This window comes from Stenotrophomonas sp. Bg11-02, assembly GCF_002836635.1.
Classification (GTDB): Bacteria; Pseudomonadota; Gammaproteobacteria; order Xanthomonadales; family Xanthomonadaceae; genus Stenotrophomonas; species Stenotrophomonas lacuserhaii.
Window position 1 is genome coordinate 56,235 of the sequence record NZ_PJAY01000064.1, and the last position, 44,348, is coordinate 100,582.

At 65.6% G+C, this 44,348-nt stretch carries 42 protein-coding genes and 1 pseudogene (1 of these 43 only partly in view); 20 read left to right on the forward strand and 23 right to left on the reverse strand.

Features of this window, described 5'->3' with window-relative positions; all coding sequences use genetic code 11:
• A protein-coding gene (locus CXG43_RS14065) for an SDR family oxidoreductase (RefSeq protein ID WP_101100484.1) crosses the window boundary here: on the reverse strand, nucleotides 1-716 show its 5' portion. It extends 151 nt beyond the left edge of the window; the window shows 716 of its 867 coding nt (coding positions 1-716); its start codon is at nucleotides 714-716; the stop codon falls past the left edge of the window.
• An 83-nt stretch (nucleotides 717-799) separates the two neighbouring features.
• Nucleotides 800-1,183: a sensory rhodopsin transducer gene (locus tag CXG43_RS14070; protein WP_101100485.1), complete on the reverse strand. Its 384-nt coding sequence runs from the start codon at nucleotides 1,181-1,183 to the stop codon at nucleotides 800-802.
• A 56-nt stretch (nucleotides 1,184-1,239) separates the two neighbouring features.
• Between CXG43_RS14070 and CXG43_RS14075 the strand changes: the two genes are divergently transcribed.
• Nucleotides 1,240-2,229 carry a TIGR03885 family FMN-dependent LLM class oxidoreductase gene (locus CXG43_RS14075; RefSeq protein WP_101100520.1) on the forward strand — a complete coding sequence of 330 codons (990 nt, stop codon included), beginning with the start codon at nucleotides 1,240-1,242 and terminating at the stop codon, nucleotides 2,227-2,229.
• Here the strand turns inward: CXG43_RS14075 and CXG43_RS14080 are convergent.
• The 3 genes from CXG43_RS14080 to CXG43_RS14090 all read right to left on the reverse strand — a co-directional run bounded on the left by CXG43_RS14080 (nucleotide 2,193) and on the right by CXG43_RS14090 (nucleotide 7,438).
• A complete protein-coding gene (locus CXG43_RS14080; protein WP_101100486.1) occupies nucleotides 2,193-3,788 on the reverse strand; it encodes an alpha-amylase family glycosyl hydrolase in 1,596 nt (531 codons plus the stop codon). The genes CXG43_RS14075 and CXG43_RS14080 overlap by 37 nt on opposite strands.
• 76 nt (nucleotides 3,789-3,864) lie before the next feature.
• Entirely contained in the window at nucleotides 3,865-4,242 is a 378-nt protein-coding gene (locus CXG43_RS14085) for a response regulator (RefSeq protein WP_157825056.1), read from the reverse strand.
• A gap of 40 nt (nucleotides 4,243-4,282) precedes the next feature.
• Complete coding sequence (locus CXG43_RS14090) at nucleotides 4,283-7,438, reverse strand: CheR family methyltransferase (protein ID WP_101100488.1); 3,156 nt, start codon at nucleotides 7,436-7,438, stop codon at nucleotides 4,283-4,285.
• Between the two features lie 380 nt (nucleotides 7,439-7,818).
• Here CXG43_RS14090 and CXG43_RS14095 point away from each other — a divergent pair, with 380 nt between their 5' ends.
• The 4 genes from CXG43_RS14095 (at nucleotide 7,819) to CXG43_RS14110 (ending at nucleotide 10,778) form a co-directional block, all read left to right on the forward strand.
• Nucleotides 7,819-8,319 (forward strand): gas vesicle protein, encoded by a 501-nt coding sequence (locus tag CXG43_RS14095; RefSeq protein ID WP_101100489.1) that lies wholly within the window; start codon nucleotides 7,819-7,821, stop codon nucleotides 8,317-8,319.
• A gap of 271 nt (nucleotides 8,320-8,590) precedes the next feature.
• Nucleotides 8,591-8,878, forward strand: a complete 288-nt coding sequence (locus CXG43_RS14100) for a KGG domain-containing protein (protein ID WP_101100521.1) — start codon at nucleotides 8,591-8,593, stop codon at nucleotides 8,876-8,878.
• Between the two features lie 214 nt (nucleotides 8,879-9,092).
• Nucleotides 9,093-9,602 carry a ferritin-like domain-containing protein gene (locus tag CXG43_RS14105; RefSeq protein WP_101100490.1) on the forward strand — a complete coding sequence of 170 codons (510 nt, stop codon included), beginning with the start codon at nucleotides 9,093-9,095 and terminating at the stop codon, nucleotides 9,600-9,602.
• A gap of 273 nt (nucleotides 9,603-9,875) precedes the next feature.
• A complete protein-coding gene (locus CXG43_RS14110) occupies nucleotides 9,876-10,778 on the forward strand; it encodes a manganese catalase family protein (RefSeq protein ID WP_101100491.1) in 903 nt (300 codons plus the stop codon).
• Nucleotides 10,779-10,850: 72 nt separating this feature from the next.
• On the opposite strand, the gene CXG43_RS14115 is transcribed toward CXG43_RS14110, so the two are convergent.
• The 3 genes from CXG43_RS14115 to CXG43_RS14125 are packed head-to-tail and all read right to left on the reverse strand — an operon-like array spanning nucleotide 10,851 to nucleotide 13,145.
• Nucleotides 10,851-12,026, reverse strand: coding sequence for a zinc-dependent alcohol dehydrogenase (locus CXG43_RS14115; RefSeq protein WP_101100492.1), 1,176 nt, complete (start codon nucleotides 12,024-12,026; stop codon nucleotides 10,851-10,853).
• A gap of 21 nt (nucleotides 12,027-12,047) precedes the next feature.
• Nucleotides 12,048-12,551, reverse strand: coding sequence for a hypothetical protein (locus tag CXG43_RS14120; RefSeq protein WP_101100493.1), 504 nt, complete (start codon nucleotides 12,549-12,551; stop codon nucleotides 12,048-12,050).
• 15 nt (nucleotides 12,552-12,566) lie between these two features.
• The gene (locus CXG43_RS14125; RefSeq protein WP_101100522.1) at nucleotides 12,567-13,145 is read right to left on the reverse strand and encodes a DUF4142 domain-containing protein; all 579 of its coding nucleotides are present in this window, start codon (nucleotides 13,143-13,145) and stop codon (nucleotides 12,567-12,569) included.
• Nucleotides 13,146-13,413: 268 nt separating this feature from the next.
• On the opposite strand from CXG43_RS14125, the gene CXG43_RS14130 reads away from it, so the two are divergent.
• From CXG43_RS14130 to CXG43_RS14160, 7 genes are all read left to right on the forward strand, one after another.
• Entirely contained in the window at nucleotides 13,414-13,587 is a 174-nt protein-coding gene (locus tag CXG43_RS14130; RefSeq protein WP_101100494.1) for a DUF3606 domain-containing protein, read from the forward strand.
• 119 nt (nucleotides 13,588-13,706) lie between these two features.
• Nucleotides 13,707-16,223 (forward strand): heavy metal translocating P-type ATPase, encoded by a 2,517-nt coding sequence (locus CXG43_RS14135; protein WP_101100495.1) that lies wholly within the window; start codon nucleotides 13,707-13,709, stop codon nucleotides 16,221-16,223.
• 26 nt (nucleotides 16,224-16,249) lie between these two features.
• Complete coding sequence (gene cueR / locus CXG43_RS14140) at nucleotides 16,250-16,750, forward strand: Cu(I)-responsive transcriptional regulator (protein ID WP_101100496.1); 501 nt, start codon at nucleotides 16,250-16,252, stop codon at nucleotides 16,748-16,750.
• Between the two features lie 131 nt (nucleotides 16,751-16,881).
• Complete coding sequence (locus CXG43_RS14145) at nucleotides 16,882-17,088, forward strand: heavy-metal-associated domain-containing protein (protein ID WP_101100523.1); 207 nt, start codon at nucleotides 16,882-16,884, stop codon at nucleotides 17,086-17,088.
• 257 nt (nucleotides 17,089-17,345) lie between these two features.
• The gene (locus CXG43_RS14150; protein ID WP_101100497.1) at nucleotides 17,346-17,933 is read left to right on the forward strand and encodes a (2Fe-2S)-binding protein; all 588 of its coding nucleotides are present in this window, start codon (nucleotides 17,346-17,348) and stop codon (nucleotides 17,931-17,933) included.
• A complete protein-coding gene (locus CXG43_RS14155; protein ID WP_198551415.1) occupies nucleotides 17,906-18,973 on the forward strand; it encodes a xanthine dehydrogenase family protein subunit M in 1,068 nt (355 codons plus the stop codon). Before CXG43_RS14150 ends, CXG43_RS14155 begins: the two co-directional genes overlap by 28 nt.
• Entirely contained in the window at nucleotides 18,970-21,249 is a 2,280-nt protein-coding gene (locus CXG43_RS14160; RefSeq protein WP_101100499.1) for a xanthine dehydrogenase family protein molybdopterin-binding subunit, read from the forward strand. Before CXG43_RS14155 ends, CXG43_RS14160 begins: the two co-directional genes overlap by 4 nt.
• A gap of 50 nt (nucleotides 21,250-21,299) precedes the next feature.
• On the opposite strand, the gene CXG43_RS14165 is transcribed toward CXG43_RS14160, so the two are convergent.
• The 6 genes and pseudogenes from CXG43_RS14165 to CXG43_RS14190 form a co-directional block, all read right to left on the reverse strand.
• Nucleotides 21,300-22,301 carry an NADP-dependent oxidoreductase gene (locus CXG43_RS14165; protein WP_101100500.1) on the reverse strand — a complete coding sequence of 334 codons (1,002 nt, stop codon included), beginning with the start codon at nucleotides 22,299-22,301 and terminating at the stop codon, nucleotides 21,300-21,302.
• A 75-nt stretch (nucleotides 22,302-22,376) separates the two neighbouring features.
• Nucleotides 22,377-23,162 (reverse strand): SDR family oxidoreductase, encoded by a 786-nt coding sequence (locus CXG43_RS14170; RefSeq protein WP_101100501.1) that lies wholly within the window; start codon nucleotides 23,160-23,162, stop codon nucleotides 22,377-22,379.
• 60 nt (nucleotides 23,163-23,222) lie between these two features.
• The gene (locus CXG43_RS14175) at nucleotides 23,223-24,233 is read right to left on the reverse strand and encodes an alkene reductase (protein ID WP_232767807.1); all 1,011 of its coding nucleotides are present in this window, start codon (nucleotides 24,231-24,233) and stop codon (nucleotides 23,223-23,225) included.
• Nucleotides 24,234-24,288: 55 nt separating this feature from the next.
• A pseudogene (locus tag CXG43_RS14180) lies at nucleotides 24,289-27,283 on the reverse strand (Tn3 family transposase).
• 23 nt (nucleotides 27,284-27,306) lie between these two features.
• Nucleotides 27,307-28,578: a site-specific integrase gene (locus CXG43_RS14185; RefSeq protein ID WP_101100502.1), complete on the reverse strand. Its 1,272-nt coding sequence runs from the start codon at nucleotides 28,576-28,578 to the stop codon at nucleotides 27,307-27,309.
• Nucleotides 28,575-28,988 (reverse strand): helix-turn-helix domain-containing protein, encoded by a 414-nt coding sequence (locus CXG43_RS14190; protein ID WP_076035667.1) that lies wholly within the window; start codon nucleotides 28,986-28,988, stop codon nucleotides 28,575-28,577. The genes CXG43_RS14185 and CXG43_RS14190 overlap by 4 nt, the downstream gene beginning before the upstream one ends.
• A 105-nt stretch (nucleotides 28,989-29,093) precedes the next feature.
• Here CXG43_RS14190 and CXG43_RS14195 point away from each other — a divergent pair, with 105 nt between their 5' ends.
• Genes CXG43_RS14195 through CXG43_RS14220 form a run of 6 tightly spaced genes read left to right on the forward strand, consistent with a single transcriptional unit; the run spans nucleotide 29,094 to nucleotide 35,829 of the window.
• Nucleotides 29,094-29,711, forward strand: coding sequence for a cation transporter (locus CXG43_RS14195; protein WP_101100503.1), 618 nt, complete (start codon nucleotides 29,094-29,096; stop codon nucleotides 29,709-29,711).
• Nucleotides 29,708-30,064 (forward strand): hypothetical protein, encoded by a 357-nt coding sequence (locus CXG43_RS14200; protein ID WP_101100504.1) that lies wholly within the window; start codon nucleotides 29,708-29,710, stop codon nucleotides 30,062-30,064. Before CXG43_RS14195 ends, CXG43_RS14200 begins: the two co-directional genes overlap by 4 nt.
• Before the next feature lie 56 nt (nucleotides 30,065-30,120).
• The gene (locus CXG43_RS14205) at nucleotides 30,121-31,401 is read left to right on the forward strand and encodes a TolC family protein (RefSeq protein WP_101100505.1); all 1,281 of its coding nucleotides are present in this window, start codon (nucleotides 30,121-30,123) and stop codon (nucleotides 31,399-31,401) included.
• Complete coding sequence (locus tag CXG43_RS14210) at nucleotides 31,398-32,348, forward strand: efflux RND transporter periplasmic adaptor subunit (protein WP_101100506.1); 951 nt, start codon at nucleotides 31,398-31,400, stop codon at nucleotides 32,346-32,348. Before CXG43_RS14205 ends, CXG43_RS14210 begins: the two co-directional genes overlap by 4 nt.
• A gap of 8 nt (nucleotides 32,349-32,356) precedes the next feature.
• A complete protein-coding gene (locus CXG43_RS14215) occupies nucleotides 32,357-35,554 on the forward strand; it encodes a CusA/CzcA family heavy metal efflux RND transporter (protein ID WP_101100507.1) in 3,198 nt (1,065 codons plus the stop codon).
• Entirely contained in the window at nucleotides 35,551-35,829 is a 279-nt protein-coding gene (locus CXG43_RS14220; protein ID WP_032961123.1) for a hypothetical protein, read from the forward strand. The genes CXG43_RS14215 and CXG43_RS14220 overlap by 4 nt, the downstream gene beginning before the upstream one ends.
• Before the next feature lie 31 nt (nucleotides 35,830-35,860).
• Here CXG43_RS14220 and CXG43_RS14225 read toward each other — a convergent pair whose 3' ends face one another.
• From CXG43_RS14225 to merT, 8 genes are all read right to left on the reverse strand, one after another.
• The gene (locus tag CXG43_RS14225; protein ID WP_101100508.1) at nucleotides 35,861-37,165 is read right to left on the reverse strand and encodes an arsenic transporter; all 1,305 of its coding nucleotides are present in this window, start codon (nucleotides 37,163-37,165) and stop codon (nucleotides 35,861-35,863) included.
• 18 nt (nucleotides 37,166-37,183) lie between these two features.
• Nucleotides 37,184-37,909: an arsenical resistance protein ArsH gene (arsH, locus tag CXG43_RS14230; protein WP_101100509.1), complete on the reverse strand. Its 726-nt coding sequence runs from the start codon at nucleotides 37,907-37,909 to the stop codon at nucleotides 37,184-37,186.
• A complete protein-coding gene (arsC, locus tag CXG43_RS14235) occupies nucleotides 37,906-38,319 on the reverse strand; it encodes an arsenate reductase (glutaredoxin) (RefSeq protein WP_101100524.1) in 414 nt (137 codons plus the stop codon). Before arsC ends, arsH begins: the two co-directional genes overlap by 4 nt.
• Nucleotides 38,320-38,329: 10 nt before the next feature.
• On the reverse strand, nucleotides 38,330-38,863 hold the full coding sequence (locus CXG43_RS14240) for an arsenate reductase ArsC (RefSeq protein WP_101100510.1): 534 nt from the start codon (nucleotides 38,861-38,863) through the stop codon (nucleotides 38,330-38,332).
• Nucleotides 38,860-39,207: a metalloregulator ArsR/SmtB family transcription factor gene (locus CXG43_RS14245; protein WP_101100511.1), complete on the reverse strand. Its 348-nt coding sequence runs from the start codon at nucleotides 39,205-39,207 to the stop codon at nucleotides 38,860-38,862. The genes CXG43_RS14240 and CXG43_RS14245 overlap by 4 nt, the downstream gene beginning before the upstream one ends.
• Nucleotides 39,208-39,310: 103 nt before the next feature.
• Entirely contained in the window at nucleotides 39,311-41,005 is a 1,695-nt protein-coding gene (gene merA, locus CXG43_RS14250; protein WP_101100512.1) for a mercury(II) reductase, read from the reverse strand.
• 7 nt (nucleotides 41,006-41,012) lie between these two features.
• A complete protein-coding gene (gene merP, locus CXG43_RS14255) occupies nucleotides 41,013-41,291 on the reverse strand; it encodes a mercury resistance system periplasmic binding protein MerP (protein WP_101100513.1) in 279 nt (92 codons plus the stop codon).
• Nucleotides 41,292-41,304: 13 nt separating this feature from the next.
• Nucleotides 41,305-41,655, reverse strand: a complete 351-nt coding sequence (gene merT / locus CXG43_RS14260) for a mercuric ion transporter MerT (RefSeq protein ID WP_101100514.1) — start codon at nucleotides 41,653-41,655, stop codon at nucleotides 41,305-41,307.
• Nucleotides 41,656-41,726: 71 nt separating this feature from the next.
• On the opposite strand from merT, the gene merR reads away from it, so the two are divergent.
• Nucleotides 41,727-42,143, forward strand: coding sequence for an Hg(II)-responsive transcriptional regulator (gene merR, locus CXG43_RS14265; RefSeq protein ID WP_101100515.1), 417 nt, complete (start codon nucleotides 41,727-41,729; stop codon nucleotides 42,141-42,143).
• Nucleotides 42,144-42,462: 319 nt separating this feature from the next.
• Nucleotides 42,463-43,515 (forward strand): DNA-binding protein, encoded by a 1,053-nt coding sequence (locus CXG43_RS14270; RefSeq protein ID WP_032961134.1) that lies wholly within the window; start codon nucleotides 42,463-42,465, stop codon nucleotides 43,513-43,515.
• A gap of 20 nt (nucleotides 43,516-43,535) precedes the next feature.
• Here the strand turns inward: CXG43_RS14270 and CXG43_RS14275 are convergent.
• On the reverse strand, nucleotides 43,536-44,348 hold an 813-nt coding region (locus CXG43_RS14275; RefSeq protein WP_232767809.1), incomplete at its 5' end, for a hypothetical protein.

A 44,348-nucleotide genomic window follows, 5' to 3' on the forward strand; every position in this document is an offset into this window, starting at 1 on the left:
TCGGCCGCCATGCCGGCAGGGATGAAGGGCGTCCAGATCGGACCGGGCAGCACCGCATTGACGCGGATCTGCTTGTCCGCAAGCAGGCCGGCCAGCCCGATCGTGAGGTTGGCCACTGCGCCCTTGGTGGCGGAGTAGGGAAGGATGTTCGGGGTCGGTTTCTTGGAATTCACCGAGGCGGTGTTGATGACGTTGCCACCGTTCTGCAGATGCGGCACCGCAAGTCGCACCAGGTTGAATACTGCGTGCACGTTGGTATCGAAGGTGCGCTTCCATTCCTCCAGCGTGATCTCGTCGAAGCTCTCGAAGTAACGCTGGTACGCGGCGTTGTTGACCAGCACGTCCAGTCCGCCGAGCTCCTTGGTCACCCGGTCCACAAGCTGCTCGGCCTGGGCAGGGTCACTGATGTCACACGGAGCGAGCAGCGCCTTGCGCCCCGCCTCTTCGATCAGCGCGCCGATGCGTTCGGCATCGGCCTGTTCGTCGGGAAGGTAGGCGATGGCCACGTCCGCCCCTTCGCGGGCAAAGGCGATGGCCACCGCCGCGCCGATGCCACTGTCGCCACCGGTGATCAAGGCCCGCTTGCCGGCCAGCAGGCCGTGGCCCTTGTAGGTGGTCTCGCCGTGGTCCGGGGTGGGTTCCATCGGTCCGGTTTTGCCGGGGAAACCCTGCTGCTGCGGCTTGAAGGGGGGGCGTGGGTAGTCGGGGAGGGACATCGCGTTCTCCAGTGCGGTGAAAGGAGATACCGATGCTGCGCGCTCGCCCGTAAATGACCTGCCGATGCGGTGTCAGTGCGGTGTCACAGCGGGTGAGCGATGGTCGTCATCAGCGCATTTTCCGCCTGCCGCGAATCCAGCCGCGTGTGCTGCACGATGATCGGTTCGCTGGAGTGGATGAGGGTGGCGAACGGCGTTTCGCGCGGCACCTGCATCGGATCGTCCAGGTCGTTGAAGCGGACATGGCGCGTGCGTTGCGCCGGCACCTCGACGCGATACGGCCCCGCCGGTTCGCGGTCCTCGAAGTACAACCACAGTTCGACATGTGCAGGTCGTCCACTGGCATTGAGGATGCAGCAGGTTTCGTGACTTTCCAGCGCCGGCTGTGGGCCGTTGCTCCAGCCCGGGATGTACCCTTCGGCGATCGCCCAGCGGCGGTGGCCGATGCATTCTTTTGGCATGTTCATGACGCGGTTTTAAATCGTGCCCTGTTGCAATCGTGTCAAACGTACAGGAGCGCGCCGTGATTGGATTCCATGCCTCGCATGAGCAGTTCGCCCCCGCCAGCCTGCTCGCCCTTGCGCGGCGCGCGGTGGACAGTGGGTTCGATGCGGTGATGTGCTCGGACCATTTCCATCCGTGGTCGCGCCGCCAGGGACAATCCGGCCAGGCCTGGGCGTGGGCCGGGGCGCTGCTCGGCCAGGTGCCGGTATCGCTGGGCATGGTGACGTGCCCGTCCGGGCGCTACCATCCCGCCGTGGTGGCACAGGCGGTGGCCACGCTGGAACAGTTCGCGCCCACCCTGGTGTGGCTGGCAGTGGGCAGTGGGGAAGCGCTGAACGAGGCGATCACCGGTCAGCCCTGGCCGAGCAAGGACATCCGCAACGCGCGCTTGCGCGCATCCGCAGAGGTGATCCGCCGCCTGTGGGCCGGCGACAAGGTCAGCGTCGACGGCGAGGCGGGCGTGCAGGTGCGCGAGGCGCGGCTGTACAGCCGGCCGGCCACCCCGATCCCCTTGCTGGGCGCTGCGCTGACCCCGGAAACCGCCCACTGGCTGGGGGGCTGGGCCGATGGGCTGATCACCACCAGCATGCCGATGGAGGATCTGGGTGCGGTAGTGCGTGCCTTCGAAGCAGGCGGCGGCGCGGGCAAACCGATGTACCTGCAGGTCAAGCTTTCCTATGCGCGCAGCTACGACGCCGCGCTCGACGGGGCGCGCGAGCAATGGCGCCAGAACGTGCTGAGCGCCGAACAGAGTGAACAGCTCAGCCAGCCGGAAGCCTATGAACAGCTCGGCCAGCAGGTGAGCGATGAACGGCTCACCGAGCGGGTGATCGTCTCCCACGATCCCGGCGTGCATCGTGAGGCCTTGCAGGGCTACCTGGACATGGGCTTCCAGCGGTTGTACCTGCACAACGTCAACCTCGAACAGGAACGTTTCATCGACGACTTCGCGACCCGGGTGCTGCCCGCGCTTCAGCTCCCGCCGCTGTCCACCAGCAGCCAGGCGTAGCCGTAGCCGGCCAGCACCACGGTCTGCTGCTCGACAACCGCGCCGCGCAGGACCACCGGGCGCGCGTGGGTTGCCTCGGCCAGGTGCAGGCGCTGGGGCGTGCGACCCACGTTGACCAAGGTCAGCAAGGCACTGTCGCCGCTGCGGAAGCGCAGCCCGAGGATGGAACGCGGCAGGCCGGGCAGCGCTTCGGCGTCCTGTTCCAGCCATGGCAGCGAACGGCGCGCCTGCAGCAGTTCACGCACGCGACCAAGCAGCGAATCCGGGTCGTCGCGTTGCGCCTGCACATTGACCGCATCGCTGGCCAGGCCGCGGTCATGACTGGACAGCGCAGCGCGCCAGGGCGGTGCGGGGCCATCGCTGAAGCCGGCCCGCGGGCCAGGGGTCCACTGCATCGGCACGCGCACGGCATCGCGCTCGGGCAGGCGCAGGTCGTCGCCCAGGCCGATCTCATCGCCATAGCGCAGCACCGGCACCTGCCCCAGCGAAAGCAGCACGGCGTGGGCCATCGCCAGCGCGTCCACGTCGTGATCGAACATCGGGGCCAGCCGGCGCCGGATGCCGCGTTCGTAGACACGCATGCCCGGCTCGGGTGCGAACCGGTCCATCACGCTGGCGCGTTCTTCGGGACTCAGCTGCTCCAGGTCCAGTTCGTCGTTGTTGCGCAACCACGCCAGCCGCGAACGTGTCGGCGCATCGGCGTTGTACTCGGCCAGGGTCGAGGTGATCTGGCTGGCGTCCTCCAGCGCGAACGCCAGGAACAGATGGTTGTTGAGGTGGAAATCAAGCAGATGGGACAGGCGCCGTCCGTGGTCCAGGTACTTCCCATACTCACCCGCCTCCACGTCGGCTTCGCCGATGAGGATGGGCGCATCGTGGTGCGCGGCCGCCTGTCCGCGCATCAGCTCCAGCAGCCAGCGGCCTTCGTCGCGCGGGTCGGCGAGGGCCGCGCGTTCCACCATGTAGGGCACCGCGTCGACGCGGAAACCCGCCACGCCTTTGTCCAGCCAGAAGGCGATGATGCGTCCCATCTCTTCGCGCACCTCGGCATTGGCCAGCTCCAGATCGGGTTCATGCCGGTAGAACCGATGCTGGTAGAACCGCGCGGCATCCGCGTCCCAGCTCCACACCGACGCTTCGATCGGGGGAAACATGGGGTCCGGCCCTTGCTCCGGCGGCGAGTCCGCCCAGATATACCGCTCTGCCATCCGCGCGTCGCCGCTGCGCGCCTGCAGGAACCAGGGATGCTGGTCGGAGGTGTGCTGCATGACCAGCTCCACGATCACCCTGATGCCACGCCGCGTGGCTTCCCGGATCAGGAGATCGAAACTGTCGAAATCGCCGATGCGCGGATCGATCGCGCAGTGGTCGATCACATCGTAGCCACCGTCGCGGCCGCCATTGCGGTAGGTCGGCAACAGCCACAGGTGGGTGATGCCCAGCCATTGCAGGTAGTCGAGCTTCTCGACGACACCGGACAGGGTGCCCCAGCCCCTCCCGCAGCCATCACGGAACAGGGAAACGTCAAGTTGATAGATCGCCGTCGAATGCGGTGCCATCGCATTACCTGTGGTCGGGAGGGTCCATGGTGCACGCAGCAGCGTCTAGACCACGTCGGCGCGATCCGCGCCCGGCTCAGTGCCGGGTGCAGATCGCGCTGACCATCTCCCACAGGGTGGCCGGAACGAACGGCTTGCTGCACACCGGGTGGTCGCCGAAGCGTGCATCGATGGCTGCGGCATCGTAGCCGGTGGTGAACAGGAACGGGATGTCCAGCGCGACCAGCTGGTCGGCCAGTGGATAGGACATCTCGCTGCGCAGGTTCACATCCAGCAGCACCGCGTCGATCCGGTCGTCGTGCTCGGCCACGTACCGCTGCGCCTCGGCCAGCTTGCCGGTGACGCCGAGTACCTCGGCGCCTGCCGATTCGAGGAATTCGGAAACGCTCAGGGCCAGCAGGTAGTTGTCTTCCACTACGTACACCCGGCATCCGGCCAGAATATCGTTGCTCATCTCAACCTCCCGCCAGGCGGCCCCCGTCCGCGAATGGCTGTCAATGTGTGTGGTCGTAGGGCACTTCGATGCTGCAGAAGACCCCGTCGCTTGCATACTCCAGTCGTGTTTCGGCGTTGAGCGTGTGCGACATCGCGTGCACGATCAGTTGCGTCCCGAAGCCGGTCCGGGAAGGCGCGTGGTCGATCGGCACGCCGGTCTCCTTCCAGGTCAGCGCCAGCCACTGCTGGCCTTCATTCTCCTTCAGTTCCCACGCCACCAGCAGCTGGCCCCCGTCCACCTTGAACGCGCCGTACTTGGTCGCATTGGTGGAAAGTTCGTGCAGAGCCAGGCTGAACGTCTGGGCCATGTCGAAGCTCAGGGCGACCGCGTCGTCGCTCAACTTGACGCGCTCCATCGGCACGCCCAGCGAGGCCAGTTCCGTGCGGACCATCTCGCCCAGGTCGACTTCGCCGGCCAGCGTACCGCCCAGCAGGCTCTGCGCGCGTCCCAGTGCGGCCAGCCGCTGGCCGAAATCGGCGACGTCCTCGCCTTTGCCCAGGGTGCGCAGTGCGATGGCCTGTACGACGCCCAGCAGGTTGCGGGTGCGATGCTGCAGTTCGGCGATGAGCATCTGCTGGCGCTCTTCCGAACGCATCAGGCTGGTCACGTCCAGGAAGGTCACCACAACGCCGTTGGAACGCTCTGCGGCGTCCACGTATGGACCCACGCGCACCAGGTAGCTGCAGCCGCGATCGGCGCAGGAAGCACGCCGTTCGATCATCACTTCTTCCTTCAGCACCCGCTGCAGGTCGGCGTCGAACCCGGGCAGGGCAACGCGGACCGACAGATCGGTGATCGGCCGTCCAAGGTCGCTGTTGCGGATGTTGAAAATGGACTCGACCGCCGGAGTGAAGGAGCGGATCGCCAGCCGCTCATCCAGGAACACGGTCGCTACCTCGGTCGCGCGGAACAGATTGACCAGGTCATTGTTGGCGCGGTCCAGCGCCTCCAGCTTGCCGTGCAGTTCGGAATTTACGGTGTGCAGCTCTTCGTTGACCGACTGCAGCTCTTCCTTGGAGGCCTCGAGCTCTTCGTTGGTGGACTGCATCTCTTCGTTGACCGACACCAGCTCCTCATTGGAGGACTTCAGTTCTTCCAGCGCGGTTTCGTATTCTTCGATCAGCGATTGCAGGCGGTCACGCGTCTCATGCAGCTCGCGCTCGGTCTGCGAGGCGTGGTCGGCGCGGTCCCCGCCCTGGCCGATTGCGCGTTCGGAGGCTTCTTCGCGGGTCAGCGCCGGGCCCTGGTCCACGAACAGCACCAGGAACAGGGCTTCGCTTCCCATGCGCTCGTTGAGCGGTTCGATGACCATGTTGACCAGTTGCACCCGGCCATCGTCCACTTCCATCGCCAGCCCGCTGCGCTGGGCGCTGCGGCCGCTTTCCACCGCTTCGCGGAAGATCGTGCGCAGGTCCAGCCGCAGTTCCCGCCGTGCAAGAGTGAGCAGCTGCCGGGTGGGCGCGCCGGCCGGGACTTCCAGGTACTTGCCGGTGCGGCCGGAGAAGTACACCACGTCGCCGTCGCTGCTCACCACCACGTGGGGCGGGGCATAGCGGTCCAGCACCTGCGATTCGGCACTGTGGCGCATGGAGCCGGCCGCGGGCAGGCGCCGGGTACTGCTGTCGGTCGCGGCCTGCTGGCGCGGCAGGATCAGCGACATCGGCAGCCGCACGCTCGGCGTGGAGCCGTTGCGGCGCCGGAATATGCGATTGCGCTTGTCCAGGGCCACGAACAGTTCGTCGAACTGGCTCAGGTTCTCGGCAGTACCCAGGAACAGGAAGCCTTCCGGGCGCAGCGCATAGTGGAAGGTGGGGATCACCTGCGCCTGTACGTCCGCGCCGAAATAGATCAGCAGGTTGCGGCAGGACACCATGTCGATGCGCGAGAAAGGAGGATCGCGGATCACGCTGTGGGGCGAGAAGATGCACAGCTCGCGCACCTGCTTGGCCACTACCATGCTTTCGCCATCCGGGACGAAGAAGCGCTGCTGGCGCTCCTGGCTGACCGCGCTCAACAGCGGCCGCGGGTAACGCGCAGCGCGTGCAACGGCCAGCGCGCGATCATCGATATCGGTGGCGAACAGTTGCACGCGCGGGGCAACCGGCAACGTCGCCATGTGCTCCAGCATCAGGATCGCCAGCGAATAGACTTCTTCGCCGGTCGCGCAGCCAGGTACCCAGATGCGCACCGTCTCTTCGGGCCCGCGGTTGGCCAGAAGCTGCGGGATGACGTTGTCCTCCAGGCTCTTGAAGGCATCGTGGTCGCGGAAAAAATTGGTGACATTGATCAACAGGTCACGGAACAGCAGCCCCGGCTCCTGTGGATCCTTCCGCAGTGCGTCCACGTAAGCGCCGAGGTCGCGCAGGCCAAGCACCTGCATGCGCCGGTGCACGCGGCGCAGGAACGTGCGGGTCTTGTAGCCGCTGAAATCATGGCCCACCTGGCTGCGCAGCAGCATGTAGATCTCAGCCACCGAGTCGGCGTCCTGGGCCGAGGAGCGCTGCGTCCGCGCGCCGGCTATGGCCTGGTCGAGCATGCCGATGTTGGAGGCGAACTCGGCGATCTTCGGCCCCATGGATTCAACCGGCAATGCAAAATCAACAAAGCCCAGCTGGATGGCCGAATCGGGCATGTCCGCATATTGGGGCCCGAATCCGTCCGCGACCTGGGCCAGCGTCATGCCGCCTTTTTCCTGGATGGCCTTCAGGCCCAGCGTGCCGTCAGCGTCGCCACCGGACAGGATCACGCCCACCGCAAGCGCCTGTGCATCGTCGGCCAGCTCGCTCAGGAAGATGTCGACCGGCTTCGGCTCGCGATGGCCGTGCAGATCCTGCAGTGTCAGCTTGCCTTCGCGGATGCCCAGCACGCTGTCCTCTGGCATCACGTATACATTGCGGGGTTCGACCGGCATGCCTTCCTCGGCCTGCACCACGGGCAGCGGGGTGAAGCGCGCGATGATCTCCGGAAGCTGGGTCCTGCGTGAAGGATTCAGGTGGGTGACCACCACGAATGCCATGTCCGTGTCGTTGGGAACGCCGCGGAAGAACCCCTCCAGCGCTTCTACGCCCCCAGCGGAAGCACCGATGCCGACGACGTGGAATTTTCCTTCTGACACCACGTCGCGGTGTGCCCCGAATTGAGAAATAGTGGCCATGCTCGCCGCCGTCTGGTGGATGTGTCAACCGGTTCAATACCGACCATCATGCCGCCGCACGGGGTTACCACACTGTGTGGATACGGCGCGCCCAGCGCACGCCGAGGCACCGCGTGCAGGGAGTGTGACGGCACGTGATGCCGGGGTTGATGCGTTCGTTACCTGCCGGCCACGTGCTGTATGACGGGCGCCGCCGATAGTGACTGCAACCTTGGCTTAAGGAAGCGCCACCACGTGCTGCGATCCCTCGCCCCGAATGACCACGTCGCACCTGCTGCGCACGCAGCGCCGTCCGCTATGCCGCGCGGACGACCTGGCGCTGCGGTGCTGACCGCCTGCGTGTTACCCATTCGCGCCGGGACCGTGGCATGACGGACCCGATGCGCCGTCGTGTGGAGGATGCGGCCGCGAACGATCCGGCCAGCCGGACGTGGCCGGATGCGGGCGCGGACGGCAGTCGCCCGGGCGACTGGTTCCTGCAATCACTGGTCAGCCTGGTCAACCATCGCCCGCACCTGCGCCTTGGCATCGTGCTGCATGTGCATGGGCTGGAGATAAGCGGGAGCCTGGTTTCGGGCACGGCTTACTTCGAGCGTTTCGCGCGCGCGTTTCCGGATGCGCTCGACCTCGCCGACCAGGCGCAGCGCCAGACCGCGCACGACAGCATCGCCATGCATGCGGCGCGCTACGGCAGCCGCAACGCCGACGACAGTACCGACCCGCCTGATTACCTGCACCTGATCGATGTGCGCGTCACGGCAGTCGGCAGCGCGGATGCAATGGCCCCTGCGCTTCCGCTGTGGCGGGGGCGCATCGACGCCATCGACGGCTTCCAGCTGCAGGGCCGTGACGCAGGTGCGGGAACCTTCAGCGCGCGTTGATTCCGTGACCGTGTTGCACAGGATGCGCGGTGCGTCTGCAGCGCGCCACGCACGTGCCTGCGCCGACAATGCTGCTTGAGTGCACGCCGCCCTGCGGCTGCGCGGTCGCGTGTCGACACAGGAGTCGCCGTCCGCGTCATCGTTTCGTGCAGTACTGCCGCGTCTGGTGTCACGTGGCATCGTCATGCGTTCGACGGCGTTTTCAAACTGCGCCGCCTACGCTGTGCACGTCGGTACTTCCACCGACTTCTACGCTATCCAGGAGAACGAAATGGCAAACAACAACAACCAGTCCAATCGTGGTTTCGCTGGCATGGACGAAGACAAGCAGCGCGAGATCGCCGCGCAGGGCGGACGTGCTGCGCATGAATCCGGTAACGCACATGAGTTCAGTTCGGAAGAGGCCCGCGAAGCCGGTCGCAAGGGTGGCGAGGCGGTAAGCCAGGACCGCGAGCACATGTCCGAGATCGGGCAGAAGGGCGGCCAGCAGCGCCAGGACGGCGGTGGCAACCAAGGCGGCAACCAGGGCAACCAGCAGGGCGGGCGCCAGCAGAGGTAATCTGCACCTCCCCTCCCTGGGCCCGGCACCTGAAGCGCTCCGCGCGTGGGTGCCGGGCTTTTTTCATCACGGTCGAAGCGCCAGCGAGCAACCGCGACAAGCGTAGGCTAACGGCGCCTGCACCGTAAAAGCACACACTTTCCACGACCCGTTGGCGGCTGGTTGACGGGCCAGCGGACATGCTGTCCCTTCCCACCCGCGGAGAAGCAACGACATGACAGAGATCAAGGAAAACCTGCTGGATTGGCTGCGTGACGCCCATGCAATGGAACAGCAGGCCGAGCAGATGCTGAAAGCACAGGCAGGTCGGATCGATCACTATCCGAAACTCAAGGCGCGTATCGAAGAACACATCCAGGAAACGGTGGGGCAGCGTGAGCGCCTGGAACAGTGCATCAGCAACCTGGGCGGGTCGCCGTCCATCGTGAAGGATGCGCTGGGCAAGATGGCGGCGATGGGCCAGGCCATCGGCGGAATGACCGCATCGGACGAGATCGTCAAGGGTGCGATGGCGGGCTATGTGTTCGAGTGCTTCGAGATCGCCAGCTACACCTCGCTGATCGCCGCAGCGCGCACCGCCGGCGAGCATGAAGTCGCACAGGTGTGCGGTGAGATCCTGGTCCAGGAAGAGGCGATGGCCGCTTGGCTGCTCGAGAATCTCCCGGAGGTTACCGAAGAGTTCCTCGTGCGTGACGCGACCCCCGGCGTGACCGCGAAGAAGTAACCGGTCCGCGGCAGCAGCGCAAGGAAGACCCCGGCGCGACGGCCGGGGTTTTTCTTTGCGCCGGCGACCGGTTCGTGAACGCCATATCAGCATCGAGGCGGCAGGTACTCATGCGCTGCCCACGTGCCATCCACGGCCGTACACGGGTGCCACGCGCATCCTCGTTGCGTGGGCCGAAAGCCTTGGGCGCACACCATCAATGTCGAGCCATCGGACCCAGCGTGCGCGCACCGCGCAGACGCTGCGGCGCCGTCGCAAACAGAGGAGTTGCTGATGTTTCTTCACCACAAAAAGCTGATGTACACGGTCCGCGTGCGCGAAAGCAATCCAGCGCTTGCCACCCTCATGCTGGAACAGTTCGGCGGGCCACAAGGTGAGTTGGCGGCCGCCATGCGCTATTTCACCCAGGCACTGGGCGAATGCGATCCCGGGCGCAAGGACATGCTGTACGACATCGCCACCGAAGAGATCAGCCACCTGGAGATCATCGGTACGATCATCGCGATGTTGAACAAGGGCCCCAAGGCCGTGCAGTCCGAAGCGATGGCCGAGGTCGAGGACATGCGGCTGCTGAGCCAGAACAGCACCAGCCATACCGAGCAGATCCTCTACGGTGGCGGCCCCGCCCTGGTCAACTCCAGCGGCGTGCCGTGGACTGCCGCCTACGTGGATTCCATTGGCGAGCCGACCGCGGACCTGCGATCGAACATCGCCGCCGAAGCCCGTGCGAAGCTGGTCTACGAGCGGCTGATCAACGTGACCGACGATCCGGGCATCAAGGATGCACTGCGTTTCCTGATGACCCGCGAAGTGGCCCACCAGAAGTCCTTTGAGAAGGCCCTTTACAGCATCACGCCGAACTTCCCGCCGGGCAAGATGCCGGGCGATCCGGCCTTCACCGATCTGTACATGGATATGTCCCAGGGCGAGGGTGACCAGGTTGGCAGCTGGAACAGCGGGGAGTTGTGGGAACGGGTCACTGACCGCGATGCGCAGGCGGCCCTGGACGGCGGCGACGGATCGTTCTCAGTGGGCTTGACGCCGGCCGAGCAGGCGGCAGTGGAGGAAATGACCCTGCGAACGATGTCCAATCCGGAAATCGAGCCGGCGACAGGCGCCGAACTGGGTGCTGGCGTGGGCGCCGGCGCGGTGCTGCGCCGGCCCCGCGAGCCCTGACCCCAGCGCTGGAACCATCACGCATTGAAAAAGCCCCGCCATGGCCGGGCTTTTTCGGTGCCCCAGTGCGGCTCACGCGCCGGGTACGAACACGGCGCGGACACAGCCTTCCTTCTTGTGCTTGAAGAGGTCATAGCCACGCACCGCGTCCTCCAGCGGCATGCGATGGGTGGCCATGAAGCGCGGCAGCAGATCACCTTGCTGGGCGAGCGCGAGCAGCCTGGGCAGGTAGTGCTGGCCATGCTGCTGCGCGGTGCGCACGGTGATGCCCTTGTTCATCAGCGTGCCCAGCGGGAACTTGTCCATGACCCCGTAGACGCCGAGCACCGACAGCGTGCCGCCCTTGCGACAGGCCAGGATCGCTTCCCGCAGCGCCTGGCCCCTGTCGGTGTGCAGGTGCAGCGCCTGCTTCACGCGATCGTAGGCGTAGCCGGCGCCCGTGCCATGGGCTTCCATTCCCACCGCATCGATGCAGGCGTCGGGCCCGCGGCCGCCGGTCAGTTCGCGTAGCGCCTCGGGCACGCTGTCCACGGCGCTGTAGTCGAGGGTTTCGCTGCCCACCACGTCCCGCGCCATGGCCAGGCGCTCGGCAAGGCGGTCGATGCCGATCACCCGCTCGGCGCCCAGCAGGCGTGCGCTCAGCTGGGCCATCAGGCCCACCGCGCCGCACCCCCATACCGCCACGACGTCGCCGGGCCGGATGGCACAGAAATCCGCGCCCATGAACCCGGTCGGTCCGGCATCTGACAAGAACAACGCATCTTCATCGCTGACGTCGTCCGGGATGGCAAAGCAGCCGACGTCGGCATGCGGCACGCGGATGTAGTCGGCGTGCGAACCGGCATAGCCACCGAAGGCGTGCGTGTACCCGTAGATCCCCGCAGTGGGGTAGCCCAGTACGGGCTCCTGCAGGTGACCGTTCGGATTGGTGTTGTCACACAACGAATATTCGTGTCGCCCGCAGTGCCAGCAGCGGCCACAGGAGATGAAGGACGGGATCACCACGCGCTGGCCAGGGCGGATCGTGGTGACCGCCGGGCCGACCTCCATCACCGTTCCCATGAACTCGTGGCCGATGATGTCGCCTTCGCGCATGCCCGGGATGTAGCCATCGATGAAATGCAGGTCCGAGCCGCAGGTCGTGCTCAGCCCGACCTTGATGATCGCATCGCCCGGGTTGACCAGGATCGGATCAGGGGTGGTTTCCACCCGCAGGTCGTTGACGCCATTCCAGCAGAGGGCACGCATGGGGGAATCTCCTGTTCGGCCTCAACGTGCGGCCGGATTGGACTGCAGGGTAGGGACTTCGCCGGTTTCCAGGCCGGCGCGGAGGCGGCGCAGGATCTGCCCGGCCAAGGCTGGAGGGGCGGGATCCAGCAGTCGCGCTGCCAGCCGTTCGACCACGCCGTCCGGTGCGTAACGCACCTGCAGTTCCGCTTCCACGCCATCCCGGTTGACGCAGGGCCTGGCGGTGAGCGAGAGCGATGCCAGCACGCCGGCGTCGCCCTCCACGTCCTGCTGCACCCGCAGCGCGGACTGCCCCACAGTGCGCAGGAAAACGACCGGATGCTGGCCCAGCGGTGCGCTCACCCGCCAGCGGCTGCCTTCCCTGCTCGACTCGACGAAATCTGCGAAGCCGGCAAACAGGACGGACTGCACGGCGGGGTCGATCCATGCATCCAGCACGCGCTCGACGCTGGCCTGGAGGGTAATCGCCCGCCTGATCGGCGCCGGGCGGGCAGCTTCGCTGTCATGGGGATCGGGAACGTGCATGGTGGGCTCCGTGGATCAGCGGCCGGTGGCGGGGGTGCCGGTCAGGCGTTCTGCCTGGGCAAGGTGATCTGCTACGTGTCCACGGGTCTTCTGCAGGAATGCCCGCACCTCGGCATCGGCTGCCGCAGGCAGGAGGCTGTCATCCAACGTCTGCAGCGCCTTGCGGTGATCCTTCACCATGGCCTGCAGGTAAGCACTGTCGAACGCGGCGCCTTGATGCTTGGCCAATGCGGCGGCTTCAGCCTTTGCCTCGGCCGTCTTGGCCTGCGCCGGCGCGCTGCTGCGGTCGGGCTTCCACGCTGCCAGCATCTTCTCGTTTTCCGTGTGCGAGCGGACCATGGCCTGCGCGTACTGGCGGGCAGGTTCGGTCTGGGCCCGCGACAGAGCAAGTTGCCCGGCGTTGATTTCCGCCTGGTTGATCGCCGAAAGCACGCCCAGGGCCTGCTGCTGGCGCAGTTCGCCAGACGGGGCGTTGGCGGTTGAAGCGGCACTGCTGGAGGGGGAAGGGGCTGCACTCGTCTGTGCGCTGGCGGCGCTGCTGCCGATCAGGCCCAGGGCGACGACGGTGGCACGCAGGGGAACGATGAAAGACATGGCGCGGATCTCATGGATGAGGAAGCTGGATGCTGCCGCCTGGCCCGGCAACGCCGTGAGATGCAGCTGTGTGCGGATGGCGCGCAGGCGTAGACACACAGGTCACGCGCGCTTGACGGCCGACCCGAGGGTTCAGCCGGGGTGACGAAACGCGCCGCTTCGTTGCCATCGTCGCGACACTGGAAGCAGGGCACCTTCGCTACGCTCCCGCTAGATTTCCCGGGACTGCAGCCCCAGGAGACTCCCGTGACCCAGCCCACCCAAACCCGTGCAGACCCCAGGCGGTAAACCGAAGGATCCGGACCGGATCAACATCAACGAGGAATGGGAGCTCCGCTTCTGGGCAAAGGAGTTGGGCCTTGACGAAGACCAGCTCAAGCGGGCCGTACAGGAAGTCGGTGTGTTGACCACCGAACTGCGTAAATACAAGCCGCCGCACTGAAAGCCGGTGATTCGGCGTGCCGGGCCAGCCGGGTCGGCACGGCGGCACGGCGCCGCCTTGACCTTCCCACGGTGGGAATCCCCAAGCTGTCCGCAACTTGGGCTTTCGAGGTGTACCCCATGGCTTCGGCCGTTCTTCCAGACGCTTACGGGCGAGGCGACCCGTCCAACGGGGCGCTGAGCATCCCGATCACGGGTATGACCTGTGCGTCCTGCGCCGCACGCGTCGAGCGCGCGCTCAACGCGGTTCCCGGCGTGAGAACAGCAGTGGTCAACCTGGCTACCGAGCGTGCGCAGGTCACGTTCAACGGCGTGCCCGACCCGCAGGCAGTGGCTGATGCGGTGGTCAAGGCAGGCTATGCGCTGGCGGAAGAAAGCAGCGTGCTGACGATCCACGGCATGACCTGCGCCTCCTGCGTGGGGCGGGTGGAGAAAGCCCTGCGACAGCTGCCCGGCGTGGTCCAGGCCGATGTGAACCTGGCCACCGAACGCGTCCAGGTGCGCCACCTTGCCGGGGTGGTCAGCCTCGGCCAGCTCGCCGGTGCCATCGAAAAAGCGGGCTATCGTGCGCATCCGGTGATGGATGCGCATGCCGGGGCGGAAGACCAGCAGGCCGCGCGCCGCGAGACCGAAGCGGCTGGCCTGCGTCGTTCACTGTGGCTTGCCGCGGTCCTCGGTCTGCCGGTCTTCGTGCTTGAGATGGGCTCGCACCTGGTGCCATCCGTGCATCACTGGGTAATGCATACGCTCGGCCAGCAGACCAGCTGGTACCTGCAGTTCGCATTGGCCACGCTGGTCCTGCTCGGGCCGGGGCTGCGCTTCTTCCGCGCGGGCGTGCCGGCGCTGCTGCGCGGCGGGCCGGACATGAACTCGCTGGTGTCGCTCGGTACCTCTGCAGCCTATGCCTACTCGGTGGTCGCAACGTTCGCCCCCCAGGTGCTTCCCCCTGGCACCGCGAACGTCTACTTCGAAGCTGCCGTGGTGATCGTTGCACTGATCCTGCTGGGCCGCACGCTGGAGGCGCGCGCCAAGGGACGCACTTCGCAGGCGATCAAGCGACTGGTCGGACTGCAGCCGCGGACCGCGCGGGTAGAGCGCGACGGCGCCAGCGTGGAGATACCGCTGGGCCAGGTCGCGGCCGGCGACGTGGTGTCGGTCCGCCCCGGTGAAAAGGTGCCGGTGGACGGGGAGGTCGTCGAAGGCACTTCCTGGGTGGATGAAAGCATGATCACCGGGGAGCCGGCGCCCGTATCCAAGGGCGTGGGTGCCGGGGTAGTGGGTGGCACCCTGAACCGGACCGGCGCGTTCCGCTTCCGCGTCACCCGGGTGGGCGCGGACACGGTGCTGGCGCAGATCATCCGCCTGGTCGAGCAGGCGCAGGGCTCCAAGCTGCCGATCCAGGCACTGGTGGACAAGGTGACGCTGTGGTTCGTGCCGGCGGTGATGGCCGCGGCGGCGCTGACGTTCGTGGCGTGGCTGGTGTTCGGGCCTTCGCCAGCGCTGACCTTCGCACTGGTCAACGCGGTGGCCGTACTGATCATCGCCTGCCCATGTGCGATGGGGCTGGCCACGCCGACGTCGATCATGGTGGGTACCGGCCGCGCAGCCGAACTCGGCGTGCTGTTCCGGAAAGGCGAGGCACTGCAGGCCCTGCGCGATGTCAGCGTGGTGGCACTGGACAAGACCGGAACGCTGACCAAGGGCCACCCTGAACTGACCGATCTGGTGCCGGCCGCAGGCTTCGATCATGACCGCGTGCTGGCGCTGGTCGCAGCCGTGGAGTCCCGCTCGGAGCATCCTATCGCCGAGGCCATCGTGGCCGCTGCCACCCGGTACGGGCTTGCCATCGGGGCGGCCGAAGGCTTCGATGCGACCCCGGGCTTCGGGGTCACCGCCACCGTTGACGGTCAGCAGGTGGCCGTCGGAGCGGACCGTTTCATGGCCCGGCTGGGCTTGGATGCCAGCGTGTTCCTGCCGGTTGCGCAGCGGCTGGGAGCGGAGGGCAAGAGTCCTCTGTATGCCGCGATCGACGGTCGCTTGGCGGCGATCATCGCGGTAGCCGACCCGATCCGGGACACCACCCCGGAGGCGATCAAGGCGCTGCATGCGCTCGGGCTGCGCGTGGCGATGATCACCGGCGACAATGCCGCTACCGCAGCGGCGATCGCTCGCCAGCTTGGCATCGACGACGTGGCGGCCGAAGTGCTGCCCGATGGCAAGGTGGCCGCGCTGAAGCGGTTCCGCGCCGACGGCGCACGGGTCGCCTTCGTGGGTGATGGCATCAACGATGCGCCGGCTCTGGCTGAAGCAGACGTCGGCCTGGCAATCGGCACGGGGACCGATGTGGCGATAGAGGCCGCCGACGTGGTGCTGATGGCCGGTGACCTGCGCGGGGTGGTCAACGCCATCGCACTGAGCCGGTCCACGCTGCGCAACATCAAGCAGAACCTGTTCTGGGCCTTCGCCTACAACGCCGTGCTGATCCCGGTCGCGGCCGGCGTCCTGTATCCCTTCAACGGCACGTTGATGTCACCGGTTTTCGCCGCTGCGGCGATGGCCCTTTCAAGCATCTTCGTGTTGGTGAACGCGCTGCGGCTCAAGCGCTTCCGCGCGCCGCTCGCGCGTGCTCCATACTGACCGCACAGCGGGCAAGGGAAACCAGCGTGAACATTGGACAAGCAGCGAAAGCCTCCGGGGTGTCGGCCAAGATGATCCGTTACTACGAAGGCATCGGCCTGATCCCGCCCGCTGTCCGGTCGGAGGCCGGCTATCGCTGCTACACCCAGCAGGACGCCCACACCCTCCGCTTCATCCGCCGCTCGCGCGACCTTGGCTTCACGGTGGAACAGATCGCCGAGCTGCTGCTGCTGTGGCGTGACGGCGAACGTGCCAGCGCGGATGTGAAGCGGGTCGCTTTGGCGCACGTTGCCGAACTGGAAGACAGGATCAGCGGACTGCAGGCCATGGCGCGCACGCTGCGTGATCTTGCCAGCAGCTGCCACGGCAACGATCGCCCCGACTGCCCGATCATCGAAGAGCTCGCAGAGCCCGTCGGTGCCGGGAAAGTCAGCGCCACGGCGGCATCCCCGCGCAGGACGCCGCGCTTCGGCACGGATACGCCGGCTTCGCCGCGTGCGCGCAGGAGCCTGCCGCGCAAAGGTTGAACCGGAGTGCAGCATCCGCGACCACATGAACGCAAGCCAAGGACGATGCGATTTCCTCGAAGAAGCAGGTTGACCTTGCCACGTTGGCAACGCCGAAAGTAGTCGGCGTACCAACCCACCAGGAGATGACCATGCTTCAGTTCCACATTCCCCAGATGACATGCGGTTCCTGCGCCAAGCCGGTGAGGGCCGCCCTGCTGGGTGCCGATCCTTCGGCCGGGATCCAGATCGACGTCGCAGCGCGGACGGTGCGCGTGGACACGGTGCGGGAGCCCGCCGTATTCCTCGCCGCACTTGCCGAAGCGGGATACCCGCACCTTTCCCGGCCTGCCGGCTGATCCTGGTTCAAGGAGACGAGCCCATGTGCACCCGACAACTGCTCACCCTCGGCGTTGCCGTCGTGTTCCCAACAGCGGCAGGCCGTTCCCCGGCCCCCGCTGCGGGAAGCAAAGCAATATCCGCGCTTCCTGGCGCTGCGGAGAAGGGAACCGCCGAGCTCGCCCGGCATGACTTCGCACGCAGCACATGCAACGTGCACCCGAAATAGACGAGCCGAGGCGCAGGGTGGTTGGCAGACGCCCTAGCCGGACCTGCCATGAGCGATTTCCCCGCATCCGGGGTGGCCACGCCGCCGCCCTCCGCAACGCATGCCTCCCCCCGGTATCCGCTGCGCCTGACCATCAACGGCGAGGCGTATACGCTGGAGGTCGAATCCACGGTCAGCCTGCTTGACCTGCTGCGTGACCGTCTGCAGCTGACCGGCACCAAGAAGGGCTGCGACCACGGCCAATGCGGTGCATGCACGGTGCTGGTCGACGGCCGCCGCATCAATAGTTGCCTGACTCTGGCGGTCATGCAGCAGGGCGCCGACATCACCACGGTCGAGGGCCTGGCGAACGGGGATGCGCTGCATCCCCTGCAACAGGCCTTCATCGCCAAGGATGCCCTGCAATGCGGCTACTGCACGCCCGGCCAGCTGTGTTCGGCGCAGGGATTGATCAATGAGGGCCAGGCCTGCACCCGTGACCAGGTGCGCGAACTGATGAGTGGCAACATCTGTCGCTGCGGGGCTTACCCGCAGATCACCGATGCGGTGATGACGGTGCTTGAGGAAACCCAAGGCACGCCGGATGCCCCCGAGCCATCTCCCGGGCACTGGACACCCGGCACGGTGCCCGCATGATTCCCCCCACCTACGAACGCGCCGCGTCGCTGCAGCAGGCCTTGCAGCAGCTTGCCAGCACCCCCGGGCGCCCCATCCAGCCCATCGCCGGCGGCACCAACCTGCTCGATCTGATGAAGCTGCAGGTGATGCAGCCCAGCGGGTTGTTGGATGTCAACGCGCTACCGCTGGATGCCATCACGCTCACCGAAGAGGGAGGGCTGCAGCTCGGCGCCACCGCCCGCAATGCCGACACGGCGTACCACCCGCTGGTGGAACGCGAGTATCCCCTGCTTGCGGCGGCCATTCTGGCGGCGGCCTCGCCGCAGATCCGCAACATGGCCAGCAACGGCGGCAACCTGCTGCAGCGCACGCGTTGCACCTATTTCTATGACCGTGCGACGCCCTGCAACAAGCGCGAACCGGGCAGCGGCTGTTCAGCCGTGGGCGGGCTGACCAAGTACCACGCGATCCTCGGCGCCAGCGAGCACTGCATCGCCACGCACCCCTCCGATATGTGCGTCGCGCTGGCAGCACTCGATGCCACAGTGCATGTCGCCAGCGTGCGCGGCACCCGCGCAATTCCCTTCGGCGCGTTCCACCGCCTGCCTGGCGACCAGCCTGAACAGGACAGCACACTGGCGGCAGACGAGCTGATCACCCATCTGACGCTTCCGCCAGGCGGGCGATTTGCCGCGCACAGTGCCTACCTGAAGATCCGCGAGCGCCTGTCCTACGCGTTCGCGCTGGTGTCGGTCGCCGCCGCGCTGGAAATCGGGCCCGACGGACGCATCACCGATGCGCGGCTGGCGTTGGGCAGCGTGGCGCACAAGCCATGGCGCAGCACCGACGCCGAACAGCTGCTGATCGGCACGATGCCGGGCGATGCAGCCTTCGAATCAGCGGCCGATCGGCTGCTGGAAGGGGCGCAGTCGCAGGGTCAGAACGCCTTCAAGATCCCGCTTGCACGACGCGCGGTGGTGCGCGCCCTGCAGGCCGCCTCCGAGGGCACCATCGACAATCGTGGCCGACGCCGCGGCCAACCGGAGCATGCCGCATGAGTGCGTACCCCAAGCAACCGCAGGTTCCCGTAGCCGAGCCGGGAACCGGCCATGTGCCGACCGGGACCGGAACGCCGCGCATCGATGGCCGGGCGAAAGTGACCGGCCAGGCACGTTACGCGGCCGAGTGGCCGGCCGAGGATCTGGTCCATGGCGTGGTGGTCAACAGCAGCATCGCAAAGGGGCGCATCCTCGGCTTCGACATGGACGCCGCGCTGGCGGTACCGGGCGTACTGCAGGTGCTGACCCACCTCAACCGTCCGCACATGCGCGGTGCTGGTGTCTTCTACAAGGACATGACGGCCCCTGCAGGATCACCGTTCCGGCCGTTGTACGACGCACAGATCCGCTACAGCGGCCAGCCGGTTGCGCTGGTGCTGGCCGAGACCTTCGAGGCGGCGCGTCACGCGGCCGGGTTGGTGGGCGTGCGGTATGAGGTCGAGGCGCACGAAACCAATCTGGTCACCTCCGTTGAACGAGCGCGTGAGCCGCGCAAGATGAAGGCCGGATTCTCCGCCCCGCCGAAGGACAAGGGCGAGCCGGACCAGGCGTTCGCACAGGCAGCGAACCGCATATCGGCCGATTTCTACAGCGGCGTGGAACACCATAACCCGATGGAGCTGTTCGCCAGCACAGTGATCCGCGGTGACGACGGCCACCTGACCATCCATGACAAGACCCAGGGCTCGCAGAACAGCCGCTGGTATGTCTCGCATGTGTTCGGCCTGCCCAAGCGCAAGGTCACCGTGCGGAATGCCTACGTGGGCGGTGCTTTCGGCTCCGGGCTTCGCCCGCAGTATCAGCTTGCGCTGGCGGTGATGGGCGCGTTGGCGCTGGAACGCTCGGTGCGCGTTGTCCTCACGCGCCAGCAGATGTTCACCTTCGGCCACCGTCCGGAGACCGTGCAGCGGGTAAAGCTTGCCGCCGATGCCGACGGCACCCTGCGTTCGATCTGGCACGAGGCCGTGGCCGAGACATCGCGCATCGAGGACTACGTGGAAGTGGTGGTCAACTGGAGCGGCCAGTTGTACGCCTGCGACAACGTGCACGTGGGCTACAAACTGGTCGACCTGGACCAGTACACGCCGATCGACATGCGCGCCCCCGGCGCGGCGCATGGCATGCATGCGCTGGAAGTGGCGATGGACGAGCTGGCCAATGAGATCGGCATGGACCCGCTGGCACTGCGGCTGAAGAACTACGCCGAAACCAATCCTGCCGACGGCAAACCGTTCTCAACCAAGGCCCTGCGCGAGTGCTACCGCCGCGGTGCCGAGCGCTTCGGCTGGGCCGATCGCGCGCCCTTGCCGCGCGCGCGCCGCGAAGGTAACGAATGGGTCGGTTGGGGCATGGCGACCGGCCAGTGGGATGCGATGCAGATGTTCGCGCGCGCCCATGCCGAGCTGCATGCCGATGGCCGGCTGGTGGTCAGCAGTGCGGCCACCGATATCGGCACCGGCACCTATACGGTGATGAGCATGATCGCCGCCGAAGCCTTGGGCCTTCCGCTGGAACAGGTCACCTTCCAGTTGGGTGATTCCACGCTGCCGGTGGCCCCGATCGAGGGCGGCTCATCGCATGTCAGCACGGTGGGCTCGGCAGTGGATGGCGCCTGTGCCAAGCTGCGCCGGCAGCTGCTCGCGCTTGCTGCTGGAAGGAGGGACTCGGCGTTCACCCGCGCCGGCGTGGATGACGTGGTATTCGCCAATGGCAGCATGGCACTGCGGGCTGACCCGGGCAGCGCCGTTGCACTCACCACGCTGCTGGCCGACGCCGGCAAAGGCAGCATCGAAGCCAAGTACCTGCTGCTGCCCAATGTGTTGAAGCAGCGCCGCTATACCCGCGCCACGCACAGCGCCGTGTTCGTGGAGGTACGGGTGGACGAGGAACTCGGCACGGTGCGGGTGATGCGCGTGGTCAGTGCGATCGCCGCGGGTCGCATCCTCAATCCGACTACCGCACGCAGCCAGATCATCGGCGGGGTGGTGTGGGGCATCGGCGCGGCGCTGCACGAACATACCGAATCCGACCATCGGTTTGGGCGTTTCATGAACCGCGATCTGGCCCAGTACCACGTCTCGGTCAACGCCGATATCCATGACGTGGACGTGCTGTTCGTGGAGGAAGACGACCGGGTGGTCAGCAGCCTCGGGGCGAAGGGAGTAGGGGAGATCGGCCTGGTGGGCGTGTCGGCGGCGATCTGCAACGCCATCCATCACGCCACGGGCAAGCGCATCCGCAGTACGCCGATCACCCCGGACAAGGTGATGATGTAAAGCAAACCGGGCTGTTCCTCAGCCAGGCGCTTTGAGTAACGGAGGTGGCGTTACAGCACCTCAACCACCACCTTGCCCTTGGCCCGCCCGCTCTCCACGTGGGCCAGCGCGCTGCGGGTTTCCTGCAAGGGGAAGACCCGTTCGATGACCGGGCGGATGGCACCGGACTCCACCAGTGAAGCGATCTCGCTCAGCTGGCGCCCGTCGGCGCGCATGAACAGGAACGTGTACGTCACTCCCTTCTGCTTGGCTTTGCGGCGGACGCCACGGCTGAGCAGGCGCAGCACCTGCTTGAGCGGCCAGGCAAGCCCGCGCGCCGCAGCAAAGGCGGGAGTTGGCGGCCCGGAGATGGAGACCAGATGCCCGCCCGGCTTGAGGATCTGCAGCGAGCGGTTCAGTTCATCCTTGCCCAGGCTGTTGAGCACCACATCGTAGTCACGCAGTTCCGTGACGACGTCCTGCCGGCTGTAATCGATCACGACATCCGCGCCAAGCTCCTTCACCCAGCCCACGTTGGCGGTACTGGTGCTGGTGGCAACGAAGGCGCCCAGATGCTTGGCCAGCTGGATCGCCACGGTACCGACACCGCCGGAGCCGGCCTGGATGAAGACCTTCTGACCGGGTTTGAGCTGCGCGGTTTCGACCAGCGCCTGCCAGGCGGTCAGCGCGACCAATGGCAGCGAGGCGGCCTCCACCATGGTGAGGTTGCTGGGCTTGAGGGCAACAGAGGCTGCGTTGACCGCGATGAACTCGGCGAAGGTGCCGATGCGATCTTCATCGGGACGCGCATACACCTCATCGCCCGGTTTGAAGTCCTGCACTGCGGCACCGACACTGACCACCGTGCCGGCCGTATCGTTGCCGAGTATCAGCGGCAGGCGATAGGGCAGGATCAGCTTGAACTCCCCTGTGCGGATCTTCGTGTCCAGCGCATTGACGCTGGCCGCGTGCACGCGGATGAGAACATCGTCATCCCGAAGCGAAGGCTGTGGTGCGTCGCCGATGCGGCCGGTCTCCTTTTTGCCATAACGGTCGATCAGGAAGGCTTTCATGGGCCGTGTGCCTCTGGTTGGGGAGTGCTTTCGGGTTGCGGGGCAGGGAGGGCGTGTGCCGGTGCGGTCAGGGCTTCACTGGGCGGGGCGATAACGTTCCGCCGCCTGCGCCTGCCGGATGTCCGAGAGCAGTCCCTGGCGGGAGGCGTCCAGCGTGTCCCAGCGTTCGGCAACATGCAGCGGCGGAATGGTGACGGTCTCGCGACGATCGAAGCCGACCAGGGCCGCATCGACCAGCTCGCCGACATCCATCACGTCCGTCAGCGTGTTGATGTCGATGCCGGCACGCTCCCAGATTTCGGTACGCGTGGCCGCAGGCAACACAGCCTGCACATAGACGCCCTTGGGCGTCAGCTCCAGGCTTAGTCCCTGCGACAGGAACAGCACGAAGGCTTTGGACGCACCGTAGACGGACATGCCGAACTCCGGCGCCAGCCCAACCACCGAGCCGATGTTGATGATCGCGCCTTCGCCGGCGTTGGCCAGGCGCGGTGCAACCGCCGCGGCCAGGCGGGTCAGGGCGATGGTGTTCAACGTGAGCAGCTGTTCGATGCTGTCGGCCGATTGCTCGGTGAATCCGCCGGATTGGGCGATGCCCGCGTTGTTGACCAGGATGCCGATGCGGGCATCGTCGCGCAGGCGGCTTTCAACGATGGCCAGGTCGCTGCGCTGGGTGAGGTCGGCCGGCAGTATGTCGATGGCAACGCCGGTGGCGTCGCGCAGGCGCTCGGCCAGTGCATTCAGCCGCCCCTTGTCGCGCGCAACCAGGACCAGATCGTGGCCGCGGCGGGCAAAACGTTCGGCGTAGACGGTGCCGATGCCGCTGGAGGCGCCGGTGATGAGGACAGTGGGCAGGCTCATGGTGTGTCTCTTGAAAGAGAATGTGGGAGCGGGGACGCCGCGAGGGCGAGGGAGACGGGGTTACTGCGCGGGCGTGTCGGCCAGGGCGGGGTAGTCGGTGTAGCCTTGCGCGCCGCCGCCATACAACGTGGCCGGGTCCAGGGCGTTCAAGGGCGCGGCGGTCTTCAGGCGTTCGACCAGATCCGGGTTGCTGATGAAGGCACGGCCAAAGGCGAACAGGTCGGCCTTGCCAGCGGCGAGATGTTCGTTGGCCAGCTCCAGGTCGTAGCCGTTGTTGGCCAGGTAGGTGCCGCTGAAACGGCGGCGCAGGCCGTCGAAGTCGAACGCGGCCACATCGCGTGGGCCGCCGGTCGCGCCTTCGACCACATGCAGGTAGACGATGCCCAGTGCGCTGAGCTGGTCGACGATGTAGTCGTACTGCGGCTGCGGGTCGCTGAGGGTTGCGATGGCGTTGGCCGGAGAGACCGGTGAGATGCGCACGCCGGTGCGATCGGCGCCGATCTCCTCCGCGATGGCGGCGGTGACTTCGAGCAGCAGGCGCGCACGGTTCTCGATCGAACCGCCATAGGCATCGGTGCGCTGGTTGGCGCCGTCCTTGATGAACTGTTCAAGCAGATAGCCGTTGGCACCGTGGATTTCCACACCGTCGAACCCTGCCGCAATCGCATTGGCAGCGGCGCGGCGGAAGTCGTCGACGATGGCCGGCAGCTCGTCGATATCCAATGCACGGGGCTCGGACACATCGACAAAACCGTTGTGAACGAAGGTCTTGGTCTGCGCCCGGATGGCCGAGGCGGATACAGGCGCGGCGTTGCTCGGCTGCAGATCCACGTGCGAGATGCGGCCCACGTGCCATAGCTGCACGAAGATGCGTCCGCCGCGTTCGTGCACGGCATCAGTGACCTTGCGCCAGCCTTCTATCTGGTCCTGCGTGTAAAGCCCGGGTGTGTCCTGGTACCCCTGGGCCTGCGCTGATACCTGCGTGGCCTCGGTGATGATCAGGCCGGCCGAGGCGCGCTGGGCGTAGTAGAGGGTCGGCAGGGAATCGTTACGTACTGGGCCAAAAGCCACCTAAGCGATTGAAACGCAATGATAATTACCCGGTCCTGATGGCGGATCTCCCCGTCTATGGGGCCTGTTCAAGGACTTTCGCTGTATAGCTCAGCGGCGCCACTTCCCTATCAAGGTCGAGATGGTAGTCGCCGAAGCGATTGATGTGGCTGGTCCGATACGGCGACAGGCCGGCCAGGATCTCGGGCGTCAGTTCAACCCCCTCCTTCCGCATGTCAGCCAAGGTCCGGCTCATGCCTTCTACGTTGTGGAGGATGATCATGTTGGCGACCAGCTGACTGTACTTGATGATCTTGCGCTGCTCGTGTTGGACGTTCTCGGCAATGATCCCTTGGCTGCCAAAGAACACCCACTTCACGAAACCGTTGTATTCCTCGCTCTTGTTGGTCGCGGCATTGATCGTTTTGCGGATCTCGTGGTCATCAATGTAGCGCAGCAAGAACAGCGTTCTGACGGCCTTGCCCAGCTCCCGGAAGGCAAAGTACAGCTTGTTCTTTCGGCTGTAGGTGCCCAATCGGCGCAGGATCGAGGACGCGGTGATCTTGCCCAATCGGATGGAGATCACCACCCGCAGCATGTCGTGGAGATGGGTGGCGATCAGTTGCCAGTCGATGCTGTCCCCGAACAGTGCCTGGATGTTCTTATAGGCCCTGCCCGGTTCGGGCCGGAAGAACGTCAGGTCCTTGATGTTCCGGATCCGGGGCATCAGCTGGATGCCCAGCATGTGGGCCAGGCCGAAGACCGGATAGCTTTGCGCCTGCGTGTCACCATGGACGATCTCAGGCTGGATGTCGGAAGTGTTGGCCAACAGGCCGTCCAGGATGTAGATGCCCTCGTGCACGCCACAGGGAATGAAGTGGCTGAACAGCGCCACGTATTTGTCGGACACGTGGTAGTTAGCCGATGCCACCATAGCCGCCATAGCGGATGTGGTACTCCGACAGCAGGTTGTCTTCGTACACGCTCCACTTGGTGCCATCTGCTGACGCGCTCTTGCCGCTGCCCCAATAGCCCGGCAGATCAAATTTGTTGTAGGTATTGATGACCTCCACGATGGCCTTCTCAAGGACATCCTCAGTCACGTATTTGAGGTTGAGCCAAGCGACCTGGCGACGGCTGAAGCCCTTGATCGACCGCGTCGTTTGCGTCGGACCCAAGTTGCAGCCATAGCAAAACAGCGTGGTGATCACCCGCCGGGGGAGATCTTCAACCTGGCTCTCGGTGCCGGCGATCGGACGGAAGAAGCGGTGCAGATCCAGCCATTGGCTGGCGTCGATCAGGACATCGACGATGCTGGACTCCGGAAGCCGTTCGGCGATGAGGCGGTCCACCGTGGCAATGGCACTTGAGACCTCGGCGCGTTGCCCCTTCCGCAGTACCAGGCGTCCTTCAAGGATGTCCGCATGCACATTCTCGGGAAAGCGCTCGTCAACTTCGTCGGCCAAGGCGGTCAGTTGTGCGCGCAACCCAGCCACGAAAGTCGCAGCGTCGGTGGGCAAGCCTGAGACCTGGCCATAGGCGTCCAGTTCCTGGGCCAAGGTGGCTTCATCGACCAGCTGCTCGCGGTAGTCGTCAAATCGTTCGCTGCTCGGGATGAAGAGATCTCCCGACTTCAGTTCGTCCTTGACCTGCACCAGCACGGCCAGCTCGAAGTACTTACGGTGCATCCAGCCGGCGCCTGCCGCGCTGGCCCGCTTGCCAAACACGTGCTGACGCCAGAGCTTGGACATCCAATCGAAGTCCTTTTCCGGGTCCAGGCCGAGGGACGCGACTTCGATCAGCTCACGGCGTTGGTTGCGCAGCGCCAGCACCGCTGCGATCAACGGCTCCATGCCGGCATCGTGGCTGGTCGCCCGTAGATTCATCAGCTCCAGCCCATTGAACAGCAGCGGCCTGACCGCGCCGTAGGGCTGCAGCATGAAAGGCAGGTAGTTTTTGCCTGCATAGGCCATATGTTCTTCGCATTCGGCCAGCAAGGTCGACACTTCCGCTTCCAGGCTGTTGTCGATGGCATCCACGCGCTGACTGTCGCTGCCGTCGAGCTGATAGGCCTGCAGGATTTCCTTGAGCTGGCCGATGAGGAAGTCGGCCCGCTTGGCATGTTCGAGCTGGTAGGCCAGCAGCTTTTGCTGGGCCGTGTTCTCCAGCCCGCGCACCTGCTTGATGAACAACTCGGCTGCGTCATCCAGCGTCTTGGCATGCTGGGCGCGAATGAAGATGGTGGCCAGCGCATAACGCTTGTCCGGAGCCAGTTCGGCCAGCTCGCTGGCGTCATAGGCGCGAGCCATTGCACGGAATTGCTTGAGCTTGGGCACCGGTACATCGATGGGAGGCAGCTGGTCGGCCAACTGCTGCAACATGCGGATGTGCTGCAGATAGAACCGGACCTCCTTGTTGGTGGGCCGGCCGGGCTCGCGCTTGAGCGATTGCCAGCCGGTGAACCTGGACCCTTCCGGTGCGCGCAGCAGTTCGTCGATGAGCGTACGCGTGGCGGGCGTCAGCGCGTGGCTGATACTGCGGTAGTAGCCCAGGTTGACCCGCTCGCGGGCACCGATAGCGGCCAGTTCCAAGGTGCGGAAGCCAGGAAGTTCGTAGCGATGGTGCACCAGCTCTTCAAGCAGGACGTTCACGATGTCCGGGATGGTGTGCTTGGTCTGGGCTGCACCGGTGGCCACCGTGTCCAGCCAAAACAACCCGGCTTTGTCCAAGGGACGCACCCCAATGAACTGGCGCAGCTGCGGCATATGCCGGCGCTGGCTGCCGGAGGCGTCGTAGCGTTCGAGCAGGTCGGTGTCCAATACGCGCCCGAGTCGGGCGGCCTTGGCAATGTGCTTCCGGATCCGCTCGGGCACTTCGGCCAACACCGTGAAGTAACCCAAGCGCTGGAAGAGCTTGAGATGAATCAGTACCGCCAGCTGCGGACCCGGCTGGGTGGTGAGCTGCTTGGCGAATGCAATCTCAGCGGCGGTGGGGGTGTAGATCTCCTCCAGTTCCTTGGCGGTGGGATCAGGCTTCAGTCGCGGGTAGGCGGTCTCGTGAAGGGTAGCCATTGGATCCGGAGGTTATGAGGGGATCAATCCCAGTGCCGGCCGTCGTCTGTATTGAGAGACGCTTCCAGGAAACACTGGTGCGTATCGGCCATACGGTGCATGTCATCGAGCAACGTGGCCAGGATTTCATCCAGGTCCCGGTTGGGATCGGTGGGAACAGTCAACTGGTACTCGCTGCTGGCGGTGTTCAGGCGCACAGCTTGGAACGGGGCCAAGCAGATCTCTTCGATCCGGCCTCGGGCCTTGGCCGCGCCGCGGCCCGTGCGGGCAAACGGGGTCAGCACCATGCGCAGGCGCAGCTGCAGGGCCGATTTGCCCTCGGGCGCCGGCAGTGCCATCGCCGGTACCGGCGCGGTTGGACTGGGCAGGCTTGCTTCAATGCGCTCCCGGGCAAACGGATCACGCCCGTCCAGGTAACGCATGGCCGACTGCACATCGCGCCAGCCCACGTACTCCATCAAGGCCTTCATGTCCCAGCCTTGGTCGTTGGCCCAGCTGGCAAAGCCGCGGCGCAACGAATGGCTGCTGTGGAGCCCCGCATCGGCAAAGCCGGCACTGGTCAGCAACTCGCGCAGCAGGCGCACCAAGCTGTTGGGATGCAGGCCTTCGGTGCTCACCTGGCCCCATTGGCTGACCGCCCGAAATACCGGCCCTTCTTGCAGGTTGGCCGCCTGCAGCCACACCTGGGTCGCCTCCACCGGGCACAATCGCGACAACGCCGGCACCTTGTAGGTAACGCCGGCGGCCTGGCGATCGCCCTTGCTGCGCGGCAAGAAACAGTTCATCCCCTGTCCCGGCACCAGCGTGAGATGGGCCACGTCCAGGCGCAGCAGTTCATCGCCGCGAAAGCCACGCCAGAATCCGAGCAGCACCAGCGCTCGGTCCCGTTGGTGGCGCAGCGCTGCTGCTCCGTCGCCCCGCGCGCGTGCCGCCGCGATCGCTGCGGCTAACCAGTCATCGAGCTCGACCAGCCGCCGAATCTGGAGAGGCGCGGCTTGCTTGACCTGCCCGGGGTGCAGGGTCTGGATGCCTTTGAGCACCTTGCGCACCAGCGGCGACCCGGTGGGATCGACAAATCCGTGGTCGCGGTGCCAAGAGGCGATGGCCGCCAGGCGTTGGCGGAGGGTGCTGGTCGCCAAGGTCTGCGCATAAGCGGCCAGGTACCGGGCCACGCTGTCAGGTGTCGCCGGGAGGTGGCCTTGCCATTCAACCTCGAAGTGCCGCAGCGCCGACGCATAGCTGCGCACCGTGTTCTGGCGCGTGGCCGCATCGAGGTAGCGGTCCAGTTCGGTCACTGGCGCGTGGCCTCCACCGAGGTCGTCTGGCGCAGCGTCGACAGGATGGTGCATTCCGCCCGCTGCCCGCCATGGCAACTGGCAATCACCCGTTCCAACTCGCTGGCCATGCGCTGCAGGTCGGCCATGCGCGCCCGCACGTCCGTCAGATGGCTGCGTGCCAGCCGATCCACGTCCCCGCACGAAAGCTCCTCATCGCCGGCCAGCTGCAGCAGGCTGCGGACCTCCTCCAGGCTGAAGCCCAGGTCCCGGCCACGCGCAATGAAGCGCAGCCGCTCGATATCGGCCGGGCCATAGACCCGGTAGCCATTGCCCGAGCGCCCCGGGCGAGGCAGCAGGCCGATCCGCTCGTAATAGCGGATCGTCTCCAGGTGGCATCCACTGGCGTCGGCAGCCTCACTGATTTTCATTCGTAGTACGCTTGACTCCGTAGTAGCTACGGACTTTACCCTCACCGGCTGTGTCATGCCAGCGGCCCGCCCGGGCCCGGCTTCCCTGCGACTGGAGATGTTCCGATGAGTGATTGCGGCTGCCACCACGAGGCCAAGAATGCGCAGGAGCGGCGCGTCCTCTGGATCGCTCTAGCGTTGAACGCGGCGATGGCCGTGATCGGCGGCATCGCCGGCTGGATTGCCCATTCCACTGGCCTACTGGCCGACGCTCTGGACATGCTGTCCGACGCCACCGCCTATGCCATTGGCCTGGTCGCTATCGGGCGCACGGCGCGCTTCAAGGCCAATGCCGCGTGGGTCAGCGGCAGCGTGCTGCTTGTGCTGGGTGTGGGCGTGTTGGTCGAGGTCGGCCGCCGCGTAATGTTCGGTGCCGAGCCGGTCAGCGGCTGGATGATTGGCACCGCCCTGCTGTCGCTGGTGGTCAACGTGACGGTACTGCGCATGCTGGCGCCGCTGAAGTCCGGCGAGGTGCATCTGCGGGCGACCTGGCTGTTCACCCGGGCTGATGTGGTCGCCAATGTTGGCGTGATCCTGGCGGGCCTCCTGGTGTGGTGGCTGGCCAGCCCGTACCCAGATTTCGTGATCGGCGCCCTGATCGGCTTGTATGTGATCAAGGAGGCCTTCGAGATCTTGGGTGATGCCCGCCGGGCACGTGCCGACGCGCGCAAGACGGCTGCATGACCAGGCTTGGCCGGCTGGGTTCTGGCCTGCGCTGGCTCCTGCTGGCGCACTTGGCCGTGGGTCTGGTGGCGCAGCCGGTGCTGGCACTGGTCGGCGAGCTACATGTTCAAACCCATCTGGCCACTGCTGACCGCGGCCCGGCAGTGTCGCCGCCAGCTGCCGAGCGAGGCGTAGACGTCGCCCTGCACCGGCTTCAGCAGCTGGTGCTGTGTTGCGGCCAAGCCGTGCCGGCCCCTGAGATCCTGCTGGCCGTGGCGGACATCGGTCGGTACTTGCACGAGCTGGACGCCGATACGCCCCGGTATCCGCCCGCGCACCTGATCGCGCCATTCCGACCGCCGATCGCAGGGTGAGGTCGGCCGGCATGCGCCGGCGCCCTGTCGATATCGAGAACCTTCGGAGTACTTCCATGCATGTGCGATTGGCGGCTATAGCCGCATGGCTGCTGTTGGGCGGCGCGGTGACGCCGCCGGCGGCGGCTGCCGACTTGATGACCTTGGACGACGCGTTCGCGCGTGTGGCCCAAACCCATCCCGAGCTGCGCCTGGTCGATGCGCGGGCCACAGTGCTCGCTGCCGAGCGCGATCAGGCCGTTCAACGCCCACCGTGGACGGTCGGTGCCGAGGTCGAAAATGCCTTAGGCACGGGCGCGGCCCGTGGTCTGGACAGCGCCGAGCTGACCTTGAGCCTGAGTTCGGTCCTGGAGCGCGGCGGCAAGCTCGACGCGCGTCGTACCCTGGCCCAAAGCCGGATTGATGCGCTGGCCGTGCAGCGGGAGACCGGTCGGCTGGATCTGCTCGCCGAGACGGCGCAGCGCTATCTGGCCGTCGTTGGCGCCGACCGTCAGCGCCGGCTGGCGGACGTGGATGTCGGCCAGCGCCAGCGGACCGTGGCGGCCGCCCGGCAGCGCCTGCAGGCCGGTGCTTCGCCCGAATCGGTGGTACTCACCGCGCAGGCAGCGCTGGCGCGGGCCGAGCTGACCCGTGATCGGGCCGAGCAGCAGCGAATGGCCGCTCGTCAGCATCTGGCCGCACTGTGGGGCGAACGTGCTCCCAGCTTCGAGGTCGCCGCGGCCGATCCCATGGTCTTGCCGGCGATCGCATCCATGCAGACGCTGGCCGAGGAGCTGGAGCGGACTCCGGAACTGGCGCAGTTTGCCGACGCCCGTCGGATCGCGCAGGCACGACTGCAGCTGGCGCGTTCAGCGGCCTCACCGGACCTGTCCTGGCAGCTCGGTGTGCGCCGCCTGCAGGAGACCGACGACACCGCGCTGGTGGCCAGCCTGTCCATGCCGCTGGGCAGCCGCAGCCGCGCGCAGCCGGAGATCCTCGCCGGCCAAGCCGAGCTGGAGGTCCTGACGATCGAGCGCGAGGCCAAGGGCCTGTCGCTGTATTCCACGCTGGTCGAGGCCCATGGCCGCTACACCGTCGCACAGGCCGAGGTGGCACGCCTGCACAGCGATGTGTTGCCGAAGCTGGCCCGAGCCGAGCAGGCCGCTGAGCGTGCCTATCGCGCCGGCGCGATCAGTTACCTGGAATGGGCCCAGTTGCAGTCCGAACGCACGGCCATGGCCCAGCAGCAGCTGGACGTGGCCTTGGACGCGCAGCGCGCCCTGATCGAAATTCAACGACTGACCGGCCAGGCGCTTGTAACGCCGCCGGCGGCCGCTTCCCTTGGAGATAGCCCATGAGCCGTTTTTCCTGGACCGCACTGGGCATGGCCCTGCTGCTGACCGCCTGCAATGCCTCCGCCCCCAACGAAGCCTCTGAAGGCGGCGCCGCCGCTGAGGGCGAAGAACACGGCGAGCACGAGGAAGCGCCGCTGGAAACCAAGATTGCCGCCAAGGCGGCGCAGGCGGCGGGAATCCAGGTCGCGCCAGCAGGACCTGGTGAGATTGCTGACGAGCATGAGGTGCAAGGGCTGCTGAGCCCGATCGATGGGCGCATCGCGCAGGTCACTGCACGCTTCCCCGGACCGGTCCGCTCTGTTCGAGCGGGCGTGGGTGATCAGGTGCGTGCCGGCCAGGCACTGGCCACGGTAGAGAGCAATCTGAGCCTGACCACCTATACCGTCACCGCGCCGATCAGTGGCGTGGTCATGGCGCGTACGGCCGCCGTGGGCATGGCGGCGGCTGAGGGCGCGCCACTGTTCGAGGTCGCCGACCTGTCCACCCTGTGGGTGGACCTGCACATCTTCGGGGCTGACGTCCAGCACATCGGTGCCGGCGTACCGGTGACAGTCACCCGCTTGAGCGATGGCGTCACGGCGCAGACCACATTGGAGCGCGTCCTGCCCGGCACCGCCACCGCCAGCCAAAGCACCATCGCGCGCGCCACCGTGGCCAATACCGATGGCCTGTGGCGGCCGGGTTCGGCAGTCAAGGCGCGGGTCACAGTGGATCGCCAATCGGCGGCGCTGGTGGTGCCCATCACCGCGCTGCAGACCGCAGAAGACCAGGACGTGGTCTACGTGCAGCAGAGAGAGAGCTACCACACCCGACCGGTCAAGCTGGGGCGCCGCGACGCCGAACGCGCCGAGGTGCTGGAAGGGCTGAAAGCCGGTGAACAGGTGGTGGTGGCCCAGAGCTTCCTGATCAAGGCCGACATCGAAAAATCCACCGTCGAAGAAGACCATTGAGGCCCGCCATGCTCGAACGCCTCATTGGGCTGTCCATCCGCCACCGCTGGCTGACGCTGGTGCTCACCGCTGCGCTGGTTGCGCTGGGCGTGTGGAGCTACCGTCACCTTTCCATCGACGCTACGCCGGACATCACCAACGTCCAGGTCCAGATCAACACCCAGGCCCCGGGTTACTCGCCGCTGGAGGCCGAACAACGGGTGACCTTCGCCATCGAAACGGCCATGGCCGGCCTGCCCAAGCTGGACTACAGTCGCTCGCTGTCGCGCTACGGGCTCTCCCAGGTCACTGTCGTGTTCAAGGACGGCACCGACCTGTACTTTGCCCGCCAGCAGGTGGCCGAGCGCCTGCAGCAGATCGCCTCCCAACTGCCCGACGGGTTGGATCCTGAGATGGGCCCCATCTCGACCGGCCTGGGCGAGATCTTCATGTACACCGTGGAGGCCGAGCCCAACGCCCGCAAGCCCGACGGCACTGCGTACACGGCCACGGACCTGCGCACCCTGCAGGACTGGGTGATCCGGCCGCAGCTGCGCACTACCCCTGGCGTCACCGAGGTCAACACCATCGGCGGCTTTGAGCGACAGATCCACATCACCCCCGACCCGGCCCAGCTGGTGGCGCTGGGATTCACGTTGAACGACGTGGTCGCCGCGGTCATGCGCAATAACCAGAACATCGGCGCCGGCTACATCGAGCGCAACGGCCAGCAGTTCCTGGTGCGCGTGCCGGGCCAGCTGGCCAATCTGGAGGCGATCGGCAACATCGTGCTGGACCGGCGCGATGGCGTGCCCATTCGGGTGCGCGACGTCGCCGGCGTCGGCGAAGGCAAGGAGCTGCGCACCGGCGCGGCCACCCAGAACGGCCATGAGGTCGTGGTCGGTACTGCGTTCATGCTGTTTGGCGCCAACAGCCGGGAGGTCTCCCAGGCGGCCGCGGCCAAGCTGGACGCCACCAACGCCAGCTTGCCCCCGGGCGTGCATGCCAAAGCCGTGTATGACCGCACCGCACTGGTGGACCGCACCATCAATACCGTGTCCAAGAACCTGATCGAGGGCGCGCTGCTGGTCGTGGTGGTGCTGTTCCTGCTGCTGGGCAATGTGCGCGCCTCGTTGATCACCGCGGCGGTGATTCCGCTGGCGATGCTGTTCACCATCATCGGCATGGTGCGTGGCGGCGTGTCGGGCAACCTGATGAGCCTGGGCGCGCTGGACTTCGGCCTGATCGTGGACGGGGCGGTGATCATCATCGAGAACTGTCTGCGCCGATTTGGGGAGGCGCAGCACGCGCTGGGCCGCCAGCTCAACGATGAAGAGCGCTATGACCTGACCGCCTCGGCCACCGCCGAGGTGATCCGTCCCAGCCTGTTTGGACTGGGCATCATCGCCGCGGTCTACCTGCCGATCTTCGCGCTGTCCGGGGTGGAAGGGAAAATGTTCCACCCGATGGCGATCACGGTGGTGCTGGCCCTGACCGGTGCCATGGTGTTGTCGCTGACCTTCGTGCCGGCGGCGATTGCCACCTTCCTGCGCGGCCGCGTGGCCGAGCACGACAACCGCCTGATGCGCTGGTCGCGCGCCCGCTATACGCCGCTGCTGGAATGGGCACTGCGTCAGCGCGTGGTGGTTCTGGCAGGCGCGGCCGTGCTGGTGGTGGGCTGTGGCGTGCTGGCCACCCGCCTGGGTTCGGAGTTCGTGCCGAGCCTGGATGAGGGCGACATCACCTTGCAGCCCATGCGTATTCCCGGCACTAGCCTGGAGCAGTCGGTGGCCATGCAGGAGACGCTGGAGAAGCGCCTGGCCCAGTTCCCGGAGGTGGCCAACATCTTCTCCAAGATCGGCACCGCCGAGGTGGCCACCGACCCGATGCCGCCATCGATGGCCGACACCTTCCTGATGCTCAAGCCCCGCGACCAGTGGCCCGACCCCCGCAAGCCCAAGGCCGAACTGGTGGAAGAGCTGGAGGCGGCGGCCAAGGAAATTCCGGGCAGCAACTACGAGTTCACCCAGCCCATCCAGATGCGCACCAACGAGTTGATCTCCGGCGTCCGTTCGGACGTGGCAGTCAAGGTCTACGGCGACAATCTGGACCAGCTGACGCGCCTGGCCAGTCGGGTCGAGCGGGTCATGCGCAGCGTCCCCGGCGCCGAAGACGTCAAGGCCGAGCAGGTCTCGGGCCTGCCGCTGCTGACCATCACGCCAGATCCGGCGGCATTGGCACGGTATGGCCTGAACCCGGGCGATGTGCAGGAAACGGTGGCCACGGCCATTGGGGGCAGTGTCGCCGGCCAGTTGATCGAAGGCGACCGTCGCTTCGACCTGGTGGTGCGTCTGCCCGAATCGCAGCGGCAAGACCCGGCCGTGCTGGCAGATCTGCCCATTCCGCTGCCGGCAAGCACCAGTGTCGATGAGTCCAGCCGTCTGGCCGCCGGCGCCAATGGCGGGCCTCGTACGGTGCCACTGCGGGAAGTGGCGAAGATCCAGGTGGAACGCGGACCCAATCAGATCAATCGCGAAAACGGTAAGCGGCGCGTGGTGATCACCGCCAACGTGCGCGAGCGCGATCTGGGTGGGTTCGTCGGCGAGCTGCGTACGCGCATCGGCCAAGATGTCACGCTTCCTGAGGGCTACTGGATCGACTACGGCGGTACCTTCGAGCAGCTGATCTCGGCCACCCAACGCCTGGGGGTGGTCGTTCCGGTGACGCTTGCGTTGATCTTCGCCCTGCTGTTCATGGCCTTCGGTTCGGCCAAGGATGCGACCATCGTGTTCAGTGGTGTGCCATTGGCGCTGACCGGCGGTGTGCTGGCACTGGCTCTGCGCGGGATTCCGCTGTCGATCTCGGCCGGCGTGGGCTTCATCGCACTGTCGGGCGTGGCCGTACTCAACGGGCTGGTCATGATCGCGTTCATTCGCCGCTTGCGCGAACAGGGTGATCCGCTGGACGAGGCGGTCCGCGACGGCGCCCTTGGACGCCTGCGGCCGGTGCTGATGACCGCCCTGGTGGCCTCCCTGGGCTTCCTGCCCATGGCCTTGAATGTCGGGGCCGGCTCAGAGGTGCAGCGGCCGCTGGCCACTGTCGTCATCGGCGGCATCGTCTCATCCACCGCATTGACCTTGTTGGTGCTGCCGGTGCTCTATCGTTGGCTGCATCGCGACCGAGCTCCCCGCGCCGGTGGCACTGCATTGGAATCTTCGACACCATGAACGAGATCAACCTGGAACAGGTGCGTGCGGCGATGTTTACCGACCCCGGCGTGAAGGCGGTCGATGACCTGCGCCTGGTCCCCGCCAAAGAGCATGGCCGCGCGATCGCGGCCACCATCACTGTCGCAGCGCCCTCGGTCGACCTGGACCTGGTGCACGCGGTGACCGCGCGAGTGCTGGCCGACCAATTTGGCATCGATCAAGTCATGCTGTGCTTCAACGACCCAGGACCGGTGCCGCCGCCACCCACTGCTGCACCCTTGAAAAAGATGTGATCGCTGCCGGCGACCCTATGTGCCGACAGCGTCATTGAGCGAGCGGCAGCCAGATCCAGAGGGCGACGAGCGTGGCCAACAAGACCGGCGGCGTGAGGATCAGCCCCACCCTCATGTACTGTCCCCACGTTATCCGTTGGCCCTTGCCGGCAAGGACGTGCAGCCACAGCAGGGTCGCGAGCGACCCAATCGGAGTGAGCTTGGGGCCAAGGTCGTTGCCCACGACGTTGGCATAGATCATCAATTCGCGGGTGGCGGCCGGAAGATTGGCCCCGTCGATGGCCAGTGCGCCCACCAGCGTCGCCGGCATGTTGTTCATGATCGAAGCGAGGCCCGCCACTGCGAAGCCGGTGCCGATCGTGGCCACAAAGGTTCCCTGCGCCGCCAGCCACTCAAGCACCGCACTTGCAGCCTTTGTCAGCCAGGCGTTGCCAAGCCCATAAACCACCAGATACATGCCAACCGAGAACAGCACGATCTGCCAAGGCGCGCCGCGCAGAATCTTGGTCAGGGCCATGGTGGCGCCTCGGCCGCCTCTCGCCCAGCGACCTGCAATTGCCATCAGCACCAGCGCAGCCGCACCCGTCACCAAGGCGATGGGGACGCCGAGCGGCCCGGTTACGAAGTAGGCAAGGAGCAGTGATGCGAGCAGGGGCAAGGCGGCGCGGAAGACCGCCTTGTCGCGGATCGCCTCATGCGGCGCTTCAAGATCGTGGACCGGGTAGGTGCGGGGAATGTCGCGGCGGAACCAGAGCCACAGGACGATCAGCGTGGCGCCGACCGACACCAGATTCACCGGCACCATGACCGTTGCGTAGCGCCCGAACGAGACATCAAAGAAGTTCGCGGTGACGATGTTGACCAAGTTCGAGACAACGAGCGGCAGGCTGGCCGTATCAGCGATGAAACCGCAGGCCACAGTAAACGCGAGCGCACTCGCGGGCGGGAAGTTCAAGCGCAACAGAATGGCAAGAACAATCGGCGTCAGCAGGAGAGCCGCGCCATCGTTGGCGAACACTGCCGCGATCGCAGCGCCCAGCAAGATGATCAGCGGAAAGAGTTTTCGACCACTGCCGCCGCCCCAGCGGGCTACGTGCAGCGCCGCCCATGCGAAGAAGCCCGCCGCGTCGAGGATGAGCGAGATGACGATGAGTGCGACGAAGGTGAACGTCGCATCCCAGACAATCCCCCACACCGTGGCGACGTCACCCCACCCGACGACGCCGGTGGCCAACGCTACTGCGGCGCCGGCCAGTGCCGACCAACCGATACCGAACCCGCGCGGCTGCCAAATGACGAATACAAGAGTGACGATGAAAATCGCAAGGGCAAGCATGCACCGCTCCGACAAGGGTTAGATGGAGCGCTGATTCACGCGCTTGGACAGTTCTTCGGCGCTCTCAACACGTTCTGAATAGCGATCGGTCAGGTACGCTGAGCGACCACGCACCAGCCAGGTGAACTTCACCAACTCCTCGCATACGTCAGCAACGCGCTGATAGTACGCAGACGGCTTCATGCGTCCGGCCTCATCAAATTCCTGGAACGCCTTGGCCACCGAGGACTGGTTCGGGATGGTGACCATGCGCATCCACCGGCCAAGTACGCGCAGTTGGTTGACTGCGTTGAAGCTCTGCGAGCCCCCAGACACCTGCATCACCGCCAGGGTTTTGCCTTGTGTCGGGCGCTTGGCGCCGTCGGCTAGAGGAATCCAGTCGATCTGCGCCTTCATGATCCCGGTCATGGCGCCGTGGCGTTCGGGGCTGACCCAGACCATGCCTTCGGACCAGTACGCGAGATCGCGCAGCTCACTCACCTTCGGATGATCCGGGGTGGCTCCGTCGGGCAGTGGCAAGTCATGCGGATCGAAGATCCGCACCTCGCAGCCGTACCAGCGCAGGAGTCGACCGGCTTCCTCTGCCAGCAGCCGTGAATAGGAGCGTTCCCGCAGCGAGCCATAGAGGATGAGGATCCGCGGCGGGTGCTTCGGGTCGCCGGGCCCAACCAGTGCGCCGACGTCGATCGGCGTAAGTTGCGTTACGTCGATGCTCGGCAGATCTACCGCAATGCGATCGATCACCTCGACGCTCCGGCTGCCGTCACGGTCTCGCCGTCTTCCTTGGTGAAGGAGGACACCGGATTGTCCAGCAGCGCGAGCACCTTCTCGGATGGCCGACACAGCGCCACGCCCCGGTCGGAAACGACGATGGGACGGTTGATGAGGATGGGGTGCGCCATCATCGCCTCCACCAGCTGCTCGTCGGTGAGCGTGGGATTGTCCAAACCCAGCTCCGCGTAGGGCGTTCCCTTCTGGCGCAAGAGATCGCGAGGCGCGATGCCCATCCCGGCGATCAGCTCGACCAGTTTCTCGCGCGTCGGCGGTGTCTGCAGATACTCGATGACCTCAGGGTCTTCGCCGGACTGGCGCATCACTTCCAAGGTGTTGCGGGACGTGCCGCAGGCGGGGTTGTGGTAGATCGTCAGCGTCATGACAATCTTCTCAAGCCACGTCGGCACGGGACGACGAGGTCCCCTCGAACTGCCCGATTTCTCCAACCTGCGCCGTCAAGGTCGCCCGCGACAGCGTGTGGATTGGTAGTGCAACGAACGCCTTGATACGGTTCTCCATGTACGCCAGCGCCTGCCGGAAGGCGGCGCGCTGCCACATGTCCCCGCGCGTTTCGTGGCTGGGATCCTCGATGCCCCAGTGGCCCGTGACCGGTTGTCCCGGCCACAGTGGGCAGGCCTCGCCCGCGGCCTGGTCGCAGACGGTGAACACGAAATCCATGCGTGGGGCCGTCACGCCGAACTCGTCCCATGCCTTGGACCGCAGGCCCTCGATCGGGTAGTCGGCCTGGCGCAGCGTCTCAATCGCCAGCGGGTGGACCTCGCCCCTGGGGCGGCTGCCGGCAGAGAACGCATTGAAACGGCCATCGCCGATCTTGCGAAGGACGCTCTCGGCCAGGATCGACCGGGCAGAATTGCCCGTGCACAGGAACAGGAACAGGACGTTAAAGGGCTGAGGAAGGCTCATGCGCAGGTCTCCGCGGTACAAGGAGTGACGAGGTTGAGGAGGGCGCCGCAGATCTCCGGGTTCCCGGAGCAGCAGTCCTCGGTGAGAAACGCAAGAAGCTGGCGCATGTCCTCGTAGCTTGCGGCGTACAGGACACGTCGCCCGTCGCGCCAAGAGCGCAGCAGGCTCGCGCGCTCCAGGGTCGCAAGGTGGAAGCTCATGCGCGTTGGCGGGATCGCAAGCGCTTCGGCGATTTCGCCCGATGGCATGCCATCAGGGCCTGCGCGCACAAGCATCCGGAACGCGGCAAGGCGGTCGGTGTGTGCGAGCGCAGAGAGTGCTGAAACAGCAGAACTGTCCTTCATGCGCGCACTCTACAATTATCTTTGCAGAATGCAATCATAAGCTGCTTCTGGGTTCTACGCGGCCCGGCCGTTGAGGCATAGGGCCTGAACGCGCGGCCGCCATTTACCCCGCGCAGCAGGACAGTTGCTTCACATCCTTGGTGAAGGTCTGCGCTGCGAGTTTTAGCCCCTCGACCATGGTCAGATAAGGGAACAATTGGTCGGCCAGTTCCTGCACAGTCATCCGTGCGCGGATGGCGAGCGCGGCCGTCTGAATCAGTTCCCCCGCCTCAGAGGCTACCGCCTGCACGCCAATCAGTCGGCCGGAGCCGGCCTCTGCGACCAGCTTGATGAAACCGCGCGTGTCGAAGTTGACCAGCGCCCGCGGCACGTTATCGAGCGTCAGCGTGCGGCTGTTGGTCTCGATGCCGGCATGGTGTGCTTCGGATTCGCTATACCCCACGGTGGCGACTTGCGGGTCGGTGAACACGACCGCCGGCATCGCTGTCAGGTCCAGCGCTATGTCACCGCCGGTCATGTTGATTGCAGCGCGGGTACCGGCCGCCGCGGCGACGTAGACGAACTGCGGCTGGTCAGTGCAGTCGCCCGCGGCGTAGATGTTCGGTGCGTCGGTGCGCATCCCCTTGTCGATGACGATGGCGCCCTGCGCGTTGACCGTGACACCTGCCGCGTCGAGATCGAGGGCGCGTGTGTTCGGCGTGCGGCCAGTGGCGACCATTAGGCGGTCAGCGCGTAGTTCGCCGCGCCCGGTCGTGAGCACGAATTCTTCGTTTGCAAAGGCCACCTCGCTGGCCTGCGTGTGCTCCAGCACCTCGATGCCTTCGTCGCGGAACGCGGCCGTGACCGCTTCACCGATGGCCGGGTCGTCGCGGAGGAACAGCGTGCTGCGCGCCAGGATCGTGACCCGGCTGCCGAGTCGGGCGAACGCCTGCGCGAGTTCGACCGCCACCACCGAAGAACCGATCACCGCCAGCCGCTCGGGAATGCGGTCGCTGGCCAGCGCCTCGGTGGAGGTCCAGTAAGGGGTATCCCGCAAACCGGGGATCGGCGGGATCGCTGGGCTGGCACCGGTGGCGATCAAGCAGCGGTCGAAGGCGACTTCGCGTTCGCCGCTGTCCGCCAGTTGCACGTTCAGATGGCGGTCGTCCCGGAAACGGGCTCCGCCGCGTAGCACGGTGATAGCTGGAGTGCTGGCCAAGATACCTTCGTACTTGGCGTGACGCAGTTCGTCGACGCGCCCCTGCTGCTGCGCCAGCAAACGCTGGCGCAGGATCGCGGGCGATGCGGCCGCAATGCCGGCGTCGAACGGACTCTCGCGCCGCACATGGGCGATGTGCGCGGCACGAATCATGATTTTGGATGGTACGCAGCCGACATTGACGCAGGTACCGCCGAGGGTGTCGCGCTCGATCAAAGTGACGCGCGCCCCATGCTCGACGGCTTTCAGCGCCGCCGCCATCGCCGCGCCGCCACTGCCGATCACAGCCACATGAAGCGTAGGCTCGCCGCCGCCACGCTTCCTTTCACCGTTCAGCCATCCCCACGCCTTGTCCAGCAGGCCATGGGGTTTGCTCGGCGAGTCCGCAGCCTGCGCCCGGTAACCGAGGGCGGACACTGAGGCGACCAGCGTCGCCATATCCAAACCGGCGCTCGCATCAGCTCTGATTTCAGCCCGCCGTTGCGGATAAGACACGACAGCCGAACGTACACCGGGCACCTTCTCCAAAGCTTGCCGGACGTGCTCGGCGCACGCTCCGCAGGTCATGCCATTGACGTGCAGTGTGATCGGCTCGGTCATGGGGCGATCACTCTTTGACGGTTGAAGGGTAGCCCACGTTTTCGGTGGCTTTGGTGAAGTTGGCCGGCGTGGTCTTGGTGTCGTCATAAGTCACCACCGCCTCTTTGGGCTCCCAGGTCACCTTGGCTTCAATGACGCCATCGACCTTGGATAGCGCCTTCTTGAGCGTGATCGGACAGGTGGCGCAGGTCATGCTCGGTACCGACAGCGTGACGGTCTTGGTGCCGGCCCAGGCGGTAGCGCTCAGAGCAACGTTCAGAGCGAGCAGTGCGACGAGTTTCTTCATGGCGATCTCCTTTTCAGTAGAACAGGGGCATGAGGTAGGGAAAAACGAGAGCGATCAGCACCAGAGCGGCCACGATCCAGAAAAGCACCTTGTAGGCCTTTCGCACCTGGGGCGCGGCACACGCCTCGTCCGGCGCACAGACGCGGACGGGCCGGAAGATGCGGCGCCAAGCGAAGAACAGCGCGACGAGCGCGGCTCCGATGAAGATTGGCCGATACGGATCGAGCGCGGTCAGGTTGCTGATCCAGGCGCCCGAGAAGCCCAGCGTGACCAGCACCAGCGGGCCAAGGCAGCAAGCTGAGGCGAGGATGGCGGCAACGCCGCCGGTCGCCAATGCGCCGCGGCCGTTGCTGGGTTCTGCCATGGAAATCTCCTTTCGGGACTTTGCGTGATGCGTTAACGTTACTTCCGTAGTCAAGTACGGAGTCAAGCGCCATGGTGAACATTCCGGAAACCTTGACCATTGGGGCCTTCGCCAAGGCCGCCGGGGTCAACGTGGAGACCATTCGGTTCTATCAGCGCAAGGGCCTGCTGCCCGAGCCGGATCGACCCATCGGCGGCATCCGCCGCTATGGACCGATGGACGTGGGCCGAGTGAAGTTCGTCAAGTCCGCTCAGCGCCTGGGATTCAATCTGGACGAGGTTGTCCAGTTGCTCAAGCTGGAGGACGGCACACATTGCCACGAGGCCGCAGACCTTGCGGTAGCGCGGCTGGTAGATGTGCGCCTGCGGCTGACCGATCTCCGGCGCATGGAATCGGCGTTATCCCAACTGGTGAAAGCGTGCGGTTCGCAACGGGGCAGAGTGTCCTGCCCACTGATTGCTTCCCTGCACGGAAGCCCGATTGCTTAACCCGGTTTTCGTTCCACTTCGCCTCAAACCCCGTTCTCTTGCACTCGACTTAGATGGTCGAGGACCTGATGCGCTCGGTAACACCTGGACTGGGTACGCGGTGGACTCGTTGTGCTATTCCGTCCGGCAAATGGCGATCGCCCAGGTTGGGCGGTTTCATACGCCCAAAGAAGCAAAATCGGCTGACACCCGTGCTCACGCGGGATAATTCAATATTATCCCGTATAACTATTTTCGCCGACGAGCGGTCGTCTACCTGCTTTAATAGTATGTAATTACATGGTATGTAATACATTACGAAATAAAGTGGGGTGGCACGATGGCGCGCGCAGGACTCTATAAGAGTGACGTCCAGAAGGCGCGCGACGCGCTGCTGGCCCAAGGCAAGAAGCCGTCAGTCGACGCGGTGCGAGTGGCCTTGGGCAACACGGGCTCCAAGACCACGATCCACCGCTACTTGCGTGAACTGGAAGGAGAGGAAGGCGGCGGTCCGGCGAGGACGGTAGCCGTTAGTGATGCTTTGCAGGACTTGGTTGCGCGCTTGGCCTCGCGGCTCCAGGAGGAAGCAGAGGCCATCCTCACCCAGGAGCGTGAGCGCCATCAGGCTGAGCTCCACAGTCGGCAACAGGCGCTTTCCGGTGCCCAAGAGGAGGCTGCCGCCTTGAGCAGTCGGCTGCAGCGCACCGAAGCAAGCCTGCACCAAGAGCAAGCTGCTCACGCCCTCCTTCAACAGAATCTAGGTGACAGGATCGCGGAAATCGCCCAGTTGAACGAGCGCATCGCTGGCATGACGGTGCGGCTGGCTGATCATGAGGCGCATACGCGTTCTCTGGAGGACAAGCATGCCCATGCCCGGGAAGCGCTTGAGCACTACCGCACTTCAACCAAAGAGCAGCGTGAGCAAGAGCTTCGCCGTCACGAGCATCAGGTCCAAGAGCTGCAAGTAGCCTTACGTCAGGCCAATGAAGCCTTGGGCGCGAAGAATCAGGAGCTGTTGGTGCTGAACCGCGACAATGGTCAATGGCTGGAGCGCCACGGGCGGATTGAGCGTGAGCTTGCCCAGCTACGACAGGCCCACGAAGGCCAACACAGCGAGGTCGTGGCGTTGCGCCAGACCGCGACGGACTATTTGGCACTGCAGGAGCGCTGGAAGACTGACGCCAAGACCTTGGATACCATGCGCAACGAGCTAGCTCAAGTTCAAGACACCCTTGCGCGGGAGCGTGAGCGCCGCGAGAGCGCTGAAGCCGATGCGTTGCGTGCCAATGCACGTCTTGAAGCGCTAGAGCCTCTACTGAATCAACTGACGCCAGCACAAAATGCGGTGAAGAAAACTCGGCGCGGCCATGCGCAAGATGGGGGAGCCGACTGACGAGGCTGCTCGTTTGTCTGCTAGCGGCTGGGGTGGCGCTCACCTGTCCAGTACGCCCATTCCATAGGGACGACCCAATCTACAAACAGTTTGGCTACTGAGGACTCCGGTGCCAAATGATAGGGCTTGAACATGCCTTGCTCGGGCGAACTGGTCATCAGGTAGCGCAGGCGCTTCTGGACCTCCTGAAAGATGGCTTCCCGCACATGGGCGCTGTCGTGCACGCCAAGACGCATCGCCACCGAGGCACCTTGGCGTACCGCCGCCCAGCAGCAGTAACGCCACCGCGCGATCGGCAAGCCCCGCGGTCCGGATTGAAAGACGAACCCCACATCACGTGCCCAGCCTGGGTCGAAGTGATGTTTGAGCAATTGCTGCTCCAGAAACTGCTCGGTCTCCCAGAGTGCAAGTTCATCCCACAGCTCCAGTTTCGCGTCCGCCAAGTCTACATCGTGTGCCATATCGCCGAGTTGGTCTTCCAGCACCGGGAGCAGGTGCCTGCGCTCGTGGGTAGACCAGGCGAAAGCCCATTGCAGATCTTCGATGGGCGTGACCTCGGCATCGGGGCGGATCTGCCATCGATCCGCTGGCCAGGGAACTTGGATCAAGGCCAAGTCTCGCAGCGTGTCCAGCACCAGCAAGGTGGAGCGGCGTGTGGGCGCCACCGGTATGCGTCGTAGCTGCGCGGCTAACAGTGCGGCTAGGAAAAGGGTGCCACGAAGGCCCAACTCCTCGATGCTGGCGACCCCAGATGGCGTCATTGACGAGGTTCCGGGCATGCGGTTTCCGGGGATGAGGGAGCGGCGTGGCTCCTGGGGCTGTCTCGTATACAA

What these genes read in the sequence shown, in the direction of transcription:
- CXG43_RS14070 (WP_101100485.1), bottom strand. Translation starts at nt 1,183, where the DNA reads ATGAACATGCCAAAAGAATGCATCGGCCACCGCCGCTGGGCGATCGCC.
- CXG43_RS14080 (WP_101100486.1), bottom strand. Translation starts at nt 3,788, where the DNA reads ATGGCACCGCATTCGACGGCGATCTATCAACTTGACGTTTCCCTGTTC.
- CXG43_RS14085 (WP_157825056.1), bottom strand. Translation starts at nt 4,242, where the DNA reads ATGAGCAACGATATTCTGGCCGGATGCCGGGTGTACGTAGTGGAAGAC.
- CXG43_RS14090 (WP_101100488.1), bottom strand. Translation starts at nt 7,438, where the DNA reads ATGGCCACTATTTCTCAATTCGGGGCACACCGCGACGTGGTGTCAGAA.
- CXG43_RS14095 (WP_101100489.1), top strand. Translation starts at nt 7,819, where the DNA reads ATGCGCCGTCGTGTGGAGGATGCGGCCGCGAACGATCCGGCCAGCCGG.
- CXG43_RS14100 (WP_101100521.1), top strand. Translation starts at nt 8,591, where the DNA reads ATGGCAAACAACAACAACCAGTCCAATCGTGGTTTCGCTGGCATGGAC.
- CXG43_RS14105 (WP_101100490.1), top strand. Translation starts at nt 9,093, where the DNA reads ATGACAGAGATCAAGGAAAACCTGCTGGATTGGCTGCGTGACGCCCAT.
- CXG43_RS14110 (WP_101100491.1), top strand. Translation starts at nt 9,876, where the DNA reads ATGTTTCTTCACCACAAAAAGCTGATGTACACGGTCCGCGTGCGCGAA.
- CXG43_RS14115 (WP_101100492.1), bottom strand. Translation starts at nt 12,026, where the DNA reads ATGCGTGCCCTCTGCTGGAATGGCGTCAACGACCTGCGGGTGGAAACC.
- CXG43_RS14120 (WP_101100493.1), bottom strand. Translation starts at nt 12,551, where the DNA reads ATGCACGTTCCCGATCCCCATGACAGCGAAGCTGCCCGCCCGGCGCCG.
- CXG43_RS14125 (WP_101100522.1), bottom strand. Translation starts at nt 13,145, where the DNA reads ATGTCTTTCATCGTTCCCCTGCGTGCCACCGTCGTCGCCCTGGGCCTG.
- CXG43_RS14135 (WP_101100495.1), top strand. Translation starts at nt 13,707, where the DNA reads ATGGCTTCGGCCGTTCTTCCAGACGCTTACGGGCGAGGCGACCCGTCC.
- CXG43_RS14145 (WP_101100523.1), top strand. Translation starts at nt 16,882, where the DNA reads ATGCTTCAGTTCCACATTCCCCAGATGACATGCGGTTCCTGCGCCAAG.
- CXG43_RS14150 (WP_101100497.1), top strand. Translation starts at nt 17,346, where the DNA reads ATGAGCGATTTCCCCGCATCCGGGGTGGCCACGCCGCCGCCCTCCGCA.
- CXG43_RS14160 (WP_101100499.1), top strand. Translation starts at nt 18,970, where the DNA reads ATGAGTGCGTACCCCAAGCAACCGCAGGTTCCCGTAGCCGAGCCGGGA.
- CXG43_RS14165 (WP_101100500.1), bottom strand. Translation starts at nt 22,301, where the DNA reads ATGAAAGCCTTCCTGATCGACCGTTATGGCAAAAAGGAGACCGGCCGC.
- CXG43_RS14170 (WP_101100501.1), bottom strand. Translation starts at nt 23,162, where the DNA reads ATGAGCCTGCCCACTGTCCTCATCACCGGCGCCTCCAGCGGCATCGGC.
- CXG43_RS14190 (WP_076035667.1), bottom strand. Translation starts at nt 28,988, where the DNA reads ATGAAAATCAGTGAGGCTGCCGACGCCAGTGGATGCCACCTGGAGACG.
- CXG43_RS14195 (WP_101100503.1), top strand. Translation starts at nt 29,094, where the DNA reads ATGAGTGATTGCGGCTGCCACCACGAGGCCAAGAATGCGCAGGAGCGG.
- CXG43_RS14200 (WP_101100504.1), top strand. Translation starts at nt 29,708, where the DNA reads ATGACCAGGCTTGGCCGGCTGGGTTCTGGCCTGCGCTGGCTCCTGCTG.
- CXG43_RS14205 (WP_101100505.1), top strand. Translation starts at nt 30,121, where the DNA reads ATGCATGTGCGATTGGCGGCTATAGCCGCATGGCTGCTGTTGGGCGGC.
- CXG43_RS14210 (WP_101100506.1), top strand. Translation starts at nt 31,398, where the DNA reads ATGAGCCGTTTTTCCTGGACCGCACTGGGCATGGCCCTGCTGCTGACC.
- CXG43_RS14215 (WP_101100507.1), top strand. Translation starts at nt 32,357, where the DNA reads ATGCTCGAACGCCTCATTGGGCTGTCCATCCGCCACCGCTGGCTGACG.
- CXG43_RS14220 (WP_032961123.1), top strand. Translation starts at nt 35,551, where the DNA reads ATGAACGAGATCAACCTGGAACAGGTGCGTGCGGCGATGTTTACCGAC.
- CXG43_RS14225 (WP_101100508.1), bottom strand. Translation starts at nt 37,165, where the DNA reads ATGCTTGCCCTTGCGATTTTCATCGTCACTCTTGTATTCGTCATTTGG.
- arsC (WP_101100524.1), bottom strand. Translation starts at nt 38,319, where the DNA reads ATGACGCTGACGATCTACCACAACCCCGCCTGCGGCACGTCCCGCAAC.
- CXG43_RS14240 (WP_101100510.1), bottom strand. Translation starts at nt 38,863, where the DNA reads ATGAGCCTTCCTCAGCCCTTTAACGTCCTGTTCCTGTTCCTGTGCACG.
- CXG43_RS14245 (WP_101100511.1), bottom strand. Translation starts at nt 39,207, where the DNA reads ATGAAGGACAGTTCTGCTGTTTCAGCACTCTCTGCGCTCGCACACACC.
- merA (WP_101100512.1), bottom strand. Translation starts at nt 41,005, where the DNA reads ATGACCGAGCCGATCACACTGCACGTCAATGGCATGACCTGCGGAGCG.
- merP (WP_101100513.1), bottom strand. Translation starts at nt 41,291, where the DNA reads ATGAAGAAACTCGTCGCACTGCTCGCTCTGAACGTTGCTCTGAGCGCT.
- merT (WP_101100514.1), bottom strand. Translation starts at nt 41,655, where the DNA reads ATGGCAGAACCCAGCAACGGCCGCGGCGCATTGGCGACCGGCGGCGTT.
- merR (WP_101100515.1), top strand. Translation starts at nt 41,727, where the DNA reads ATGGTGAACATTCCGGAAACCTTGACCATTGGGGCCTTCGCCAAGGCC.
- CXG43_RS14270 (WP_032961134.1), top strand. Translation starts at nt 42,463, where the DNA reads ATGGCGCGCGCAGGACTCTATAAGAGTGACGTCCAGAAGGCGCGCGAC.